Source organism: Cytobacillus sp. OWB-43, from assembly GCF_034651445.1.
In the GTDB taxonomy this organism is placed as follows: Bacteria; Bacillota; Bacilli; order Bacillales; family Cytobacillaceae; genus Cytobacillus; species Cytobacillus kochii.
The window spans coordinates 132,462-190,132 of the sequence record NZ_JAYEFF010000003.1; the positions used below are offsets into that span (position 1 = coordinate 132,462).

58 protein-coding genes, 1 pseudogene and 3 riboswitches (1 of these 62 only partly in view) are annotated in these 57,671 nt (G+C 35.5%); of the genes and pseudogenes, 40 read left to right on the forward strand and 19 right to left on the reverse strand.

Going from position 1 to position 57,671, the window contains the following annotated elements:
* Positions 1-520: 520 nt before the first annotated feature.
* Positions 521-2,179, reverse strand: a complete 1,659-nt coding sequence (locus U9M49_RS13320) for a glutamine--tRNA ligase/YqeY domain fusion protein (RefSeq protein WP_307317141.1) — start codon at positions 2,177-2,179, stop codon at positions 521-523.
* 194 nt (positions 2,180-2,373) lie between these two features.
* Here U9M49_RS13320 and U9M49_RS13325 point away from each other — a divergent pair, with 194 nt between their 5' ends.
* The 3 genes from U9M49_RS13325 to U9M49_RS13335 all read left to right on the forward strand — a co-directional run bounded on the left by U9M49_RS13325 (position 2,374) and on the right by U9M49_RS13335 (position 4,205).
* Positions 2,374-2,841 (forward strand): GNAT family N-acetyltransferase, encoded by a 468-nt coding sequence (locus tag U9M49_RS13325; RefSeq protein ID WP_322909956.1) that lies wholly within the window; start codon positions 2,374-2,376, stop codon positions 2,839-2,841.
* A gap of 1 nt (position 2,842) precedes the next feature.
* Positions 2,843-3,196, forward strand: a complete 354-nt coding sequence (locus tag U9M49_RS13330) for a hypothetical protein (RefSeq protein WP_095370316.1) — start codon at positions 2,843-2,845, stop codon at positions 3,194-3,196.
* Between the two features lie 115 nt (positions 3,197-3,311).
* Positions 3,312-4,205, forward strand: coding sequence for a M23 family metallopeptidase (locus U9M49_RS13335; protein WP_322909957.1), 894 nt, complete (start codon positions 3,312-3,314; stop codon positions 4,203-4,205).
* 451 nt (positions 4,206-4,656) lie between these two features.
* Here the strand turns inward: U9M49_RS13335 and U9M49_RS13340 are convergent, their stop codons facing one another.
* Complete coding sequence (locus U9M49_RS13340; protein WP_307317131.1) at positions 4,657-5,574, reverse strand: DUF1002 domain-containing protein; 918 nt, start codon at positions 5,572-5,574, stop codon at positions 4,657-4,659.
* Between the two features lie 330 nt (positions 5,575-5,904).
* Here U9M49_RS13340 and U9M49_RS13345 point away from each other — a divergent pair, with 330 nt between their 5' ends.
* The 4 genes from U9M49_RS13345 to U9M49_RS13360 all read left to right on the forward strand — a co-directional run bounded on the left by U9M49_RS13345 (position 5,905) and on the right by U9M49_RS13360 (position 13,527).
* Positions 5,905-8,652, forward strand: a complete 2,748-nt coding sequence (locus U9M49_RS13345; protein WP_322909958.1) for a GTP-binding protein — start codon at positions 5,905-5,907, stop codon at positions 8,650-8,652.
* Between the two features lie 427 nt (positions 8,653-9,079).
* The gene (locus U9M49_RS13350; RefSeq protein WP_095370313.1) at positions 9,080-10,450 is read left to right on the forward strand and encodes an aspartate kinase; all 1,371 of its coding nucleotides are present in this window, start codon (positions 9,080-9,082) and stop codon (positions 10,448-10,450) included.
* A 313-nt stretch (positions 10,451-10,763) separates the two neighbouring features.
* A complete protein-coding gene (locus U9M49_RS13355; protein WP_322909959.1) occupies positions 10,764-12,389 on the forward strand; it encodes a M20/M25/M40 family metallo-hydrolase in 1,626 nt (541 codons plus the stop codon).
* 316 nt (positions 12,390-12,705) lie between these two features.
* Positions 12,706-13,527: a TerC family protein gene (locus tag U9M49_RS13360; RefSeq protein ID WP_095373520.1), complete on the forward strand. Its 822-nt coding sequence runs from the start codon at positions 12,706-12,708 to the stop codon at positions 13,525-13,527.
* A gap of 37 nt (positions 13,528-13,564) precedes the next feature.
* On the opposite strand, the gene U9M49_RS13365 is transcribed toward U9M49_RS13360, so the two are convergent.
* Positions 13,565-14,083, reverse strand: a complete 519-nt coding sequence (locus tag U9M49_RS13365) for a QueT transporter family protein (protein ID WP_307317121.1) — start codon at positions 14,081-14,083, stop codon at positions 13,565-13,567.
* A 6-nt stretch (positions 14,084-14,089) separates the two neighbouring features.
* A riboswitch (PreQ1 riboswitch) is annotated at positions 14,090-14,134 on the reverse strand.
* 640 nt (positions 14,135-14,774) lie between these two features.
* On the opposite strand from U9M49_RS13365, the gene U9M49_RS13370 reads away from it, so the two are divergent.
* Positions 14,775-15,041: a hypothetical protein gene (locus tag U9M49_RS13370; RefSeq protein ID WP_095370310.1), complete on the forward strand. Its 267-nt coding sequence runs from the start codon at positions 14,775-14,777 to the stop codon at positions 15,039-15,041.
* A 155-nt stretch (positions 15,042-15,196) separates the two neighbouring features.
* Here U9M49_RS13370 and U9M49_RS13375 read toward each other — a convergent pair whose 3' ends face one another.
* Positions 15,197-15,640 carry a GNAT family N-acetyltransferase gene (locus U9M49_RS13375; RefSeq protein WP_095370309.1) on the reverse strand — a complete coding sequence of 148 codons (444 nt, stop codon included), beginning with the start codon at positions 15,638-15,640 and terminating at the stop codon, positions 15,197-15,199.
* A 530-nt stretch (positions 15,641-16,170) separates the two neighbouring features.
* Here U9M49_RS13375 and U9M49_RS13380 point away from each other — a divergent pair.
* Positions 16,171-16,296: an FbpB family small basic protein gene (locus U9M49_RS13380; protein ID WP_095370308.1), complete on the forward strand. Its 126-nt coding sequence runs from the start codon at positions 16,171-16,173 to the stop codon at positions 16,294-16,296.
* A gap of 468 nt (positions 16,297-16,764) precedes the next feature.
* On the opposite strand, the gene U9M49_RS13385 is transcribed toward U9M49_RS13380, so the two are convergent.
* Positions 16,765-17,073 (reverse strand): hypothetical protein, encoded by a 309-nt coding sequence (locus tag U9M49_RS13385; protein ID WP_095370307.1) that lies wholly within the window; start codon positions 17,071-17,073, stop codon positions 16,765-16,767.
* Between the two features lie 322 nt (positions 17,074-17,395).
* Between U9M49_RS13385 and U9M49_RS13390 the strand changes: the two genes are divergently transcribed.
* From U9M49_RS13390 to U9M49_RS13415, 6 genes are all read left to right on the forward strand, one after another.
* Positions 17,396-18,241 (forward strand): alpha/beta fold hydrolase, encoded by an 846-nt coding sequence (locus U9M49_RS13390; protein ID WP_095370306.1) that lies wholly within the window; start codon positions 17,396-17,398, stop codon positions 18,239-18,241.
* Between the two features lie 202 nt (positions 18,242-18,443).
* Positions 18,444-19,163 (forward strand): carboxymuconolactone decarboxylase family protein, encoded by a 720-nt coding sequence (locus tag U9M49_RS13395; protein WP_307317118.1) that lies wholly within the window; start codon positions 18,444-18,446, stop codon positions 19,161-19,163.
* The gene (locus U9M49_RS13400; RefSeq protein ID WP_095370304.1) at positions 19,160-19,846 is read left to right on the forward strand and encodes a CoA transferase subunit A; all 687 of its coding nucleotides are present in this window, start codon (positions 19,160-19,162) and stop codon (positions 19,844-19,846) included. Before U9M49_RS13395 ends, U9M49_RS13400 begins: the two co-directional genes overlap by 4 nt.
* 7 nt (positions 19,847-19,853) lie before the next feature.
* On the forward strand, positions 19,854-20,498 hold the full coding sequence (locus tag U9M49_RS13405) for a 3-oxoacid CoA-transferase subunit B (RefSeq protein ID WP_095373519.1): 645 nt from the start codon (positions 19,854-19,856) through the stop codon (positions 20,496-20,498).
* Entirely contained in the window at positions 20,495-21,688 is a 1,194-nt protein-coding gene (locus tag U9M49_RS13410; RefSeq protein ID WP_095370303.1) for a thiolase family protein, read from the forward strand. The genes U9M49_RS13405 and U9M49_RS13410 overlap by 4 nt, the downstream gene beginning before the upstream one ends.
* Before the next feature lie 263 nt (positions 21,689-21,951).
* A complete protein-coding gene (locus U9M49_RS13415; protein WP_095370302.1) occupies positions 21,952-22,170 on the forward strand; it encodes a hypothetical protein in 219 nt (72 codons plus the stop codon).
* 21 nt (positions 22,171-22,191) lie between these two features.
* On the opposite strand, the gene U9M49_RS13420 is transcribed toward U9M49_RS13415, so the two are convergent.
* From U9M49_RS13420 to U9M49_RS13430, 3 genes and pseudogenes are all read right to left on the reverse strand, one after another.
* Complete coding sequence (locus U9M49_RS13420) at positions 22,192-23,526, reverse strand: hemolysin family protein (protein ID WP_370873364.1); 1,335 nt, start codon at positions 23,524-23,526, stop codon at positions 22,192-22,194.
* Between the two features lie 139 nt (positions 23,527-23,665).
* A complete protein-coding gene (locus U9M49_RS13425; RefSeq protein WP_233435301.1) occupies positions 23,666-23,884 on the reverse strand; it encodes a hypothetical protein in 219 nt (72 codons plus the stop codon).
* Positions 23,885-23,917: 33 nt separating this feature from the next.
* A pseudogene (locus tag U9M49_RS13430) lies at positions 23,918-24,094 on the reverse strand (MerR family DNA-binding transcriptional regulator); the annotation flags it as partial.
* A 368-nt stretch (positions 24,095-24,462) separates the two neighbouring features.
* On the opposite strand from U9M49_RS13430, the gene U9M49_RS13435 reads away from it, so the two are divergent.
* The 7 genes from U9M49_RS13435 to U9M49_RS13465 all read left to right on the forward strand — a co-directional run bounded on the left by U9M49_RS13435 (position 24,463) and on the right by U9M49_RS13465 (position 28,682).
* Positions 24,463-24,897, forward strand: a complete 435-nt coding sequence (locus U9M49_RS13435; protein WP_095370299.1) for a DUF5392 family protein — start codon at positions 24,463-24,465, stop codon at positions 24,895-24,897.
* 27 nt (positions 24,898-24,924) lie between these two features.
* Positions 24,925-25,530: a TetR/AcrR family transcriptional regulator gene (locus U9M49_RS13440; RefSeq protein WP_095370298.1), complete on the forward strand. Its 606-nt coding sequence runs from the start codon at positions 24,925-24,927 to the stop codon at positions 25,528-25,530.
* A 564-nt stretch (positions 25,531-26,094) separates the two neighbouring features.
* Positions 26,095-26,592 carry a GNAT family N-acetyltransferase gene (locus U9M49_RS13445; protein WP_095370297.1) on the forward strand — a complete coding sequence of 166 codons (498 nt, stop codon included), beginning with the start codon at positions 26,095-26,097 and terminating at the stop codon, positions 26,590-26,592.
* A gap of 9 nt (positions 26,593-26,601) precedes the next feature.
* Positions 26,602-26,907, forward strand: a complete 306-nt coding sequence (locus tag U9M49_RS13450) for an antibiotic biosynthesis monooxygenase family protein (RefSeq protein WP_095370296.1) — start codon at positions 26,602-26,604, stop codon at positions 26,905-26,907.
* The gene (locus U9M49_RS13455; protein ID WP_095370295.1) at positions 26,904-27,275 is read left to right on the forward strand and encodes a hypothetical protein; all 372 of its coding nucleotides are present in this window, start codon (positions 26,904-26,906) and stop codon (positions 27,273-27,275) included. The genes U9M49_RS13450 and U9M49_RS13455 overlap by 4 nt, the downstream gene beginning before the upstream one ends.
* A complete protein-coding gene (locus U9M49_RS13460; RefSeq protein WP_322909960.1) occupies positions 27,272-27,922 on the forward strand; it encodes a cobalamin B12-binding domain-containing protein in 651 nt (216 codons plus the stop codon). The genes U9M49_RS13455 and U9M49_RS13460 overlap by 4 nt, the downstream gene beginning before the upstream one ends.
* Entirely contained in the window at positions 27,909-28,682 is a 774-nt protein-coding gene (locus U9M49_RS13465; protein WP_322909961.1) for an STAS domain-containing protein, read from the forward strand. The genes U9M49_RS13460 and U9M49_RS13465 overlap by 14 nt, the downstream gene beginning before the upstream one ends.
* A 293-nt stretch (positions 28,683-28,975) precedes the next feature.
* Here the strand turns inward: U9M49_RS13465 and U9M49_RS13470 are convergent, their stop codons facing one another.
* Positions 28,976-30,139, reverse strand: coding sequence for a pyridoxal phosphate-dependent aminotransferase (locus tag U9M49_RS13470; protein WP_322909962.1), 1,164 nt, complete (start codon positions 30,137-30,139; stop codon positions 28,976-28,978).
* A gap of 240 nt (positions 30,140-30,379) precedes the next feature.
* A riboswitch (SAM riboswitch) is annotated at positions 30,380-30,490 on the forward strand.
* A gap of 88 nt (positions 30,491-30,578) precedes the next feature.
* On the opposite strand from U9M49_RS13470, the gene U9M49_RS13475 reads away from it, so the two are divergent.
* On the forward strand, positions 30,579-31,403 hold the full coding sequence (locus U9M49_RS13475) for a MetQ/NlpA family ABC transporter substrate-binding protein (RefSeq protein WP_307317105.1): 825 nt from the start codon (positions 30,579-30,581) through the stop codon (positions 31,401-31,403).
* 82 nt (positions 31,404-31,485) lie between these two features.
* Here U9M49_RS13475 and U9M49_RS13480 read toward each other — a convergent pair whose 3' ends face one another.
* Positions 31,486-32,349: an aminoglycoside phosphotransferase family protein gene (locus tag U9M49_RS13480; RefSeq protein WP_322909963.1), complete on the reverse strand. Its 864-nt coding sequence runs from the start codon at positions 32,347-32,349 to the stop codon at positions 31,486-31,488.
* Between the two features lie 89 nt (positions 32,350-32,438).
* On the opposite strand from U9M49_RS13480, the gene U9M49_RS13485 reads away from it, so the two are divergent.
* Positions 32,439-32,624, forward strand: coding sequence for a hypothetical protein (locus U9M49_RS13485; RefSeq protein WP_095370289.1), 186 nt, complete (start codon positions 32,439-32,441; stop codon positions 32,622-32,624).
* Positions 32,625-32,683: 59 nt separating this feature from the next.
* Here U9M49_RS13485 and U9M49_RS13490 read toward each other — a convergent pair whose 3' ends face one another.
* The gene (locus U9M49_RS13490; RefSeq protein WP_322909965.1) at positions 32,684-33,895 is read right to left on the reverse strand and encodes an MFS transporter; all 1,212 of its coding nucleotides are present in this window, start codon (positions 33,893-33,895) and stop codon (positions 32,684-32,686) included.
* A 16-nt stretch (positions 33,896-33,911) separates the two neighbouring features.
* Positions 33,912-34,355 (reverse strand): MarR family winged helix-turn-helix transcriptional regulator, encoded by a 444-nt coding sequence (locus U9M49_RS13495; protein WP_224934930.1) that lies wholly within the window; start codon positions 34,353-34,355, stop codon positions 33,912-33,914.
* Positions 34,356-34,583: 228 nt separating this feature from the next.
* Positions 34,584-34,787: riboswitch (cobalamin riboswitch) on the forward strand.
* 162 nt (positions 34,788-34,949) lie between these two features.
* Between U9M49_RS13495 and U9M49_RS13500 the strand changes: the two genes are divergently transcribed.
* The 5 genes from U9M49_RS13500 (at position 34,950) to U9M49_RS13520 (ending at position 39,159) form a co-directional block, all read left to right on the forward strand.
* The gene (locus U9M49_RS13500) at positions 34,950-35,225 is read left to right on the forward strand and encodes a hypothetical protein (protein WP_307317097.1); all 276 of its coding nucleotides are present in this window, start codon (positions 34,950-34,952) and stop codon (positions 35,223-35,225) included.
* Positions 35,170-36,291, forward strand: a complete 1,122-nt coding sequence (gene mmgD, locus U9M49_RS13505; protein WP_322910073.1) for a citrate synthase — start codon at positions 35,170-35,172, stop codon at positions 36,289-36,291. The genes U9M49_RS13500 and mmgD overlap by 56 nt, the downstream gene beginning before the upstream one ends.
* Before the next feature lie 16 nt (positions 36,292-36,307).
* A complete protein-coding gene (locus U9M49_RS13510) occupies positions 36,308-37,747 on the forward strand; it encodes a bifunctional 2-methylcitrate dehydratase/aconitate hydratase (RefSeq protein WP_322909966.1) in 1,440 nt (479 codons plus the stop codon).
* Between the two features lie 13 nt (positions 37,748-37,760).
* On the forward strand, positions 37,761-38,666 hold the full coding sequence (gene prpB / locus U9M49_RS13515; RefSeq protein WP_322909967.1) for a methylisocitrate lyase: 906 nt from the start codon (positions 37,761-37,763) through the stop codon (positions 38,664-38,666).
* Between the two features lie 82 nt (positions 38,667-38,748).
* Positions 38,749-39,159, forward strand: a complete 411-nt coding sequence (locus U9M49_RS13520; protein WP_095370282.1) for a MarR family transcriptional regulator — start codon at positions 38,749-38,751, stop codon at positions 39,157-39,159.
* Between the two features lie 31 nt (positions 39,160-39,190).
* Here U9M49_RS13520 and U9M49_RS13525 read toward each other — a convergent pair whose 3' ends face one another.
* Entirely contained in the window at positions 39,191-39,694 is a 504-nt protein-coding gene (locus tag U9M49_RS13525) for a hypothetical protein (RefSeq protein WP_322909968.1), read from the reverse strand.
* A gap of 139 nt (positions 39,695-39,833) precedes the next feature.
* Here U9M49_RS13525 and U9M49_RS13530 point away from each other — a divergent pair, with 139 nt between their 5' ends.
* The 3 genes from U9M49_RS13530 to U9M49_RS13540 all read left to right on the forward strand — a co-directional run bounded on the left by U9M49_RS13530 (position 39,834) and on the right by U9M49_RS13540 (position 43,449).
* Positions 39,834-40,748 carry an NADP-dependent oxidoreductase gene (locus tag U9M49_RS13530; protein ID WP_322909969.1) on the forward strand — a complete coding sequence of 305 codons (915 nt, stop codon included), beginning with the start codon at positions 39,834-39,836 and terminating at the stop codon, positions 40,746-40,748.
* Between the two features lie 132 nt (positions 40,749-40,880).
* The gene (locus U9M49_RS13535; protein ID WP_322909970.1) at positions 40,881-41,951 is read left to right on the forward strand and encodes a threonine aldolase family protein; all 1,071 of its coding nucleotides are present in this window, start codon (positions 40,881-40,883) and stop codon (positions 41,949-41,951) included.
* A 382-nt stretch (positions 41,952-42,333) separates the two neighbouring features.
* Positions 42,334-43,449 carry an FAD-dependent oxidoreductase gene (locus tag U9M49_RS13540; RefSeq protein ID WP_322909971.1) on the forward strand — a complete coding sequence of 372 codons (1,116 nt, stop codon included), beginning with the start codon at positions 42,334-42,336 and terminating at the stop codon, positions 43,447-43,449.
* A 372-nt stretch (positions 43,450-43,821) separates the two neighbouring features.
* On the opposite strand, the gene U9M49_RS13545 is transcribed toward U9M49_RS13540, so the two are convergent.
* Positions 43,822-45,009: a hypothetical protein gene (locus U9M49_RS13545; RefSeq protein ID WP_322909972.1), complete on the reverse strand. Its 1,188-nt coding sequence runs from the start codon at positions 45,007-45,009 to the stop codon at positions 43,822-43,824.
* 23 nt (positions 45,010-45,032) lie between these two features.
* Entirely contained in the window at positions 45,033-45,224 is a 192-nt protein-coding gene (locus U9M49_RS13550) for a hypothetical protein (protein WP_095370279.1), read from the reverse strand.
* Between the two features lie 233 nt (positions 45,225-45,457).
* Here U9M49_RS13550 and cyoE point away from each other — a divergent pair, with 233 nt between their 5' ends.
* Positions 45,458-46,378, forward strand: a complete 921-nt coding sequence (cyoE, locus tag U9M49_RS13555) for a heme o synthase (protein ID WP_307317071.1) — start codon at positions 45,458-45,460, stop codon at positions 46,376-46,378.
* 815 nt (positions 46,379-47,193) lie between these two features.
* On the opposite strand, the gene U9M49_RS13560 is transcribed toward cyoE, so the two are convergent.
* Entirely contained in the window at positions 47,194-47,799 is a 606-nt protein-coding gene (locus U9M49_RS13560; RefSeq protein WP_233435297.1) for a TetR/AcrR family transcriptional regulator, read from the reverse strand.
* Between the two features lie 189 nt (positions 47,800-47,988).
* On the opposite strand from U9M49_RS13560, the gene U9M49_RS13565 reads away from it, so the two are divergent.
* A complete protein-coding gene (locus tag U9M49_RS13565; RefSeq protein ID WP_095370277.1) occupies positions 47,989-48,750 on the forward strand; it encodes an SDR family oxidoreductase in 762 nt (253 codons plus the stop codon).
* Between the two features lie 179 nt (positions 48,751-48,929).
* On the opposite strand, the gene U9M49_RS13570 is transcribed toward U9M49_RS13565, so the two are convergent.
* A complete protein-coding gene (locus U9M49_RS13570) occupies positions 48,930-49,709 on the reverse strand; it encodes a PhzF family phenazine biosynthesis protein (protein ID WP_322909973.1) in 780 nt (259 codons plus the stop codon).
* Between the two features lie 351 nt (positions 49,710-50,060).
* On the opposite strand from U9M49_RS13570, the gene U9M49_RS13575 reads away from it, so the two are divergent.
* The 4 genes from U9M49_RS13575 (at position 50,061) to U9M49_RS13590 (ending at position 52,464) form a co-directional block, all read left to right on the forward strand.
* Positions 50,061-50,693 (forward strand): class I SAM-dependent methyltransferase, encoded by a 633-nt coding sequence (locus U9M49_RS13575; protein WP_322909974.1) that lies wholly within the window; start codon positions 50,061-50,063, stop codon positions 50,691-50,693.
* A gap of 35 nt (positions 50,694-50,728) precedes the next feature.
* Complete coding sequence (locus U9M49_RS13580) at positions 50,729-51,586, forward strand: putative RNA methyltransferase (protein ID WP_095370274.1); 858 nt, start codon at positions 50,729-50,731, stop codon at positions 51,584-51,586.
* An 87-nt stretch (positions 51,587-51,673) separates the two neighbouring features.
* Positions 51,674-52,156: a tetratricopeptide repeat protein gene (locus tag U9M49_RS13585; protein ID WP_095370273.1), complete on the forward strand. Its 483-nt coding sequence runs from the start codon at positions 51,674-51,676 to the stop codon at positions 52,154-52,156.
* A gap of 14 nt (positions 52,157-52,170) precedes the next feature.
* The gene (locus tag U9M49_RS13590; RefSeq protein ID WP_095373515.1) at positions 52,171-52,464 is read left to right on the forward strand and encodes a MazG-like family protein; all 294 of its coding nucleotides are present in this window, start codon (positions 52,171-52,173) and stop codon (positions 52,462-52,464) included.
* 37 nt (positions 52,465-52,501) lie between these two features.
* Here U9M49_RS13590 and U9M49_RS13595 read toward each other — a convergent pair whose 3' ends face one another.
* Both U9M49_RS13595 and U9M49_RS13600 read right to left on the reverse strand, forming a co-directional pair.
* Positions 52,502-53,554 carry an ATP-binding protein gene (locus U9M49_RS13595; RefSeq protein ID WP_095370272.1) on the reverse strand — a complete coding sequence of 351 codons (1,053 nt, stop codon included), beginning with the start codon at positions 53,552-53,554 and terminating at the stop codon, positions 52,502-52,504.
* Between the two features lie 90 nt (positions 53,555-53,644).
* A complete protein-coding gene (locus U9M49_RS13600; protein WP_322909975.1) occupies positions 53,645-55,609 on the reverse strand; it encodes a bifunctional 2',3'-cyclic-nucleotide 2'-phosphodiesterase/3'-nucleotidase in 1,965 nt (654 codons plus the stop codon).
* Between the two features lie 417 nt (positions 55,610-56,026).
* Here U9M49_RS13600 and U9M49_RS13605 point away from each other — a divergent pair, with 417 nt between their 5' ends.
* Positions 56,027-56,926: an NAD(P)/FAD-dependent oxidoreductase gene (locus tag U9M49_RS13605; protein WP_322909976.1), complete on the forward strand. Its 900-nt coding sequence runs from the start codon at positions 56,027-56,029 to the stop codon at positions 56,924-56,926.
* Positions 56,927-57,134: 208 nt separating this feature from the next.
* Positions 57,135-57,671, forward strand: the 5' portion of a protein-coding gene (locus tag U9M49_RS13610) for a Crp/Fnr family transcriptional regulator (RefSeq protein WP_095373514.1). It continues 150 nt past the right edge of the window; only the first 537 of its 687 coding nucleotides appear in the window; the start codon lies at positions 57,135-57,137; its stop codon lies beyond the right edge, outside the window.

A 57,671-nucleotide genomic window follows, 5' to 3' on the forward strand; every position in this document is an offset into this window, starting at 1 on the left:
GAGTAGGGCAAAAGGAGAAATCGCGACTAATAGTTAGAGGAATAAAGAAATGAGTAGGGCAAAAGGAAGAATCGCGACTAATAAGTGAAGGAATAAAGAGATGAGTAGGGCAAAAGGAGAAATCGCGACTAATAGTTAGAGGAATAAAGAAATGAGTAGGGCAAAAGGAAGAATCGCGACTAATAAGTGAAGGAATAAAGAAATGAGTAGGGCAAATGAAGGAATCACGACTAATAGTTGGAGGAATAGAGAAATGAGTAGGGCAAAAGGAGAAATCACGACTAATAGTTGGAGGAATAGAGAAATGAGTAGGGCAATAAGGGCTTACAAATGTGAGAAAGAATTAACGCTCTCGCATATTGATGCAAGCTAATTTCAACATTCTTTTTGTCTTTTTATAAGTTCCTTAGCATTCCCTTAGTGAAGGGACAAGTAAATAATCTATAAAGTGAACGGTGTAAAGATCAGATCACGAAAAACACGAATGATTCATTAAGTAGAACCATTCGTGTAAAATATCTTACTTATTTAGCTTAAAAGAGCTTTTTAACGATACAATTCGGTTGAAGACTGGTTTTTCAGGTGTACTATATTTAGAATCGACATTGAAGTAACCGTGACGGAAAAACTGGAATTTATCTTGTGGTTGAACATCTTTCAAGTTTGGTTCAATAAATCCTTGCACCACTTCAAGTGAATTTGGATTAATATAGTCTAAGAAATCTTTGTCTTCTGATGCTTCTTCTTTCATTTGCTCGTCTAATACTAAAGGTTCATATAGACGGAATTCAGCAGGGATGGCACTTTTTGCATCAACCCAGTGTAATGTACCTTTTACTTTACGACCTGTAAAACCTGTACCACTTTTTGTTTCAACATCATAAGTGCAGTGTAATTCAACAACATTACCATCTTCATCTTTAATCACATCATTACATTTGATGAAATAAGCATGCTTTAAGCGCACTTCATTTCCAGGGAAAAGACGGAAATATTTTTTTGGAGGATTTTCCATAAAGTCCTCTTGTTCTATATATATTTCACGAGAGAATGGAATTTGTCTTGTGCCCATTTCCTCGTTTTCAGGATTGTTTTCCGCTTCTAACCACTCGGATTCGCCTTCAGGGTAATTGGTGATTACAACTTTTAAAGGTTTCAAGATTCCCATTGTTCGTGGGGCACTGAGTTTTAAATCCTCGCGCACATAGTGCTCAAGCATCATTTCATCCACTGCACCACTACCTTTAGAGACACCTGTTTCTTGAACAAATTCACGAATGGCACTAGCAGTATACCCTTTGCGACGCAGACCCGATATCGTTGGCATTCTTGGGTCATCCCAGCCATCAACAATTCCTTCATCTACTAATTGCTTTAGTTTTCGCTTACTCATTACTGTATTTGTAATATTTAAGCGTCCGAATTCAATCTGTTGTGGTTGGTTTTCCATTTCACATTCCGCTACAACCCAATTATAAAGAGGACGTTGATCTTCGAATTCTGTCGTGCATAATGAGTGCGTTACACCTTCGATTGCATCTTCAAGCGGATGGGCAAAAGCGTACATAGGATAAATACACCATGTATCACCCGTATTGTGATGAGTCGCATGAGAGATACGGTAAATGACAGGGTCGCGTAAATTTAAGTTTGGTGATGACATATCTATCTTTGCACGCAAAACTTTTTGACCGTTTTCATATTCCCCGTTTTTCATTTTTTCGAATAGGTCTAGGTTTTCTTCAATTGAACGGTTACGATAAGGACTTTCTTTACCAGGCTCAGTTAAAGTCCCACGGTACTCACGAATTTCATCTTGGTTTAAATCATCGACATATGCTTTGCCTTTTTTAATTAAAAGCACTGCACGGTTATACATTTCATCAAAGTAATTGGATGCATAATGTAGCTCTTCCCAATCATACCCGAGCCATTTTACATCTTCTTTAATGGCATCGACATATTCTTGGTCTTCTTTTAGTGGGTTTGTATCGTCAAAGCGTAAGTTTGTTTGCCCGTTAAAATCGTCTGCTAAACCAAAGTTAATAATGATGGATTTGGCATGTCCAATATGAAGATAGCCATTTGGTTCAGGTGGGAAACGGGTTACAACAGTGTCGCGCTTTCCATTTTCTAAATCTTCTTTAATAATTGTACGAATAAAGTTTGATTGTTCCAATCCGATATCAGCCTTTCTACCTTGTTCTTTACCTTATTTTAATCTGAATAAGCCTATAAATAAAGTGCCTGTTGATTCTATCTATTATATACAAAAAAAGCGCGCTTAAAAAGTTTTTCTCTATATAAATAAGGAGGGGATCAACTTTTTGTCATGAATATATATAAGGGTTGGACAATGAAGGGGAGAGTTATATGGTGAAAGGCTGGCGAATCATTGCTTATGAAAAGAAGTATGCCCTCTCGACAGTTAGCTTTTGGAGGGAGAGTAAAGAAGCTGCTATTGGGCAAAAGGAAATACATAGTATGACAGAGCATATCTATTTTCTCAATCATATGTTAACAAAACAATTTCAAGTAGATTTAGCGGTGCTAAATGAAACGCCAATTGGCATGATTGCTTATAATGAAGGCGAGATTAATCAACTATATGTACATTTAGCTCATCAAGGATTGGGGATTGGTGGGGCATTATTAGAGCATGCGAAAGCTCGTTCATGCGGGCGTTTAAAGTTATATACTTTCGAAGTAAACAAAAAAGCACAGCAGTTTTACGAAGGCAAAGGATTTAAAAAGATAGCCTATAGTAGTGATAACGAAGAAGGGCTACCTGCTATTGAATATGAGTGGATCCGATGTTTAAGTAGAGGGAGTGAGGGGTGAAATGCGCGTCATTTTAAGTGTGAGCATGATTGTAGTTGGAAGCTTTTTGTTATCTTTAACAGTTGATCAATTAGGTAGAAACGGAAATGGAATTATGCATATTATTGCTTTAGGGATGTGTTTCTTGGCTATTATTGTAGTAAGAAAAAGGAGAGTTTCTTTAAAAACGACTATTTTGAAAGATAAGAAAGTCTTACTTAGTATCGTTTTTTCCTTACTAATGTTTTTCGTTGGAGCAGTTCTACTCTTCCATAATACAAGATATTGGCACTTTTGGGGCATAGGATCAATGCTTGTTTTATTTATTAGTTTGGACAGAGTGGAGAGGTTATTACAAAATATATCTGAGCAATGAAGGTACTTTATTCAGTCGCTCTACAGGGTAAAAGTCATTTTCATAAAAAAAAGGGGGAACATTTAATAGTCGTCAGACGTATCTTAGATAACTTTACGAGAAAAGGAGACATTCGATGACCTTTGATATCCTTTTTTTATTATTTATTCAGTTTGTTTTACCTGTTGTTTTTTCTTTTTCATTATGGAAAGGAAAGGTTCATAGTAAGCTAGACTGGCTTTTACAGGCTACGATGACAAGTTTACTCATCCTTTGGCTGTTCTTTTCCTCTCCGTGGGATTTGTTTAGTTACTACTTACGATTTCTTATTTTGGTCTTTTTCATTGCTGCTGTATTTTTATCTTGGAAGAAAGTGAACAAACTAACGTTTAAGACAGAATTCAATTTATCGCAAAAAATATCAATGGTCATTTACGGGCTTCTTATTCTTGTTTTTGGTTATTATAATGTATCGACATTTAGTGGGTTCTCGACGAATATGAAGGCAGTACAGTTAGATTTCCCGCTGCATGATGGGGTTTATTATGTTGGGCAAGGTGGCAGTCATGTCCAAATCAATTATCATCATGCTCATGAGAGTCAAGCCTATGCGGTAGATATCGTGAAATTAAATGCGCTAGGTAGTCGAGCAACTGGAATTTATCCCAATGAGTTGGATAAATACGAAATATTCGGTGATGAGCTAACAAGTCCGTGTACTGGAGAGGTTGTCCAAGCGGAGAATGATTTAGCAGATTTAGTCCCTCCCAATGCAGACCCTAAAAATGCAGCAGGTAATTCAGTTGTTATATCCTGTGAAGGTGTAGAGGTTTTGCTAGCACATATGCAAGAAGGTAGTGTACGTGTGCAATCAGGTGACAGTGTAGAAGTAGGCGAGCCAATCGGTTTAGTTGGCAATTCAGGTAATACGTCAGAACCACATCTACATATTCATGCTGAAAAAGACGGAAAAGGCGTTCCGATTGAATTTGATGGCAGATTTTTAGTTAGAAATAGCATCGTTTGGTGATTGTCAATGAAGAAAGGCTATATGTCAATCGTTTGGTCCCCTTGGGTGATTAACAAAGTTATGGAGGTTTGCTGCCAGAAATTCAAGTGATAGCCAAACACATGAGTTTTGCCCAGATAAGTAAGCTGAAAACTCTAAAGAAACCCAAGCAATCTCGGTTTGTCCAGCTAAGTAAGCTGAAAACTCCCAAGAAGGCCGAGCAATTTCGATTTGTGCTCAGCTAACTATGCTGAATACCCAAAGAAGCCCGTGCACCTTCGATTTCCCCAGCTATCTATTGTGATTACCCGCATGGTGTCTCTTCACTTATATATTGATAGTTAGCTATCATGCATTTACTACTTTAGAAATAAAAAAGTAAGTGAGTTTCGCAAAATTGGTCTTGTTTGTCCTACCGAAATCTTTCAAAAAGAGAAGAACCAACTCCGTAATTGGAGTTGGTTCAAATTTATTAGGAGAAAATTCCTTTTATAGAATCGATTAAATTCTTAAAGAAGTCAGATACAGCTTGAAGAAAACCTTTATCACCAACTGCTTCTGAAATTTTTTCCTGTACACTATTGGCCAAATCCTCTAATTGGGATTTGACATTATCAAAGTTAATATTAAGTTCTCGCATTTTTTCAAAAAGGTCATAAAGGAGCTTGCGGTCTTCTTCGCTAAGCTGTATTTCTAGCTTTTGCATTTGTTCATCAACAATTTGTTGGATATCTTCCTTTGTTGCAGGGTTTTGCTCAGCTATTTCTTTTTTGATTTCAGTGAGCAGTTCGGTTACCTTCTCTTGGTCCATACCTTCTTTTTTTGCTAAATTTGTCGCAATACTTAGTTCTTCGTTAGCTACTTCTGTTCTTTCCTCATCTAACTTCTCGCCTTCACCTTGGTCATAGGCTTTGTATATTCCAACTAAAGCTGAGTGACCACTGACTTTTACCGGAGAAGCGATATCAACTATGGCTTCTTCTATACCAGCTGTAAGTAAGGCATTGGCATACATTTCATCAGTTACTTCAGTAATGTTTTCAGGTGTCATTTGGTTGATGATTACACCCTTACCTGTATCTGTGCGCGTAATCTTCGCGGAGGAATACATATTAGAGCGGGGATCACCTTTAATATAATGAACAATATCATCAGCAGTAATAATAATTTCTTCTACTTTACTGTTTTCTTTTACACCTAATAGCTTTTTGGTTTCCTCTTTCTGGCTTGAACTTAAAGCCTCACCATAGGCAACAATTGGTAATCCATATTTCTCATTAATACTTTCCTCAGAATCGGCTGACCCTGTTGAAGCAAAAACAGTGGTTTGTAATGAGAATAATAGGGTAATAGTTGTAATAATAGTTAAAACCCTCGATTTTTTCTTCATCGTATGACGCTCCTTTCACTAAGATTATAGACGTTTCAGGATAAAAAAGGTTTCATTTTAAAGAAATTGATGAGAGGTATGTATAGTATAAACTCGGCATACTCTAAAAAATATAATCCTATCAAAAACTAATTCCTATTCAACGTGCAAAAAAGGTAACAATGCAACGAATAATATAAATGTAAGTTAAAAATATTACATTCTTCAACATTTATGTATCAAAAATGATAGCTAAATGAAATTATTTGCAGTGATTATTTTGTTAGAATAACAGGATAGAAGCAGATAGGATAATGGTTCTATCCTAAATTGCAAAGAGAGGGAACAATCATGAGTATAGAAAATCAATTAATTAATAAACAATTCCATGACACATTTACAATTAATCATGAACATACACATCCCGTTGAAGTATTAGGGAATGCTTATATGCAAGAGAATTTAAAAGAATCGCCAGACCTGACAATGATTCGGTTTGCACAAGGTGAAGTATATTTTCATCATAAAGATTATGAAGCGGCCATCTTTAAATGGGAAAATATAGATAATGAGTTTCAACCATGGGCACGGAAAAATGTCGCAGATGCCTATTTTGAATTAGACCTATTAAGTACTGCAGAGGAAATTTATTTATCAATTGATACAGATTCAGATGTATTGAAGATAGAAGTACTCCTCCAATTATTCTCTCTATACATACAACAGGGAAAATTAGAGAAGGCAGTAGATGCTATTAAAAAAGCAGTCTTCTTAAATCCGGATTATCCAGATGTAACAAGAATCGCACGCGTCTTTTTTGAAGACCATCAAGATTGGCAAAATGCAGTGGAATTAGCTGTAAATGAAGCCATGAGAACGCAAGAAATTAGCTGGTTCCACACATTAAAGGGATATGTTATAGAAGGGAAAACGAAAAAAACGGCTCCCAAGTATTTTATTGAGGCGTTAACGATTCTTTATCAAAATGATGTTCGCCAGTTCGAAGCTGTATCTGTCGCATTTTGGCAAAGCTATAAAGGGGAAGAATACTATTTTAATTGGTTAGATGAATTTAACCAACTTATGCAAAAGTTAGATACACAAAGCGGGTATCATTGGAACGAATTATCGGTTATTTATCATGATACTTATTTCGAATTAATAAATGGCGAAAAACAAATAAAAGAGATTTCTAAAATCGTTCCACCTCATTTGCAAAACTGGTTGAGAATCTCTTCAGATACTTACCGCCTTATTGCATCGGCTTCAGTTCTTGCATGGAGTGATCTATTTACTAAGAGTTTTGATGCTGAAGTGATGAATGATGCGGAAAGAATGATAGAAGAAGCAGCGCCAGTGGAGCATACACTTGAAGAGAATTATCAATTATTCCAATCCATCATGGAGTGGGCAAGAAAACACGATGTATTAATGGGTGCAAGATTTGAATGGATGGTAAAAGAACTACTTGATTTAGAAACAAATCATGTCATCATTGCGGGGATGTCTGGGAGTGGAAAGACTGAGTTTGTCCAAGAATTACTTGGAGATTATGTGAAAGCAGAGAATACAACGGCAACTGTGATGTATAAGCATGCTGATTATAAAGAACTCACTTCCATTTCTGATACTGCTATTATCCCGCTTGACTCTATGGATGATTTAAGAACAGGAGAAAAACGATCGGACCAAGTATTGGTCGATTATAAACATTCTCTACCTTTCCTATCGCAACAAAGAATGGCGGTTATGGATACACCAGGCCTTTCTAGCAGTAACAAGTTTAGAAATGATGTATTTCAATATTTGCATTTTGCCGATAGCCTGTTATTTATCTTAAATGCAGAGTATCCGTTAACAGATAGAGAATTAGATGTTGCCGTAAAAATTAGAGAGCAATCACCTAGTCTACCGGTGCATTTTATTTTAAATCATATGGATGCAGCTAGTAGTGAGGAAGAAGCCATGCAGTGGATGGATGAAACTGCTGATAGAGTTTCTACCTATTTTCCAAGAGCAACAATCTTTGCTTACTCACCGCAATATGATCCAACAGAACAGTTGAAAGATTTTGCAGTATTTTTAGCTGGATTGAATGAAGGACGTCATTTAATGCAAGAGCGGACAGAGAAGATGCTGCATTATATTCAAAAATCGATTAAGTTTCTTCTTGATAAACGAATAGAAAAAGAAAATGCGCTAATTGATGATATGAACTGGCATGAAGAAATGTTAACAAAGTTGAATGGTGCTATTCATCAATTAGAAGATATGGAAGAAGAAAAAGTGAAAAATATCAGTCACTCTTATCGTGATATTAAAAAGACGATGGAAGATAAGCTAGCCGCAGCTATTCCAGATATTTTACGTGAGTGTAGCCAATTGATTCGAGAAGATAGTGACTTTAGTAAGCTTCATATCGAGTTGAATAATGAAATGAATGAACGAGTCCAACAGTATATATCCGAAAAGGTATTACCGGAATATAGGGAATCCATTCAAGCTTGGATTATGGAAAGTGAGCAAGAATTTTTGACAGGCCAGGCTTTCTTAGTAGAGATGGCGGATAGCTTCAATGAATTATACGGCTTTGAAAAATTACAATTAAACTGTGATTTCCGTATTCTCGAAGATTGGAAGCGCGATGCTGACCGCCTGACTCACGGTACTGTAAGGTTAGATAAAGCGAATATTATGCTACGTCATACACCAACGCAAATGCTATTGAAAAGCGCAGGGAAGATCTTTGGACTCATCCCACAAAATAAAACAATGCTTTACAATAAGTATAAACAATTTGTTGACAATGAGGACTATCGTGAAGTAGCAAGTCAAATTACAGACAACTTTATCCAGCAATTTGAACTTTTTGAGAAAGCGTTGGATCGTGATATTCAAATGTTTTTCCAATCACCATTTGCGGTATTAGAAGAAACAGTAAAAGAATCTCATATGACAATTGCAAATGATAACAAAGAACTAGAGATAATGAGAAGTAATCCAGAAGTCTACCATGATCCATTAAAATTATTTGAGTTAAAATGGAAGCAATATGAATGGATGACGGAGAAGTCTCAAACACCAAAGCAATATATTTAATCAATATAGCTGATAAAATACCCGTAAGAATGAACTGAAGCACCGTAGACTATGTCTACGGTGTTTTTAGATAAGTTTGTCAGTAAAAGACAAAAGTGCTGAAGTAAGGAATGGAGTAATAGTTGCGATAGGAAAATATCGATTAAAGATTGTTTAGAAGTAGTGCTAAAATTATTTTCAACTAGCTGTTGTTAAGAAAAAGCATATCATTGGCATTTGAAGAAAAATGAGTGGTATTTTCACTGATTTTTTTTACAAAAACAAGAATTTTTCGCATTGGTATCTACTAACAAATTGTTCATTTCATCACATTTATGTCCTTTCTAAAAATACATTTGTTCTCACTGAGTAGAAAAAGTTCTTGATTATTTCTCATTCAGTAGTAGAATGAAGATATAAAATAGAGAATAAATTGGGAGATGTCTTGATGAAAGTTGTTAAATTTGGCGGTTCATCGCTTGCCGATGCTAAGCATATAAAGCGTGTGTTTGATATTGTGCATTCTGACAATGAAAGAAGAATAATTGTGGTGTCGGCTCCGGGTAAAAGACATGAGAATGATACAAAGGTGACTGATTTACTTATTTCATGTGGTTTGCATGCAATCAATAATGAAGATCCGAGTCCTTATATTGAGCAAGTGGTCGCTCGGTATAAAGAAATTGCTGACGACCTTATACTACCGCCAACCATCATTGAGACGATTCAAAATGATTTATTAGTGAGGCTGGCTGGAGATAAAAACAACCCTGAACAATACTTAGATTGTATAAAAGCAAGTGGAGAAGATAACCATGCTAAATTGGTTGCATGCTATTTCCAAGAACAAGGCGTGAAAGCTAAGTATATGAATCCTAGAGAAGCAGGGCTAATTGTTTCAAATGAGCATGGCAATGCGCAAGTGTTACCTAAATCTTATGAAAAGCTTAGACGTCTACGTGAGTCTTGTGAACTGATTATTTTTCCAGGGTTTTTTGGTTATGGCCAAAACGGAGGGATATTTACTTTTTCTCGTAGTGGTTCTGATGTCACCGGTTCGATTTTAGCCTATGCGGTAAAGGCAGATGTATATGAAAATTTCACCGATGTGGATGCAGTCTTTTCAGTAAATCCAACTTTCGTTGAACAGCCAAAAGAAATTAAAGAATTAACTTATCGAGAAATGCGCGAATTATCGTATGCAGGTTTTACTGTTTTACATGAAGAGGCGCTTATACCTGCCATTCAAGCAGGAATCCCTGTGCAAATCAAAAATACGAATAATCCAAGGGCAAGGGGCACGACGATTTTACGGACAAGAGAAAATCAAAATGGGCCAGTTGTCGGTATTGCGAGTGCTACTGGTTTTTGTAGTATTTATGTCAGTAAATATTTATTAAATCGTGAAATCGGATTTGGTCGAAAATTATATGCCATTTTAGAAGAGTTCGGGATTAGTTATGAACATACACCATCTGGTATAGACGATGTGACTGTGATTATTAAAGAGAATCAACTACAAGAAGATGAAGAAGAAGTTTTACTTAAACGTTTAGAAAGTGAATTAGTAGCCGATGAAGTACATATTCAACATAGTTTGGCGTTGATTATGGTTGTTGGCGAAGGTATGCGTCATAACATTGGCACGATGGCTCGGGCTGCGAATGCTTTAGCCAAAGCGGATGTTAATATTGAAATGATTAACCAAGGATCTTCAGAGGTAAGTATGATGTTTGCGGTTAAAGAAGTAGATGAGAAGAAAGCTGTTCAGGCATTGTATGAAGAATTTTTTGCAGAGGTCGCATTACCAATTGGATAAAGCTATGTTAGGGGTCTGTAGGGAAACCTGCATTTACACTGGTAGAAAAGTGTATATGCAGGTTCTTTGTGTTATCTATACCTAAGTTACTGAATGTGAATGAATACTGTGAGTAGTTTCTGTTAAAGTTTTTAATTGTTTAACATATACCCCGTTTTCCAATTTTCTAAAAATATATTTACTTAGCTGGTACAAAGGACTAATATATTCTTTAAACAGTAGTAAAAAACACGCATCATTATACTAATTCATAAGCATATAGTATCTCAGGGCAACCACCTAGGTGATGAAAATAATAAGGGGGGCAAGTGATATGAGCACAGATATGTTTATTCAATCTAAAAGTCAAATGTTGGCCACTTTATTAGAGCTTGTGTCCATTGATAGTGTTAGCCTTTCACCAGGAGAGAAATACTTTCCTTTAAGAGTGGAACAAGTATTAAAATCTTTACCTTATTACCAAAAATATCCCGGGTATGTAGTGAATCATCCGACTTCAGATGGTCGTTCTATATTAACGGCTCTATATAAAAATAACTTAGCAGAAAAAACGGTAGTGATGATTAGTCATTTTGACGTAGTAGATATTGAAGACTATGGTGACCTGCAGCATCTCGCTTTTAATCCTGTTGAATTGACGAGAGAGCTGCATAATCGTCTTGATACCTTACCGGAAGATGCAAAAGAAGATTTAATTAGTGGAGATTGGTTGTTTGGTAGAGGTATGATGGATATGAAATGCGGATTAGTTCAACATATGTCTTTGTTAGAAAAAGCGGCGAATGAAGACTGGAACATCAATTTGTTATTAGTAGCTGTCCCAGACGAGGAAGTGAATTCAGTTGGTATGAGAGAAGTGATTCCAAGATTAGTTTCTCTTGGAGAAGAACATTGCCTCAATTATACATTATATTTAAATTCCGAGCCGATGTTTTCTCAAGTTCCCCAAGATAATAATCATTATTTTTATACAGGAACGATAGGCAAAATTATGCCGGGAGCATTGTGTTTTGGGAAAGAATCTCATGTCGGTGAGCCGTTTTCTGGGATGAATGCTTGTTGGATGTCATCTATTTTAACGAATGAAGTTGAGTGGAATGAAGAGCTTTCAGAACAGGTAAATGGTGTGATGTCTCCTCCACCGACATTGCTTTGGCAAAGAGATTTGAAAAAAGGCTATACGACACAAATTCCTCATCGTTCAGCAAGTCTTTATAATGTGCTATTAATGAAAAGAAATCCTGTTGATGTCATGCATGAAATGAAGAAAGTGGCTATAAAGGCCGCTGATAAAATGGAAGCATTTATAAGAGATAAATATCGATTAAATGGTTTGGATGAGTCACAGTTATCACATATTCACGTTTATTTGTATGAGGAAATCAGGGCTTACGCAGTCAAGAAAACAAGTGCAGAGTATATAGATATACTAGAGCAATCGATTGCCAAAGAGACCGAGGGCGATATTCGTGATCAAACGATACAAATTGTCGACCAATTGGCAATGCTGTGTCAAGAATTAGGTCCGATGATTATTTTATTTTATGCCCCACCGTATTATCCTGCTGTTAATTCTAGTGAGAATGAGTGTATTGCTGAATTATCTTCTTCTTTAATAGATTTTGCTGACACAAAATATCAAGAGCGTATTCACCCAGTCAATTATTTCAATGGGATATCTGATTTGAGTTATGCGGGCCTACATGCTGATTTAAAGGATATGGATATTTATAACGATAATTTGCCAGGAGGAGAGAAATTGTATTCAATCCCATTTAAGGAAATGGCAAAGATAACTGCCCCTGTAATTAATGTTGGACCAATGGGAAGGGATGCACATCAAAAAACAGAGCGTCTGCAAATTCCTTTTGCTTTCGAAACTTTACCAAAACTATTAGCCCATTTAATAAAAATACATGAACAGCAAAAAAATGATTGACAGCTGAGGTATGATTGCATATGATAGAGGTATCAAATGAATAGCATCTCCAAAGGGGAGTAGCTTTTACAGCAAAGTCGTCAATTCGGAGTATCATGCTCTCGGCTTTGTTGGCAACAATTCTGATCGTTGTTAGCAAGACCTTTACCAAATTCGGTGAAGGTCTTTTATGTTTTAAACCTTTACCGAATATCGGTAAAGGTTTTTTGTTTTTAAGTGAAATAAACAGGGAATGTTAAGTAAATGCTAATACTGTTTTTCTTACTTGAAGATGATATTCGCAGGGGATGTTACATAAATGAAGGAGGAAATTCATTTGGAAGCAGCATTATTATTAGAGTATGGTTGGGTGCTTTTAGTTCTTATCGTATTAGAAGGATTATTAGCAGCGGATAACGCACTTGTTCTAGCCATTATGGTCAAACACTTACCTGAAAAGGAAAGAAAGAAAGCATTATTTTATGGTTTAGCTGGAGCGTTTGTATTTAGGTTTGCTTCATTATTCGCTATTTCATTTCTTGTTGATGTATGGCAAATTCAAGCATTAGGTGCAATTTATTTAATCTTTATCGCAGCGAATCATATATTCCGGAAGTTTCTGGTCAAAAAGCATGACGTGCCTGATCCTTCAGCCAAGCCGAAAAAGAAATCAGGTTTTTGGATGACGGTTCTTAAAGTTGAGTTAGCTGATATTGCCTTTGCAATAGACTCAATCTTGGCAGCAATTGCTTTAGCGATGGCATTACCACCAACTGGTATTGGTACAATTGGAAGTATGGATACAGGACAATTCCTCGTTGTATTTGCAGGTGGTATGATTGGGCTAATTATTATGAGGTTTGCAGCTAATATCTTTGTAGACTTACTTCATAAACGTCCTGGGTTAGAAATTACTGCCTTTTTGATCGTCGGTTGGGTAGGTGTAAAGTTAGCAGTTACGACTCTTGCACACCCTGCACTGGCTGTATTACCGGAGGGATTCTCTCATTCAACCGCTTGGAAAGCAACGTTCTACATCGTTCTTATTCTTATCGCAGTAGGCGGTTGGTTCTTATCTAAAGAAAAAATTGATGAAGATGGAGCTGGAGACGACGACCGTTTAGATCAGGCATTAAAGGAAGAAAAAGAACAATTGTAAAATTTTGATTGGAGTTATTAAAAAAGCGTTCACCTCTTTAAAAGGTTGAACGCTTTTTCATATCATTAGATAAATCTAAATTACTTTTATACAACTGCTTATATAAAAAGTAAATAATAGGCATCCCGATAATTAAAACAGCAAATTCGCCAATGGCAGTTGTGAGCCATGTGAATAAGAATGGAAGACCAATAGCAATTTTTAATTGTAAGGCAATAATCCACATCATTACAGTAAAGACGATGGTGTTTACTAACATCCGTAACCAAATATTTTTAACAAATTTAAAAAGTACTAAGCTAATTAGTAAACAGATAATGGAATGGGCGACCCCAAATGTTAAATCAAATGGCTTCATTGGTGAAAATAATAGGTTCGTTAAGAAAACACCAAGGACAATGCCGTAAATAAATTTACGATTTAAAACAATGAGATGATTAAATATCTCAGCAAAACGAAACTGAATAGCTGAAAAAGCAATTGGCTGTAATACCATTGAGATGGCAATATACATAGCAGCCAAAAGACCATTAGCTACAATCATTCTAATATTCATTTGATTACACTCCTAGTTTTTTATCGTGGGATGGTTTCGAACCACGTCAACAATAGGTTATAATATCAGGTTTTAGGAGTGTTTGTAAATGGTATTTTTTAAAAGAATTATAAAGCTGCTAGAACTTTCACTGTAAAATCCTCATCAACTTTTCTTAATTCCCTTATTAAACTGCGTGTATTGGTTGTATTTACATCAGCATGCCTTAGAGAGAAATACCTTTATAAAACAAAATACTTCCGTGTGTAGTCCGTGAATTGAGATTTCATCTATATCTTTACGTTTTTCAAGTGTTACTTCAAATAAGTTCTTTAAAAATATCCATAGTACGTTTATCCATCTTGAGTTTTTAGTCTAGTTGACTTCACTTCATCTTCTATCGGATACTTAACAACCAGCTTGGCTCTGTCATATTACTCTTTTAGTACTAAAATCTGAATGCGTTTTTCTGTATTGGATGCACTAACAAGAAGCGATGTCAACTTCAATTATGTTGATCAATATTTTAAGTATGAGTAATAACCTTATTAAAAGGATACTTTCTATACGTCAAGAACATACTATTGGTGTATAACTCCTTCCAAGTAGATCTCCTCTAAGTGGGAGGTTTACTTTTTTATAAATATTTTTCTTATAAAAGGGGAAAATATTTACGACTTAAGAGTCAATAATTTAAAAGGAGTTGAAAGTTATGGCAAAAAGGTTTTTATTCATTCTTTCAAGTATCTTATTGTCTTTCTCGTTAGCAGCATGTGGAGCGAATGATGATCAAGATCAGAATCCACCTCCAGAAACCAATAATGGTGTAGAAAATGATAATAATGGTGATGAGAACATACCTGGAGTAGATGAAGATGATACTATGTTTAAAGATGATGAAAAAGATAGTGATCCGGATCCAGAAGATGCGGTGGAAGACCCGGAAGATATGAATGATAATGATAATCGAGATGAATAAACCTAAAGCCCTTCTCAATCGAGATGGGCTCTTTAACTAAAGAAACTCTGGTTAGTAAAAGACCTTCTTTTACAATTTGGGTGTTTATTATCAATAATTGGTTATAACACCAGTCTTTTCTTAACCAATTAAAATGGATAAATCTACTTCTAGAACTAAAGTTGGATGTTCTTATGCAAGAAAATGATTCTTTCTATTTCTTCAAAACCATTTTTCTTATAAAATTCTTCGGCAGGTATACCTCTATCTGTGAGAAGTGTAATGTTACTTATATTACTGTTATGAAGCTCTTTTATTAAATGATTTAACAGCGCTTTTCCAATACCATTATTTTGACTTTGTGTTTTTACACACATTTCATTAATAAAAAACTCATCTCCGCTCCACCATACTCTTTTTACACCAAGAATAAAGCCGATAATTTCGTCGTTTTCTACTGCTAAAACGCCTAAAAATCCAGGTGTCTGATAAAAACTCAGTAAATATTTTTTAGCCTTTGTAAATGTCCATTCATCATTCCATGGCTCATCATTGAATACTTCAATAAATGTTTCCGAGCATTTAGTTAAATCATTCATTTCTAATAGTTTAAATTCCAAGGTAAATTCTCCTTATCGCTAAATGTATTATTAAACCAGCCAAACCGGTTATTTATGGATTATTCTACCACAGAAAATTTGCCTATTTGGCTTTCATAGTTAATTTTCTATGTCTGGGACCTTAGCTAAAGAGGGGAGGTTACATCAATAAATAAGAAAATGTAATATAAAAGGGTATTTATGTCAATATGTTTTTGATATACCAGATATTTGATGGGTCTAAGAAAATTCTCCTATATGAATACAGCTCAATATTGTTTGAATATGTTATAAAACAGTATTTAATAAGGTTTGTTTAATTGTTAAAATTTTGTGAAGGTTTTATGACATAATTATATAAAGATAGCATTTTGGTTCAAAAGTCTTGACATTTCTTCTGTTTCATATTAATCTGAATTTAAAGAAAACTCAAAAGGATTTTGTATGGACAATTAATTTTGTCAGAAAATCTTACAAAACTGTTTTCTTCTAAAAAGATATGTACTTTATTTTCAGAAAATAAAGTCATTTAAATAAGGAGAGAAATATTTATGAGAAAGAAAAAGTTATCATACATCGAATTAGTTCGTCGTAATAAAGAAGAGTTATTAAAAAATCCAGATCAGCTTGAAGTCATCGAAAAACGTTTAGAAAAAAGGCATGAAAAAGCGAAATAAAGCTTTTATATAGAAGGGGACCAGGATAATTATTCTGGTCTTTTTACTTGTAGTGAATGGGCGACCTTGTTTTATTGTTTAATTTAATATCTAGTTCTATCTCAACAGTATGGCTGGATGGATTTTGCCCATTTTTTACTATACCACCAAAGCCCATTAAAAATATCTAGTGGTTTATGAGGCGAATCGCAATGACTTTAGAATAATAATTAGTTACCCTGCTAATGGTTGTTTCTAAAAACAAGGAATAGAAGTGATAAAATAAAAGCCGCTCAAGTAAAGTGAGCGGCTAAATTAACGTATTTATTTATTTTTATAATAGTCGAAGAAAGCTTGAAAAATCTCTAATCCTTGGAAAAATAAAAGTGTAGTTGCAGTTATTGAAAACATACTAATCATAATCATACGAACAATCATTATCATATCCTCCTTAAATTTGTGTTATATTCTTACAAATTTAAGGAATAATTAGAGATAATTAGATTGGAAGAAAATCGGCTGCTTATGTCTACTGTTTTGCATAGAAACATAAGCGAGTTGGCAGATGCCAAGTAAGAGTAAGCTGATGAGTATCAGTGAAACATGCTCGAAAACAAGAGGATGTTTTTTGAGCTCATCTTTTAATGGAGAGGTATCACTTAAATGGGAGTCGTTAAAGACTGCATGCTGATGGTCTCCCCAAGTGCTCAAACTTGAATGATCGCTAGGATAGTGGACAACTAAAAATGCACAGAACATGATAAGTAATCCAAAAGAGTATATCTTTTTGCCAGTCATCCGTACCCCACCTTTCTTTCAAGTTACTATTCATTATACCCACTTTAGCTGATTTGTAAAATAAAAGATTAAGAGAAATCATCCATCTGATTCTTCCACTTTCAATATAATTTATTAATCAAATTCGAAAAGATGACTAAAAGTAAATAGTTAAACGTATCATTTTTTATTCTTATAATTGCTCAAAAAAACAAGTGGTATTTATAGTATAACCATCAACATCAGCAAGGGATTTTACAGGATATAACGATGGGAAAAGTTTTTGACATTTCAAATAATAAGGAGTATAACTAGTTTTATATTTTTATAAAGAGGTGTCATAATGGAATGTTATCAAAAAAATATTAATGGTCGAAGTATACAAATAGCTGATTACCCAGGTGAGAAAGGGACGATAATTGCTGTCCATGGGTTAACGGGTAATTATATGCAAATGCACTATTATGCAGAAAGTTTAAAAGATTATCGTATTGTAAGTATTGATGTCAGAGGTAGAGGGCAAAGTGCGGATGCAGATGAGGATACGAGCATATGGAAGCATGCTTTAGATGTTGAAGCATTGATTAAAGAGTTAAATATTGATCAACCAATTTTGATGGGGTATAGTATGGGCGCTTTTATCTGTTCTATTGTGGCCAGTAGACTTCAATCTGAAGTTCGAGGATTAATCTTGCTAGATGGTGCAGCGACATGTACACCACACCAAAAGAAGATTGTTGAACCCTCTCTTGCCCGATTGAGCAAAGCGTATGAAAGTGAACAAGCATACTTAGATGAGATTAAACAAATTTATCAAAACTTAGGTGTGCCTTGGGATGAGCATATGCAAAACGTTGGCTTATATGAGATTCATCAAATCGGTCAAAAGTGGAGAAATCATGCAAGTGAAGGAAAGATTAAAACCGATTTTGACAGTTTCTATACATTTGATCCTAAAGAAATATTTAAAGAAGTGAATTGCCCAGTCTTTCTTGTTCATGCAGAGGGTGGAATTGGTGCAATGGACCCGTTATTTCATGCAGAAGATTATATTGATACAATGGTATATGCTAAGCAAATAGAGAAAATAACGACGCCATGCAATCACTATACATTAGTGTTTACTTCAAGACCAGAAATTTACAATAGCATAAAAGCTTTTTTAAGAAATATTGATGCGACTAGTTGAAATTTTTCAAAAGTGGTGTAAAATAAAAACAAACAGAATGAAAGCCTATTCATTAGCCGTTAGAAAACGAACTTTTTTAATTAAGCTATTGGACATACTGGCTACTTTAAACTCTTCAGACTCTTACCCTTTTTGTAGGCGTCTCGTTTAAAGTAGCCTTTTTGCGTATAAATAAACATTTATAAAAAGGTGGGATATTAATATGAGTAGTAAGGGATTGGACTATTTTAAAAAAGTATATGATCAAGTTCCTGGATGGGTACAACAGATGCATGATTATAGTCCAAACATGCTCGATCAGTATACAAGTCTCCGTGGGGACATTATGAAACCGGGGGCTTTATCTGTAAAAGAAAAAGATATATTACTTGTCGGTATGAATGCGGCGAGATTATATGAAAGGAGTATGGTCTACCATACGAAGGGTGCTATAGATGGTGGCGCTTCGTTACCGGAATTAGCAGAATATTTATTAGTTAGTTATTTATATAATGGACAACAAGCTCTTCTAACTGGTTTAAAGTCCATGCAATATGCTTGTGAGTTAGTCGGTGACGAGACATTAGACCGAATAAATATAGATACTGTTGAAGAAATATTGTGTCAATATATACAAATGATCGGTAGTGAGAATGCTGCGTTTATTGAGAACGTGCTACAAACGAAAAAAGATGGCGGAGATATGGAAGAGGTCATTCTCCGAGATGGTCATGTTTCTCGTAAGAACAAGCTTTTATTAATGAGCGGTATTTATATTACTGTTCTCAATGGTAAGATAGCGGGAACGTGGATGGAAAAAGCGAGACGAAGTGGGGCAGAAGAGCCCGAGTTAGCTGAAACAGGTGCCATTTGTTTATTGACAGCCGGTATTCCAGCTTGGTTCGAAGCAAGCGACTCTTTAAGAATGGGGCATGAGCAATGAAAATTTTTTCTACGGCAAAAGAAGCAATTGAAAAATTGGAAAGCAATCAAACAATCATGGTTGGGGGCTTTGGCTTGATTGGTGCACCGCTGACATTAATTGATGAACTTACACAAAAAGACGTCTCAGGATTAACAATCATTTCTAACAATCTCGGTGAAAAGGGAAAAGGCTTAGGTATACTCGTTAATCAAAAGAAAGTAAAAAAAGGAATTGGCTCTTATTTCACGAGTAATCGAGATGTGGGAGATGCCTATCAAAGAGGTGAGTTAGAGCTAGAGCTTCTTCCACAAGGAACTTTGGCAGAATCGATTCGTGCAGGTGGTGCAGGTATTGGTGGCTATTACACGAAAACCGGTGTAGGCACTGAACTTTCCGTAGGAAAAGAAGAAAAAGAGATCAATGGTGTGAAATATATTTTTGAACCCGCATTAAAAGCAAATGTAGCATTAGTTCGTGCGTGGAAAGCTGATACATTAGGGAATCTTGTTTATTACAAAACAGCTAGAAACTTTAATCCGATGATGGCGACAGCTGCTGATTATGTGATTGCCGAAGTGGACGAAATTGTGCAACCTGGTGAACTATCTCCAGAAGAAATCATTACACCCCATCTATTTGTAAATGGGATCGTGAAAGCAACGAAGATTTTAACGAAAGATGGGGTGAAGAGTGTTGGATAAAAATGAAATGCAAAATTTAATTGCTAAACGTGCTGCTCAAGAACTAAAAAGTGGCTCAGTTGTCAATTTGGGGATTGGTATTCCGACTCTTGTTGCCAATCATATTGCAGATGGTGATATATTTTTCCATACAGAAAATGGCTTATTAGGGGTAACGGATGTTAACGAGGCTGATATTGATCCAAATATAGTGAATGCTGGTAAGTTACCTGTAGGTGAAGCAATTGGAGCTTCATATTTTAATAGTGCGGAGTCCTTTGCTATGATTCGAGGACAACATGTAGATGTGGCGATATTAGGTGTATTACAGGTAGATGCCAAAGGGTTAATTGCCAATTGGGCAGTTCCAGGAAAAAATATTATGGGTGTTGGGGGTGCAATGGATTTACTTACAGGGGCAAAGAAAATTATTGTGACCATGTCTCATACATCCAAAGATGGTACGAGCAAAATTTTAAAAGAATGTACTTATCCAATAACATCCACAAGAAGTGTCAATTTAATTATTACCGAGCTCGCTGTTTTTGAGGTGAGAAATGGAGAATTATACTGTATAGAAATAATGCCAAATAGCACTATTGAAGAAATAAGAGAAAAGACGGAAGCTCCTTTTAATGAAGATTGCCATAATAACGGGGGGCAAACGCGATGAAAGATGTAGTGATTGTAGAAGCGAAGAGGACAGCGATTGGGAAACTAGGTGGTAGTTTAGGTAATGAAACGGTCGATTTCTTAGCTAGCCATGTACTTAAAGGGTTAATGGAAAAGATGAAGGTACCTAAAAATGAAATCGATGAAATTATTATCGGACAAGCAAAACAAAGTGCAGATGCCTCTAATTTAGCCAGGCTAGCTACATTAAGAGCAGGTTTTCCTGAAAGTATACCAAGTTATACTTTACATCGCCAATGTGGCTCAGGAGTACAATCCGTTCACTCAGCTGCCCAACAAATCATGAGTGGATTCGCCGATGTTGTTATTGCAGGTGGAGCGGAATCTATGAGCACAGCACCATATTATATGCGGAATATTCGCTTCGGCCTTAAGTCAGGAAATGGGCTTTTACTTGATCCTAATACGGAAAGTCAGCCTGGTTCACAACCTGTGGAAGAATATGGGCAATTAACGATGGGGATGACCGCTGAAAACTTAGCAGAAAAGTATCGAATTTCAAGAATGGAACAAGATGAATTTGCGCTAAGAAGCCAAGAAAATGCAAGATCAGCTATTACTGCTGGCTTTTTTGAAAAGGAGATTCTTCCTTACACTGTGAATGAAAGAAAAAAATCGTCAACTTTTATGGTGGATGAGCACCCCCGTGTAACGACAATAGAAAAACTCTCACAGCTGAAGCCAGTATTCAAACAAGGAGGGACAGTCACTGCAGGTAATAGCAGTGGTAGAAATGACGGTGCAGCTGCATTACTCTTGATGTCAAGGGAGAAAGCAGATGAGTTCTCAATTCAACCGAAAGTGAAAATCATTGCTCAAGCAGCTGCTGGTGTTGACCCTAGATATATGGGGATAGGCCCTGTACCTGCCACACAAAAGGCGTTAAAACAAGTTCAATTAACAATAGAGGATATGGATATTATTGAGTTAAATGAAGCTTTTTCAGCTCAAGCTCTAGCTGTTATAAAAGAGCTTGGATTATCCATAGAAAAAGTAAACCCGAACGGAGGGGCCATTGCTATGGGGCATCCAATTGGAGCAACTGGATCAATTCTTTTAACAAAGGCTATCCATGAACTTGAAAGAACAGGAAAGAAATATGCTCTTGTTACACTTTGTATCGCCGGTGGACTCGGTATATCCACCATTATTGAAAATTTACAAATTTAACGAATGGACATCGATTGACGGTGTCCTTTTTATTTTGAAATAGTCATTTATACCTGAAAGATGAAACTTTTTTTCGCACAAACCGTATATATAGAAAGGTTCGTACCAAGAAAGTAACTTCATATTTTGAATTAATATAGGTCAGGACTTGCCTTTTGAAAAGTGAAACATTACCTCATTTGTTGTTTAAGGGTAAAGGAAATGCTGTTTTGAACATAGAATATAGTAAATAAGATCGATTTGTTAGAGGAGGGATAGGCAGAATGATTATTGGATTAGTATCAGTCATAATGATTTTTGGTATACCGATCGTTGCGATTATTACTAGCCATTTAAGTTCTCAAACCGAATTAAAGGCGAAAATAATTGAAGATCAAATAAAATTAGAAGAATTAAAACATCAAAATTATTTATTAGAAACGGATAAAATGAGAAGAGAATTAGAAGAACAGCTCAAACTCGATGATAAAAAGTTAGTATAAGTGAAAACAAAGAGCCGTTCATTAATCAATAAGCGGCTCTTTGTTTGTCATGATAGGATCATCCATTTTTTTTACCTCGAGATAATGTATTTGGTGACCATCAATTTCGGTTACAGTAAACAAGTATCCATCCAACTCTAATTGACTACCAAGTTTCGCATCAAAATTTAATGTGAGGAACCATCCTCCAATTGTATCAATCTCATCATCTGGCAAGTCAAGGTCTAACAAATGGTTAACATCTTCAATTAATACTTTAGAATCAAGAATATAATGGCCTTCCTTTATCTTACGAATTTCAGGAATTTCATCTTCGTCAAATTCATCACGAATTTCACCTACAATTTCTTCAACAATATCTTCAACGGTTACTAATCCAGACGTTCCACCATACTCATCCATTAAGATTGCGAGGTGTATACGATCTTTTTGCATTTTTATTAATAAGTCGTTAATTGGAATGGTTTCAATAACACGCAACACAGGATTAATGAAATCATGTATAGAAAGCTTCTTTGTTTGTTCAGGCTGAAGGTTTGCGGTAAGAAACTCTTTAACATTAACAAAACCGACAATATTATCTTTATTACCATCGACAACTGGATAACGAGTGTAACGTTCTTGTTTAATAATATTTCTAAGGTTTTCAAAGGAATCATCGATAGAAAAAGTAATAATTTCTGTTCGTGGTACCATGATTTCTTTCGCTACTCTTTCGTCGAATTCAAATATATTATTCATGTACTTTAATTCGTTTTTGTTGATTTCACCACTCTTATAACTTTCAGACATTAAAATTCGTAACTCTTCTTCCGAGTGTGCTGCTTCGCTCTCAGATGCAGGTTTGAAACCGAAAAGCGCTACAATTAGACGGGCTGATCCATTTAACACCCAAATAAAAGGATAGGTAATGCGATAAAACCAAATAATAGGTTTAGCAAAACCAAGGGTAATGGCTTCTGCCTTATGAATAGCGATCGTTTTTGGGGCCAATTCACCAAGGACCACATGTAAATAAGTCACAATCGCAAATGATACACCAAACGAAATCACATGTGTAAGAGAGGCATTAAGATTTAAATTATTAAATAATGGCTGTAATAACTTGAGTACTGTGGGTTCACCTAACCACCCCAATCCAAGTGCTGTTACAGTGATTCCAAGCTGACATGCGGATAGATATTCATCTAAATGGGTGACTACTTTTTTTGCTGAAACAGCTTTACTATTCCCTTCCGCTATCAATTGATCAATCTTAGACATTCGAACCTTAACTATTGCAAATTCCGTCGACACGAAAAAAGCAGTTAAAGCAATAAGTATAACAAGTAATATTAAATTTAACGTTACCGTCAAAATGTAATCGTCTTACTTTTGGTAAGACTTTCACCTCCTATTTTTTTGCTTCATGAATGTAAGTCTCAGGAAGTGACGAGAATTCATGTCTTACCATTACATTGTCCAACTTTCCTATAAGCAATGCCTTTTTATTTGTTTATTTTAAGAGTAAAAGCAATGTTTGAATAAGGGACATACTTTCGGAAGAGACATTTTTCTTAATATACTCCTGACTTGTTACATCAGTCTTGTTTAAATGGGCAAGCACTTCTGAAACATCATCCTTTAACCCATTAATCTTAATTCTTAATTCACGTACATCAATTTCTTCTGCTTCGTGAACATCTTTTTCATCCAACTTTTTCTTAATATCCACTAATGACATACCCTCTGATTTCCATTTTTCAATTAAATGTAATCTTTCTATGGCTGATCCGTCATAATAGCGATAATTTGAAGGAGAACGTTCTGCTTCAAGTAACCCAAGGTTTGTATAATGGTCAATGGTTCTTTTAGTTAAATTTACTCTTTCTGCTAATTCACCGATTTTTAGTTTCTCGTTCCCAATATGATACCTCCAAACTATAACGTTATGGTTAAATTATACTCCTGTCCAGTTTAGTTGACAATAGTTTCGACTTACAAAATAAATCCACTCGTTTTTCAATTGACAGATGACACGTTGTCATTTAAAATTAAAATTAATTATGACACACTGTCATTTTCGGGAGGGGAAATATTGAATACGCCATTAAACCAAATCGTTAAGAAACTTCGTTTGCAAGGTATAAAGGTTTCTATATGTAAAAAGCCACAAGGTTTAAGGAATATGCACAACTGATTTTGGTAACATCGGCATGTATTTACCGGCAGTATTCCCATTAGGTGAGGGGAAACTATAGATAGGGGAAAACCCTATTTGTGATTAAATAAAATAGAAAGGATGGCATTCACATGAATATGAATCCTTTTACTGATATGCCTGTATTTGTTAAGAAAGAAATTGAATTATTAAATGAACGTTTAGCGCCAGCGATGAGAGTTGCTTCTCGATTTTCGTTATTTTCATTTCCGCTTGTTGTTTTCTCAATCATGAATATCATCATTGTTCTTTTCACCATGCCCATGGATGAAAACACTTGGATTACTTTGCTCATCTACTCCATTTTAGGTGCTGTAGGTATGGCTTTATCTAAGGAATCGAAAATCCGCAGAAAAGCAATTGAGAAAACAAGCGTTGATTATATGATCCAACGTATTAATGACAGCAAAATAGCAACTGAACAAATGAAAAAAAGATATATCATAATAATTAATGAGAAGCCTGTTATGGCGCTTGCACAATTCATGGAATTTCTGCGTGAAGAACAGCGCCGTTCCTCGTTTTAGATTGATTCCTTTAGGGAGGGGAGTATAATGCCAAAAATCACTTTTTATAATTTATCAATTGAAAAACGCGAAAAGCTTATCAATGCTGTAAAGCAAGAGTTTTCTCGTGTTCCACTATCGCAAGCATCCATTAGTAATATTGTAAAATCTGCCCGTATTCCAAGGGGGAGTTTTTATCAATATTTTGAAGATAAGGAAGATGCTTTTTTTTACTTGCTAGAAGAGAGAGTAAAAAGGAATCAAAGTGAAGTTTACTTTTTATTGAATAAGCACAATGGGGATATTTTTGAAATGATGATTGCTTTTTTCGAAAAGGTGATTACTGAACAAGATGAGAATCGGAACTTTCTCAAAAATTTATTTTTAAATATGACATATGAAGTGGAACATGAATTTGGTCGAAGTTTCAATGGATATGAAACGAATCAGCAGTTTATCCAATTCGAATCAAAGGTAAATAAAGAAATATTGCATATCTCAAATCAGGAAGAGTTTAAGTATTTAATGAAAATACTTACATCTGTTTTACTAAGGAGTATTATCGAAACATTTTCTAAGGATCAATCAAAGGAAGAAGCACTAAGAAATTTTAAGTTAGAAATCACTCTCTTAAAACGGGGACTTAAGAAATAATCATGAAATGAGAAGTAGTTGGAATGAAAAATTTATTCTTTCGTTTCAACTCTTTTTTTGCTGAATTGCTATTGAATGATCGCATCTATGTGATTTTTTCACAAAATTCCAAAAATATACATAGTGGTGCTATAATAAGAATAGCAATAGTCAATTTAGCCATTATTCCCCGTAGAAGGGGGGTGTTGCTTTGTCAGTTTTTGAGGCATTGGTGTTTGCTTGTACATTTACAAGTTTAATAATGGCTGTGCTACAATTCAAAAACGATGATAAAAAATAATCCACCTCATGTATAGGTGGATGGTGTCAATTGTTCATTGGCTAATGCTATTGCGAGATCGGACGGTGTTGCCGCACCACCGATCTTTTCTAATATATGCCTTTATCTAGTCCTATTATACAATAGAATGATTTTTTGGAACAAGCTTTGAGTAAAAACTTACGTTTGTTTATTTTATGAACAATACCATTCTTGCCTTTGCCTTTTTCTTAACCTCATTTCCTGTTACAATTATAGATAAAATACGTTTAAGGAAATTTCCTTCCTTTTAGTGGGTATTGAACATGAAAATTAGATTATTCTCAAGAAAAGATAGTACACAAATCCAATCTGTTGCTAGGGAGAGTTGGCGTTACGCATATGAAGGCTTAATTCCCGAGCGAACACAGGTTGATTTTTTATTATCTGTATATACTGAAGACGCTTTAATGAGAAGTTTATCTACTTCGGTTTTATTGGTTGCTGAAGAAGAAGGAGAAGTTATTGGTTTCGTTCATTTTTCATTAATAAATATAAAGAAAGAAATAGAATTAGGTGCTTTATATATATTGCCGAGTTTTCACCGCCGAGGTATTGGTACAGCCCTACTAAAAGCGATGTTTGAATATTTTTATGATGTCAATAAAATTACGGTTTCTGTTGTGATGCGAAATGATTCTGCTTTGGATTTTTATCATTCAAAAGGATTTAAACAAGTAGGAAAAATGAATGATTCCATTTTCGGATTTAGTATTCCAACCATTGTAATGGAATGGAGAAGTAACACAAGTCCAAATGTGTAGGGGGAAGTTATGTATACCGTATTCTCAACTTTTGATGTAAATGAAAGTAAAGCAGATGAAGTGATTGAAATATATAAGAATCGTTCACGTTTAGTCGATAAAGCAGATGGGTTCGTCGACTTTATGTTGCTTCAGAATGATAAACGTAAAGGAGAATTGACAGTACAATTAATTTTTGAAACAAAGGAAGATTATTTACGCTGGGTAAGAAGTAAAGATTTTCAACGAATTCATGATCTTGAAAAGAAGTATCCAGATAAAGAATTAGCAGCAGTCATTCCAAAAGTGTCGCAATATAAGGTTGTGGTAAAGTGAGTAAATATGAAATAATCGCAGAAGAAGTAACAAAAAGGATATTTCGAGAAGACCCTACATTAATTGAACGATATGGTGAACGTGGGAGAAATCAAACATTTATTGATAATATGCATCACTTAGATTATTTAAAGACGGCAATGGAATTAAATACGTCAAAGATTTTCACTGACTATGCCCTTTGGTTAAGAGGTATCTTAATTAAATATGGTATGACGACGCAAACCTTGATTGATAATTTTCTTTTTTTAGAAGAGGAATTAGAGAAATGTACGGTGGTAGAAAGTGAAATTAGTTCTGCATATATTGGTTTGTTAGGAGAGGCTGTGTCTATTTTAAGAGATGTTCAAGGAGGCGAGGCACAGTGACGAGAGGAGAAGATCTAGCAGAAATCCTTTTATCTGGAGCTGTTGCTGATGCTTGGGAATATATTGAGCGATTCGATTATTTGACTAATATAGAAATTTATCAAGATATTATTACACCAGCTATGGTTAATATTGGTCTTAAATGGGAAAATTTTGAGATAACAGTTGCAGATGAACATTTGGCATCTGGAGTTTGCGATTTCATTCTTTCAAGATTAGCTGCAAAGCACAAGTTTAAACCTGTTAAGGATGCACCGACCGCCATGTTTCTTTGTTTATCAGGAGAGCAGCATTATTTGGGATTAAAGATGGTAGCCAGTATATTTGCAGAGAATGGATGGAGAACCAAGTTTTTAGGAGCAAATTTACCTGTACAATATGCATTGCAGGCTGCGAAGGATTGGAAACCAGATGTAATTGGCTTATCAGTTTCGATTGCTACCCATTTACCGGCACTTACGGAATATATGGAAGCTTTTTCTTATTTACCAAAGAAACCTAGGATTTTATTAGGTGGAAGATTGACAAATTTATATGATTTAGCTTCTTTTACCGCTATTAAGCCGGAAATTATTTCAAACTTATATGCTGTAGATAAATGGATCACTGCTTTTAATACGGAGGGGAGGAAAAATGCGATTAATTGATCTACATTTGCCGATACCGTATATACTAGCTAATAAGAATGGTGAAATCATTAGCTATACATCTAAAGCGGATGAAGTCTTTGATTTATCAGAAGGTACGATTAAAAGTATAGTTGATGAAGGGAGTATCTCTAAGTTTGAAAGGGTAGCTGCCATACCAGAAAAGAGTATGAGATTTGAAGCTAATTTAAAAACAAGAAGTATACCGATAGCACTATTTGATATTCATATCAGTTGGGATTTTCAAGGTAATGCGTCCATGCAATTTTTATTCAAAGATGATGATAATGAACCATTAATGGAGAAATTACAGGCCCTACAAAACAGATTAGCAAAGACAGATTTTGAGCTTTATGAGCAGAAGGAAACATTAGAAAAAACATTGCAAAGGTTGGATGAATTATCAGGTCCTTTTATCTCTTTAACAAAAGAGATCTGTTATATTCCTTTGTTTGGCGATATGACGGGCGATAAATTTACAACGATTATGGAGCAAACGCTTGCCCGTCTGTCAGATCATGATTACAGGTGGATACTGATTGATTTAACAGCGGTTGCTAAAGTATATAAAGAGGGAACGAGCGGCTTAGAGCTTTTAATCAAGAGCATTCTTCTAATGACAGGAGGAGAAGTGAGACTCATTGGTATAAATCCGAGTCTAGCAAAAACACTTCAGCCTTATCAATTAAGAAATGTTGTTCATACGGAACAATCGTTACAAAGTTTTCTTCAATCAGTGATAAATGATCATGCTATATGAACATTTATTAAACTGAGAGCCTACTTGGATAATGTATATGTTTGCACATGTGTTTATAGGTTGGCTTTGTTAAAAGAAAAGATTGTCGGATAACGATACGTTCCGAAAAAACTAAGTAAAGACATATGTAACAATGAAGATGATACCTTGTAACGGGAATGCGAATTTAAAAGGAAGAGAATATGAAGCTTGAGTTCGTTCATAAAAGCCTCCAAGTTACACAACCTAGCCCATAGGAACATAAGTTATACATGTTTCTATGGGCTAGGTTTGTGGCTGCCATACCTCTTATATTAAAATAATTTGAGTTGACCAATTCTTTCTACTGCCTCAATTAATCGTTCTTCATCGACAAGTAATCCAACCCGAACATAACCTTCTCCAAAGGTCCCAAAGCCTTTTCCTGCGGCAACAGCTACATCAGCTTTTTCCAGTAAGTAGTCAGCAAATTCTTCACTATTGTATCCTTCAGGCACTGGCATCCAAGCAAAAAACGATCCTGAAGGAGACTTGCCGTGCCAGCCAACCTTTTCACAAGCGTTCATGAATGCATTTCTACGTCTCTCATATCGAGCAACAAGTTCGTCTACACTTGTTTGATCCCCATTTAATGCATCGGCTGCAGCTTTTTGAATCGCAGGGAATAAGCTTACATACATATGGTCTTGAAGAAGGTTGATGGCTTCAATGATTTGTTCATTTCCAACTGCAAATCCAATTCTCCACCCAGCCATATTATATGTTTTTGATAATGTATACATTTCAATACCAACGTCTTTCGCTCCGGCTGTGGCTAAGAAACTTTCAGGTTTCTTTCCATCAAAGCCGATAGCACCATAAGCAAAATCATGCAAGATGGTAATGTTGTTTTCCTTAGCAAAAGCAACAGTTTCTTCAAAAAATGTGGAATCAGCTGTCGCGCCTGTTGGATTATTAGGATAATTCAAAAATAGTAGGCGGGCATCCTTTTTTTGTTTTTCTGTAAATTGCGAGTAATCAGGTAGAAACTGATTTGCTTCTTTTAAAGGAAAGGTTTCGTAATTTACATTTGCCAAAACCGCACCAGATTCATAATCAGGGTAACCTGGATCTGGTAAGAGCATTAAATCTCCCTCATTGAGTAGGCATAATGGAATTTCTACTAAACCTGCTTTTGCGCCAAAAAGGATAGCTACTTCTTTTTCAGGCTCAATTTCTACCCCATATTCACGCGCATAAAAGGAAGCGGCGGCCTTCTTTAATTCATTAATTCCTCTAAAAGGAGAATATTTATGTGTCATTGGGTCTTCTGCAGCTTGCTGAAGTGATTGTACAATATGTGCAGGTGTTGGCTGGTCGGGATTGCCTTGTCCTAGGTTAATAACATCTCTGCCTTCAAGTTTTGCAGCAGCAACTTTTTGAACAAGGGAAGCAAAAAATTGTTGAGGTAATTGCTTCAAACGATGCGATAATTCCATTTTAATCCACCTTCATTCATTTAATCTATATACGAACGCATTTTATAACCAAAAAGACAAATTGTCCAGTTAATTTTATATAAAAGGAAATATTCGATTTCCTTTTTTGTTTTAAAAGAATAAAGGAAAGGTAGTTGGATCACTAAACCCATTTTCTTGGGAGATTGGATGTAGCATTATTTCGAACATTGACAAAAATAAAAGAGAGTAGTAATATCATATCATAAAAATTAAATGAAAAGCTTATCCAGAGAGACTGAGGGACTAGGCCCTATGACGTCCGGCAACCCCCAATATTGGGAAGGTGCCAATTCCTGCAGAATGATATCCATTCATTCTGAAAGATAAGGCGGAATAAAACCAATGCCTCTTTCAGATGATGAATAGTGGCTTTTTTTATTGGTTAAAATTCTGGTTACAGCTATGGGGAGGAAACATAATGAGAAAGTGGCTAATTGTTTTATTCATTGCAACTGTTTGTTTACTAACAGCATGTGGCGGAGGTTCAGACACGAGTGGAGAAAAGGTGGATGAAACGAAAGAACTAAAAATTGGTGCTACTGCCGGTCCTTATAGTGATATGTTGAAAAAAGCTATTGTACCTGGTCTAGAGGAAAAAGGATATAAAGTAACTGTCGTAGAGTTTAGCGATTATATCCAACCTAACAAAGCTTTAAATGAAGATGATATACAAGCTAACCTTTTCCAACATACAATTTACTTGGAGAATTTTGAGAAAGAAAATAACATGGACTTAGCACCATTAATTATTGTACCAACAGCCCCAATGGGGATTTACTCGAATGTGTTTAATTCAATTGATGAGATTAAAGACGGTGCAACCATTGCTATTCCAAATGACCCAACGAATGCAGCACGCGCTTTAAATACGTTAAATGACGAAGGTCTAATTACGATTGATGAAAACGCCGATCCACTAACAGTATCTGAAAAAGATGTGAAGGAGAATAAAAAGAATTTAGTTTTTCAACCGATTGAAGCAGGACAATTACCAAGATCTCTTGAGGGTGTGGATCTTGCTGCAGTTCCTGGTAACTTTGCGTTGGCAGCCGATATGGACTTATTAAGTGCATTAGCACTAGAAAATATGCTTGATGATTATCGCAACGTGGTTGCAGTTAAAGCAGACTTTGAAGATAAACAATATGCGAAAGACTTAAAAGAAGTGGTCGAGTCTGCAGAATTTGAAAAAATTATCGACGAAGAGTTTCAAGGATTTGGAAAGCCAGCGTGGATGGAATAACGAAGTAATAATAAGCAAGAAACCGGACAAAATTATATGGATTTGTCCGGTTTCTAATAATAGTTGTAGAATACTGTTAAACTTATCTGTGCATAATTTGTATTTTGGTCATTCCTGTACTTATGGATTGTCGAACAACTTTTTCATCCTGGTCATTGACGTTTTTCAACCATTTGTGAAATATTGGTTGTAAGCCGTAAAAGGAAGTGACTCTTCTATACATTTCATCTTTATTGAATTTTGTTTGATAAGATGCGAGAGCTTCTTTGGTGAATTGATCTCTGAAATCCCAATATAGCCCTGCAAAGTCAAACGCCGGGTCCCCTATTTGCGTATCTGTAAAGTCTATAATTCCTGATATTTCCTTTTTGCTTGGATGATAAAGGATATTGGCACTTGTTAGATCACCATGAATCACCACTTTTGCTTCTTTAAATTTTGACACCGCTAAAAACATTTTATCAATTTCTTCTTTTTCTGCGTCTTTTAAGAACGGAAATATTTTTTTAATCAGGGCTTGATGTAATTGCGCCCAATAATTTTCACTATGTAGTTCTTCTATATTACATTTCTTTGCTTCATCTATATCCAGACGATGTAATTCTGTAAGAAATGTTCCTAACCGCTTGGCTTCATATAAAGGAGGAGTAATCAATGAATGAGATAATGCTTGTCCTTTAATGAAGTGGTAAAAAACACCAATCATTTGTCCGTCTTTATTATAAAATGGAAGATAATTTGGTATTTCAATAATGGAAGAAAGATATGAGAGCTGGTGAAGTAGCTTTATTTCCTTTTTTATTTTCACTAATACTTGTTTTGTTTTTGGTATTCGGATGACATATGTTTGATTAACAATATAAATATGATGATCCCAACCAGAATGATTGCTTTCAATCTGTATTTCCTGAAGATGCGGGAGATGGTTTTTAATTAATTCCTTCATGGAACAGTCTCCTTTTTTATTATTTTGTATAAATCGTTTTTTTGAGGGGGAAAATAGGCGAGACATCTTATAAAAGGGGAGTGAAAGCAATGGAAAAAAAGTATGATAATCAAGTGGATGAGAAAATTATTGCTGCTCAAAATGAAGCTCAACAATACAATCAAATGGATACAGAATTAGAACAGTCAGAAGAAGTACAAGCAGCAATGGAGAAAAGTTATGAGTATGAAGTGACGAATCAACAACCGACATATGAACCGAATAAACCATTTTAATTAGAAAGAAGAGACTTCCATTACGTGGAGTCTCTTCTTTCATTATAGCAGACCTTATTTTACATTGATGCTGTTTGATGTGTCTGTTTACTCCCATTATGTTCGGTTCGTCCATAAACTAAAAAGTAAAGAATAATTGAAGCAATCGACACTATCCCCATGTAAATGTATAACATACTGTAGCCAGTTATAGGAATCAGTAAACCTAATAAATAGGGTCCAAAACCTAAACCACCATCGAGAAAGATAAAGAAGGTGGAAGTAGCTAGCCCCATGCGATGGGATGGCGTTAATTTGACCGCAATCGCTTGTGTACAAGACTGCATATTACCAAAGCCTAAGCCAATCAAAGCCCCCGCCACTAATAACATAACACCATTTGATGAATTACTAAGTAAGAATAGACCTACTCCAAATAAAATGAACGCTGGATACATCACGTAATTTGCCCCTTTGCTGTCCATTAATTTACCAGTGAAAGGACGGGATAGTAAGACAGCGATGGCATAGACAAAGAAGAAAAAGCTAGCAGCATTTACTAAGTCCTTTTCAATTGCATAAAAGTTAATAAAAGACAAGACGCTTGAATAACAAAATGCGACTGTTAATGTGACGAGTGCAATTGGAAGTGCCTTTGGTTCAATAAAGCTAGATAATTGAAAAACAGATGATTGAAATTGAGCTTTTTGATCTTCAGTTAACTCTTTCACATTCACAGTTAACCCGATAAGTAGGCCAATAATACCAAGAATCAAACAAAAAATGAAAATCGTATGAAAAGTTGTGTATTGACTCATTAACATACCGATAAAAGGTCCTATTGCTGTCGCTAAAGTATTACTCATACTAAAATAGCCGATTCCTTCACCTTTCCTTGTTTGCGGTATAACTGAAGCGACAATTGTACCACTTGCTGTACTTGCCATCCCTAATGTTAAACCGTGGATAAAGCGGGTAATAAGTAAGAAATTGACATCAATTTCAATAAAATAAAGACTTGTTGATAAACTAAATAATAGTAAGCCAATGATTAAAGTCTTCTTCCGTCCAATACGATCAATATATTTACCGATAAACAATCTTCCTACCAATGTTCCTATAATAAATATGCCAGTAACTAAGCCAGCTTGGCTGGCGGTCGCATGATGTGCTTCAACGGCATACACCGCAATCGTAACCATTAATAAATAAAACACTAATGTTAGAAAAAAGTTTACGGAAGAAACGGTGATAAAGTCCTTGGTCCATAATTTTTCTTTTGTTGAACTCATATTCTTTTCTTCCTCCTTACAAATTGCTTTTAATACTATCAAAAATACGAATACATTCTTCTTGTTCCTCAGGTGTGATTCCCTCTAATATTTCCATTTCGAACTGATCAATCGGAATGCGGATTTTTTTGTATATGCGTTCACCTTCGTTCGTTATTTTCATTTTCTTTTCACGTTTATCCATGCTTGGGATTTTTTCTACATATCCATATTCCTCAAGCTGATTTATGGTCCTCGTAACTGTTGGCTTTTCGACACCTTGATATGCAGCAATCTCTACTAAAGTTGTTGGACCAAAATGGTAGAGATAATAAAGGATTGTCCACTGTGCCCGTTGTAATTGATGTTTCGTTAATAAGCTGTTCAGTCTATTCTCAAAAGGGCGATAAAGCATCATAAAGTGATGAAAGAACCTTTGGCTAGCAATAATAATATTCACCTCATTTAAAATAGTTATCAATGGTAACTAATATACTATAACAAAAAGCCGTCTTGTCTGTCTATGGGCGATAGATTTTTTTCTGTAAAATGGTAAATGTTATGTTAAAATTGTATTTCTTTTAAGATATGTTTGTAGGCGACATTTAAATTGTTATAATAAAAAGTGTTAATTTTAAAGTGAAAAGTAGTGCGATTAAGAAAATAATTGTCAATTTTCTAAAATATTGATATATTTAAATAGAACAATTGAATATTTTCAAAAATAGGTGTAAATAGAATGCTCGCTTGTCTATTTACTTAAAAGGGAAGTACGGTTGGATTCCGTCGCTGTCCCGCAACTGTATTTGCGAGTGATATGAAAGATACCACTGTTTCCTAAAATTGGAGATGGGAAGGTTTCGTATCATGTTGACCATAAGCCAGGAGACCTGCCTGTTTAGTGTAAACATCAATTCCTACGTGGATATAGGAGGTGTTAAGTACGGGTAATGAATACATGCCAAGGTCGCATGTTTATTTTAGTATTCGTTTGAACTTAACAACTTCTTTCTAGAAGTTGTTTTTTTAATGGATTGATATGGTAAAAAGGTGAGCAAGAACGGAGGAAAAAGCTTTGTTTGGAACCGTTCCTTATTATGTGAACATAATGAAATCAACGATCATGATGAACAGCTATTCTGCTGAGAGTTATAGTTTAAAAAGAGTATTAGATCAGTATAAAGAAGACATCCGAACACTCTCTGTAGAAGAAGAGAAGATCCAAATATATTTAAGGAATGCTGAAAGGGCTTACAGCATTGTCAGGCACGATGTAATTGGATGGGAGGAAAATGATTGTGAGCATGGAGGAGAAGTATATACCAGGGTTAGAGGGAATCATAGCTTCTGAGACCAGCATCTCATTTTTAGATACTGTTCATGGAGAGATTGTCATAAAAGGTTATGACTTAATTCAACTTTCAAAAACGAAAAGCTATTTAGATATTATCCATTTACTTCTAGAAGATCAATTACCAACAGACGAGGAAAAAAATTCATTAGCTAATACGTTAAAGTCCTATTATGAAATACCGACGGCCGTAATGGAGGTTTTTACTCATTTACCAAAAGGAACACATCCAATGGATGGGCTCCGCACTGGCATCTCAAGCTTGGCTGGGTATGATACGACCTTAGAAGATAGGTCGAAGCAAGCAAATAAGGAAAGAGCTTATCGTCTACTTGGCGGAGTTCCGACAATTGTAGCTAACAGTTATCGTATATTACAAGGTCTGGAGAGAATTGAACCGGATAAAACCCTATCATATAGTGCCAACTTTTTCTATATGTTAACTGGTAGAGTACCTTCCGATTTAGAAGAAAGAGTATTTGACCAATCATTACTTTTATATAGTGAACATGAAATGCCAAACTCAACATTTGCAGCAAGAGTAATTGCTTCCACGCAATCCGATCTATTTGGAGCGTTAACGGGCGCAGTTGCAAGTTTAAAAGGTAGCTTGCATGGCGGTGCAAATGAAGCGGTTATGTACATGTTGAATGAAGCGGAAAGTGTCGCTGGCTTGGAAGGTCTCTTCTATAAAAAACTATTTAAAAAAGAAAAGATTATGGGCTTTGGTCATAGAGTTTATATGAAAAAAATGGACCCAAGAGCATTAATGATGAAGGAAGCTCTACAGGAGTTATCCATACAAAATGGAGATGATTCGTTGCTTCGAAAATGTGAAGCAGGAGAAAGAATCATGGAAGTTGAGAAAGGGCTATACCCTAATTTAGATTATTATGCCGCACCGGTATATGGCATGTTAGGAATTCCTATCCCACTTTACACACCGATTTTCTTTAGTGCAAGAACGGTTGGTTTATGTGCCCATGTCATTGAACAGCATGAAAACAACCGCTTATTTAGACCGCGGGTCATTTATTCAGGTGCACGTCATACTTTACCAAATTGAGGAGGAGTACGAGTAAATGCTGAAAACGAATGAAAAGGTTGAAACCGATGTTATTTTAACGGAAATTGCTGATTATGTATTGGATTATGAAATAACAAGTGAAGAGGCTTATCGCACGGCACATTATATCTTGCTCGATACAATTGGTTGTGGAATATTAGCGCTTGATTATCCTGAATGTACAAAACTACTTGGTCCTGTTGTGCCAGGAACGGTTGTACCTAATGGAACAAGAGTCCCTGGTACATCATTTGAATTAGACCCCATTAGAGGTGCATTTAATATTGGCTGTATGATTCGCTGGCTGGATTACAATGATACATGGTTAGCTGCTGAATGGGGGCATCCTTCTGACAACCTTGGTGGTATTTTGGCAGTTGCAGATTATTTAAGTAGGCAACGTCTTTCAGTTGGTAAAGAGCCAGTTAAAATGATTGAAGTCCTGGAAATGATGATCAAGGCTCATGAAATTCAAGGAATATTAGCGCTAGATAATAGTTTAAATCGCGTGGGTTTAGATCATGTACTGTTTGTTAAAGTGGCAACAACTGCTGTTACGGCAAAGATGCTTGGTGCAACAAAAGAAGAGGTGATTCATGCATTATCACTTGCATGGGTGGATAATTCTGCATTAAGGACATATCGTCATGCGCCAAATACGGGTTCAAGAAAATCATGGGCTGCTGGAGATGCGACAAGTAGGGGTGTTCAGTTAGCTATGATGGCTGTGAAAGGTGAAATGGGCTATAACAGTGTCTTATCTGCACCTAACTGGGGATTTGAAGACGTTCTGTTTAAAGGGCAAAAACTTACCCTACAAAGAGAGTTAAGTGCTTATGTAATGGAAAATGTGTTATTCAAAGTTTCTTATCCGGCAGAATTTCACGCGCAAACTGCAGCGGAGTGTGCCGTTTCACTTCATCAAAATGGCGATGTGGGTGATTTAAGCGATATCGATCGAATTACGATTACCACACATGAATCAGCGATTAGGATTATCGATAAAACAGGTCCATTACATAATCCAGCTGACCGCGATCACTGTATTCAGTACATTACAGCTATTGGTTTATTAAAAGGAAATATTCGCGCTGAGGATTATGGGGATGATGTAGCTAGCGACCCCCGAGTAGACACCTTACGAGAGAAGATGGAGGTAGTGGAAGATCTGCAATACTCGAAGGATTATTTAGATCCGAACAAGCGCTCAATCGCTAATGCAGTTCAAATCCATTATAAGGATGGAACTTCTTCTGAGAAGATTGAATGTGAATATCCATTAGGTCATCGATTCCGCCGTGACGAAGCGATTCCAAAAGTATTGCAGAAATTCGAGTATAATATTAAAACTCATTTTTCAAACAAGGCACAAAAAAGCATTGCTGGAGCTATTTCCGATCAAGAAACGTTAAAAGAGATGGCAGTAAATGAATTTATGAATTTATTCTTAATCTAGGAGGGGATGCAAGATGGCATGGATTGTTCATAAACCTGTGACTCAACAAGATTTAGCTGAGCAATTTCGTTCAAAAATGCTAGATAAGAATATATTGCAAATACCTGGGGCGCATGATGCAATGGCAGGCTTAATGGCAAAACAAGCAGGCTTTCATGCTCTGTACTTATCAGGCGCTGCATATATGGCAAGTAAAGGACTGCCAGACTTAGGTATGGTTACATCTACTGAGATGGCAGAAAGGGCGAAAGAAATTATTCGAGCAACTAATTTGCCATTACTTGTTGATATTGATACAGGGTTCGGTGGGATATTAAATGCGGCAAGAACAGCTGTAGAAATGCAAGAAGCTGGAGTGGCTGCTGTGCAGATAGAGGATCAAAAGTTACCGAAAAAATGTGGCCATTTAAATGGAAAACAGCTTGTAACATCAGAAGAAATGATACAAAAAATTAGAGTAATTAAAGAAGTTGCCCCTCATCTAATGATAATAGCAAGAACAGACGCACGAGCGGTGGAAGGACTTGATGAAGCGATTGAACGAGCGAAAGCATATGCAGAAGCTGGAGCGGACGCTATTTTCCCAGAAGCATTAAAAACGGAAGAAGAGTTTAGTCTATTTTCACAAGCGATTTCAATTCCTTTACTAGCAAATATGACTGAATTTGGTCAGACACCTTACTACTCAGCGGATGAATTTTCACAAATGGGCTTTCAAATGGTTATCTACCCTGTTACTTCATTAAGAGTGGCAGCGAAGGCATATGAAAACGTTTTTAATATCATTAAAGAAACAGGGTCACAAAAAGATGCACTTGCTAATATGCAAACAAGAAAAGAACTATATCAAACAATCAGCTATGATGATTTTGAAGAATTAGATGATACATTAGCAAAAACTATATTGACAGAAGAATAATTGTATAGGCGTTCGGTTATACAGCCGAGCGTCAACCTTCCTTAATTATTTTACTTCATAAAAGATTAGGAGAAATGAAAAAATGAACGCAAGGAATGAAATAATTATACAGCACCTAATTGGGGAAATGGCCAGTAATAAATACTTTATTAATGTGTTATTGCATAAACAAGAAACGCTCAATGATAACCTTATTTGGCTTATGATGAAGTTGAAAAAGCGTGGTGAAATGAAAATCACGGATATCTCTACAGATTTCTATATGTCCCCAGCAGCTGCAACGAATATGAGTGATAAATTAAAGGTACTTGGTTTTGTAACTAAAAGTAGAGCACATAATGACCGTCGAATTGTTAGTGTTCGTTTAACACAAGAGGGAGCGGCCTATATTAATGCCTTATTTAATACTTATTCGTATGAACAATTATGTTCTCTTCAACAGCAAATATCTACCATCAATACTTCTCTTGAAAAAATAGCAAAAATTATCTAATGCTTTTTTTCCCGAATAAAAGAGGATAAGGTCATTTAACAGTAGGTTCTGTTTTACTCACCTTATCCACTTTTATATATTCTTTCGGATATCGTTCATATAATACTTGAAAGCCATAATTAATTAATGCATAGGCGAAGGCAGAAATAAATAATGAAAATGATGTGAATTTATACAGTTTATAATGACCAATTTTTTGAAAGAAAGCATTGAAAGGATAGGCAAATAAAAGGTCAATAATTAGATTAAGACCGACATATCGAAAAAACTTCCCGTATGTTAAATGGAACACCCAAATATTAATTGTGAATAAGGGTCCCAATATAAAGGCAATTGAATCATAAAGCATGTATTTCTTTCCGCCCTTTACCCTCCACCATTTAAAAACAAACGAAAATAATGTTTCAATTAAAAGGATGCAAGAGCAAAATAAAGTAACAGGAAGAAACCTTTTAATTGATTTACCAGGAATAAAAAACATCGTTCCCCATAAGATGATGGCATTAAATACACGAAAGAAATTAGCTGCACTCAAGTTTACCCTCCTCTAAAAACATTATTATCATTAGAATGTGATACATCAATAAAATTATGTGTGCAAGATGTATTTTTAAGAATATATCTAGTTGGTAAAAATGAACAATATAAACAGTAATAATAAGCGGAGGCATTCTATGAAAGGAATTGGCATTCTTCAATATGGCGATATTCACCAATTACGTGAAATTGTATTAGTAACACCACCAGTTGGTGATGACGAGATATTAATTCAAATAAAAGCGAGTGGCGTGTTAGAGAGTGACTGGCAATTAAGGTCGGGGCAACGTTTGAGTGACAATCTTAACTTACCGGTCATTCTAGGAAGTTCGGGAGCCGGAATCATTAAAGCAATTGGAAAAGACGTCTCCCAGTTCAAAGCTGGTGACAAAGTTTTCTTTCTAACAACTATTTCTACATATGGGACATATGCCAACGAAACGTTAGTACCATCATCTAATGTTTGTCTCATGCCTAATAATTTAACATTTATTGAATCGGCTGCTCTATTAGAAAGTAGTATAGCGGCATGGCAAGCAACAGTTGAGGGGAGGGTGAGGGAAGGAAGCCATGTTCTAATCTTAGGTAGTCAAACGAATGTAGGTTTGATGCTCATTCAATTATTAAGGGCAATGGGCACAGTGGTAGGCATACTTTCCGAAGATATAAAGCAGAAAGATGTCATTCATATTGATGGGGATTGTCTGAATCCTATTCATAAGCAACAACGCTTTGATCTACTAATTGATACAATTGGACAAGGCTATCCATATTTAAGTGCGTTAAGGTGGTTGAAGCCAGAAGCAGAAGTGCTAAAATTCACAAAACCGAAATTTCAAGTCGTTGATAAAGAATGTTTGTCAATAAGATATATTACTACATATTCAATTAAGAAGGGGTTAGAACAGATAAAACAATTAGTAGAAAAAGGTAATCTAACCCCAGTTTTGGCGCATGTGTATCCGTTGAATATTGAAGGTATACAAAAAGCCCACATAAAAAAACAATATGGTCACTGTCAGGGGGAAATTGTTGTCTGCCATCGAGGATAAAAGTAGTTAAGATTTTTTAGAGTTTGATAAAATAACTACAATCATTTCGTAACGCGAAGTTTTCTACCTACCAATCACCTCTAGGCATGTTATAATAATTCATGAAAATTCAGAATAAGGAGGTCGCTACCTTTGACACTATTGCAAGATATTTATCAAAAATCACTCTACACTTTAAGCGGTCATGGAGTGCGACAAGTGGAAGTGCTTAAAGAAGCCTTCCGTCATGTACCAGAAGATGTCACTAGCGATTTTTACGGGGAAGGTCAAATCATTGCAGAATTTGAAAAAAAGATGGCAACATTATTAGGAAAAGAAAAAGCAGTCTTCTTTCCGAGTGGAACAATGGCGCAACAAATTGCTCTGAGAATCTGGAGTGATAAAAAACAATCAAAAAAAATTGCCTATCATCCATTATGCCACCTAGAAATTCATGAACAAGATGGTCCTAAGATGCTACACGAGTTTGATGTAACATTCGTCAGTGAAGAAAGTAGACCTGTAGGCTATGAAGAGATTAGTCACTTAGATGAGTCGTTCGCTGCATTGTTATTAGAGTTGCCACAGAGAGAAATAGGCGGGTCCGTACCCCCATTTTCAGAACTTCTGCAAATGGCGAATCATTGCCGCGAGAATAATATTAAACTACATTTAGATGGTGCGAGATTATTAGAAGTGCTTCCTTATTATGAAAAGAGCGCAGAAGAAGTAAGTGCATTATTTGACAGTGTATATCTTTCTTTTTATAAAGGTGTAGGTGGGATAGCTGGAGCAATTTTAGCAGGTGATGAGTCTTTTATTGAAGAAGCAAAGATTTGGAAAAAAAGGTTCGGCGGAGATCTCATTAGTCTTTACCCTTATATCATTCCAGCAGACTATTATTATGAAAAAAGAAAAGATAAAATGAAGCGATATTATGAAATATCACGATTCTTCGCTGTGCGATTTAATCAAATAAATGGTTTATATACAAAACCAAAAATACCCCAATCAAATATGTTCCATCTTTATTTTGAAAAAGACATCGAGGATATAGAACAATTGTTGAAATTGGTGTATGAGGAATGCGGTGTGGGTATCACATCTAGAGTTCAAAAGAAAGATAACGAGTATTTTGCTGAAATTAGTTTTGGTGATGCAGTTACGGTTATACCAGAAACAGTAATAGAAAAAATTTTTTTAACAATCAAACAAAATATATAATTCTTATTCATAGAATGAGAGAAAAAAATATATACAGGAAAGCAAAAAGCTGCTTATGCAGGCTATTAGGAAGAAATATTGATGACTCCCTTTTAGGAAAAATATAGAAATGCAAGAGGCGATAGATATGAGAAGAAAGACAATGCTATCAAAGTACTGAAAGGTGAGTTTTCTGAAAAGTAAGCTTATCAAGATCGAAAATAAAAAGATGAGAAGGATAAGTAGAACTTTAAAAGATATCAATGGACATTCCTCCTTCTATAAAATTTGTAATGGACCTCTGAAGTAGCCTTTATATTAGTATATGTATACATAGTGAATCCTCTCAAAAAAAGGGTGCCGTTCATAAAAAAACGGCAAATATCACAGTTTGATTAAGGAGATGTTAACAATTAAGGTGATCATTATCGGATCAGGCATAGTTGGAGCGAGTGCTGCTTATCATTTAAGTAGAAACGGCATCGATGTTACTGTAATTGATGCGAACCATGAAGGTAGGGCATCTGCTGCAGGAGCTGGAATTGTTTGTCCATGGATTACTCATCATAAACATCCAGATTGGTATACATTGGCTCGAAGGGGAGCTTTGTATTATGGAGAGCTCACTAAAGAATTAGAAAATGATGGTGAATGGGATATAGGATATAAACAGGTTGGTGCACTGGCAATAAGCAAAGAGGATGAGGTAATAAAACAATTTCAAGCGGAGGCAATGAGCAAACGAGCTGCGGCTACGCCTGAGGTAGGAGATATTAAGCGCTTATCAGGGGAGGAAGCACGAGGTTTATTCCCGCTATTGAATATAGAATATCAAGCACTTTATGTGAGTGGGGGAGCTAGAGTGGATGCACATTTACTTTGTCAAGCGATGCAAAGAGCGTCTTCCTTACATGGGGCTCAATTTGTAGAAGGCAAAGCAAGTCTTACTCTAAAGAATGGGCATGTAGTTGGTGCAGAGGTAAATGGAGAATTATATGCGTGTGACCAAATCATTGTAACGACTGGCGCATGGACAAATGAGTTTCTTTCACCCCTTCATTGTTCTATTGCTATTAAACCACAACGTGGGCAAATTATTCATTTCGGTGTAAAGGAACATATTACTTCAGAATGGCCAGTTGTTATACCGGATTCTAGTTACTATATGCTTGCCTTTGATGATCAAAGAATCGTTGTAGGTGCAACGAGAGAAACGGGGGCAGGATTTGATTATCGATTGACAGCTGGAGGAGTGAAAGAAGTAATTGAAGCAGGACTGGAGATGGCAGCATCATTAGAAAATAGTTCAATTTCCGAGATGCGTGTAGGTTTTAGACCAATGGGACCCGACACCCTTCCGTTATTAGGTAAACTGCAAGGACATCATAATGTCACTATAGCCACAGGCTTGGGGCCGTCGGGGATAACAATGGGGCCTTACATAGGCGTAGTAGCTAGTGAAATCGCTTTGAATCATACTTTACCATTTGATCTAACTCCTTATGACCCCTTAAGATAATGAATGATGTTTTGCCTTGGTCATTGATACCAAGGCAATTATTTTTGGAAAGGATGAGGTTTGTGATTTATAAAAAAAGAGATAAAGGGTCAGGTTATAGAAGTGAAAATGGAATGGCCGTAAAAGTAGAAGTGTCGCTTGAAATAATCTCAATGTAATCTGCCGTTCATTGTAAGTGGAAATTGATTACGTGAAAATATAAAACAGATGTATATCTTACTCAAGAAGAAAAAAAAAGGGAGAATTGTAGCTAAAAAGAAGATCCGAGCAGAAAAAAATTAGGCGTCATTCGCTAAGGAAAAACGCGCTAAAGATGATATGGGATAAGGGGAAGGAAATTCTCCAAAACTATGTTCAATATTGATTCATAGGTTAATTACTTAATATGATATAGATGTTATTACCCACTTGCTTGATCTCTCCCAAAAAATGGCCAATCCCTTCTATAAAGATGCCATCTATTGTCTGTTCCGGAGGGTGATTAATGACAAATTGTAGCTGTAACACATCGTTTAATCTATTTTCTGTTAAGGCTAATACAGGTCGTGAAAAATATATGGACTGCTCTTGAAGACGTATGGTCATACCGTTTTTATGAAGGAAGTTTTTATGCGATTGTATGGTATTCATAGGGTCAAATTGTTGAATCCTTCCTTTGCCTATCAGTGTTAGAAGGAACCCATTTGTTTTTTTAAAACTGCTAATTTCAAGCTCTTTATTCATTTCAGCTTCCTGAATAAGATCGTCTAAGGAAAATGGCAGATGCATTTTCTTTGGTGCTCTAGCTATTGGTTCAAATTCTTTTTGTAAGATTTCATAAATAGTTAGTTGATGTTCGAATAATTCTTCTTTCCATTGTGGAGAGAATTTCTCAAGTAATAAACAAAGAGCTAAACCTGAGGGATAGCAACTATGTCTTATTCTATTTGTCATAATAGAGTAGTCTGTTAATGACTTAATATAACGCTCAAGTACCAGTTCATCTGTTTGGTTGACGATATCTTTATATGCAAGGAATTCGATAAAAAACGCCGGTCCTTCAATTGTTTCAATACGGCTTTCATACTGTACCAACTCATTGTACTGCACTTTTCTTTTTTCTCGCCAATATATGAAGGCTTGAATCGCTTCTCTTTGTCTATTGATATTAGTAATACGTAATGCGTGGTTAAGACACTCTCTTTCTTGGATTCTCCATTGAATATTTTCTCTTTCAAGAGGATAAGCAATTCCTACTAATTCATTGGGAAAACGCTTTTCTTTCTTATGATATTGATGGCAATGAAAAAGCTCATGAATAAGGGTGGCGTATACTTCCTCTTTATTAAGATTATTTATGTCGACAATGGCTGTTACTTCATTTTCGAAAATTATTGAGGTAGAGCCCGTAAATTGATTGTTCCATGGGAGTATGACTTCTTGACCATTAAAATGCGGATGATGATATAAACAAACAGACTCATGATCATAATAGGCATAAGGTGAAGCGATAAAATGTGGCCAATAGTTTGGGAGCATTGTATGAATGGTAGTCACTTCAGTTAATTGTTGGTTGATCATAATCATCTCCTTCATTAGAAGTATTAGTAAATGATAATATATAAACCTAGTGCAATAATAGATAGGATAATCAGGATAATATATATAAGTGAAAGGTTTCTACTGTTTTTCTTTGTAGAAGATCGATAATTGTCATCACTGCGACTTGTCAATAACAAAGTACCAACAATAGCAACAATGAGTAAAAAGATTATAATGCCGTATAATACAGTCATGAGGTTCTCCTTTTCTCATACTTATTCAATCATCTAGGGGTATCTAGTCAAATGTCTTTCTTATGATTATAATGGAAGAGGTTGTATTTTTATAGCTATAGATTGTCACTTCTTTTTGAAGATATTGTGAAAAGGTTTACTTAAAAAGTTATAAATACTTTTTTAGTGTTACAATATAATTGAAATTTCTTATGGAAGGGAAAGTTCCTCTTGTTATGGAAAAAGGTATTAGCATGAATAATTCAATGCAGCAACTCGAAAAGCGTCAACCAATTACAAGAATTCTAGCTGCTACCATTAAAACAGGGATTATTAAATCCAATTTGTTTCCGATGTTCGCAGGGTTAACGCTAGCCTTATATACGTATGATTATAGTATTTTAGACAAGATACCAGCAATATTATTTGCCTTATTTGGCTCTATTTTTATTATCGGCTCTGCCGGTGCCTTCAATAATATTTATGATAGAGATATTGACTCTATCATGGAGCGTACGAAGACTAGACCAACAGTAACAGGAGATATCACTACTAAATCAGTGTTAATTCTAGCGACAGTGATGGGATTAGTAGGTATTATTTTGTTATCATTAGCAACTCCGCTAGCAGGATTGCTCGGTTTTTTAGGTTGGTTTTTTTATGTTGTACCTTATACTATGTGGACAAAAAGAAGAACCATTTATAATACGGAAGTTGGGAGTATCTCCGGAGCAATGCCTCCTTTAATTGGATGGGCTGCTATTCATCCAGATATTTTACACCCGGCAATATTAGGCTTGTTCGTCATTCAAGTTATTTGGCAAATGCCACATTTTTATGCGATTGCCATTCGTAAACATGATGACTATAAAGCGGCAAATGTTCCGATGTTACCTGTTGTAAAAGGAATACGTCGCACCTATTTACAGACAAATGTCTATCTTGTTTTGTTAATTTTAACAAGCTTTTTATTTTGGCCATTAAGCCCTGGGTTAACGCTTGTATCATTGTTACTTGGTATTGGTTGGTTAATTCTTAGTATCTATGGTTATAAGAAGATGGATCCGAAGAAATGGGCAAACGCTTTATTCGCCTATTCACTTATCCATATGACAGTCCTTTTTTCAACGGTAATTATTTATTCTTTAGTAGGGATTATTTTTAATTTGAAGTAATTAAGTATGCGATCTTAGCATCATTTGAACTCGAACAATACAGTGTTCGAGTTTTTTTATTTGCTGTGCAAGTTGGGCAGTGGGCAGTTCGATGTTTGTTCTTTCTAGTTCGCATTTAGTGCATGTGATGATGATCAGAATAGGGGGGGAACGCGTCAAAAATTCGTGTCGATGGTGAAAATTGATTGGAAAAGGTAAGAAACGCGTCAAAAACCCGTGTCGAGAGAAAAATTTGATTGGAAAAGACAAGAACCGCGTCAAAAATCCGTGTCGATGGTAAAATTTGATTTGAAAAGGTAAGAACCGCGTCAAAAATCCGTGTCGAGAGGAAAATTTGATAGGAAAAGGTAAGAACCGCGTCAAAAATCCATGTCGAGAGGAAAATTTGATTGGCAAAGGCAAGAAACGCATCAAAAATCCGAGTCGATGGTAAAATTTGATTGGCAAAGGTAAGAACCGCGTCAAAAATCCGAGTCGATGGTAAAATTTGATAGGAAAAGGTAAGAAATGCGTCAAAAAATCCATGTCGAGAGAAAAATTTGATTGGCAAAGACAAGAACCGCGTCAAAAATCCGTGTCGAGAGAAAAATTTGATAGGAAAAGGTAAGAAACGCGTCAAAAATCCATGACGGTAGAAAAAATTAATTGGATACCTGACGAGTAGGCGACTAAAAGTAGTGTCAAGTCGCCGAGTTATTTTCTTTAACCATTATTTATAGATCAGATGCTACCGGATCCTTCAGGTGAGCGAATTGAATTTTTCATCAATACAAATAGTTAATGGCGTAAAAGTAGCGCCCTGACTTCCGAATGTTTTAAGGTTTTCTTTCTTCCTTCTGTTTAATATTAACGATTGGCAGCTTAGAGGTATAATTCAGCATTTCTATCAACTGTTCCGTCATATGAGTCGGACTATATTTAAAGCCTCCTTTTACCCAGGATATAATAAGTCCATAGAGGCCATATACATGATAGTTTGTTAATAATTCATGATTAATGGCATTTGGGATATGATCAAAGCCAATTTCATCATAGGAAAGCTGTGTTAAAACGGAAATAATCTTATCTTGAAATCCAGAGAGTGCGTGAGAATGAATCATAACTGAATAGAAACTTCCGTATTGATATACATGTTCAAAAATCTTTACACTTGATGTTGTTAAATTTTCAATATGTAATTTTCCAATGCCGATATATGGTTCGCGATAGCTCCGAATAAGGTCATCTAGTATATCGTTAGTTAATTCTTCCAATAATTCTTCTTTCGTCTGAAAATGTTTATAAAAGGTGCCGCGATTTAAATCCGCTTTTTGTACAAGGTCAGTCACTGTGATTTTTTCAAACTCTTTTTCAGCCATTAGAGTAATAAGAGCATCTTTTAGCCCTTTTTTAGATTTATGAATTCTTCGATCATTTTTCATCAACAATTCACCTTCCCTTTGTTGATTAACTTTTATTAATATACAAGTGATAGCCAATGTATTTATTATTGAACAAATGCTATCTGTTTTGCATATTGTTACTTAAATTATAGAAGATTAAACTGAAAGAGTACAAACTATTTTGATAGCGCTTTAATGAAAGTGCATAAATGAAAGGGGTAATTTTCTATGAAACTAAAAGATCAAGTAGCCATTGTAACAGGTGCAGCATCTGGTATGGGAAAAGCAATTGCTGAGTTATACGCAAAAGAAGGTGCAAAAGTGGTTGCAGCCGATTTAAATAAAGAGGGTGTAGAAGCAGTTGTGGACACCATTAAATCAAATGGTGGTCAAGCAATAGCTCTTAGTGTGAATATTGCTAAATTAGATGAAGTTGAAGGAATGATTGATGCTGCGGTAAAAGAATTCGGTACGTTAGATATTCTAGTCAATAATGCAGGTATCATGGATGCAATGGAACCTGTAGGAGATATTACAGATGAAAAATGGGATCTTATCTTTGATATCAATACAAAAGGTGTGATGCGAGCTATGCGCAAAGCTATTCCGATTTTCCTCGAAAAAGGAAAAGGCGTGATTGTAAACACAGCTTCAACAGGCGGTTTAAACGGTGCGCATGCTGGTGCAGCTTACGGTGCATCTAAGCATGCAGTTGTTGGCTTAACAAAAAACACTGGTTTCATGTATGCAAAAGAAGGAATCCGTTGTAATGCTATTGCACCGGGTGGGGTGGCAACAAATATTGCGTCAGCCTTAAAACAACCAAATGAATTCGGAATGAGTCGTACAAGTTTAGCGTCTGCAGTCATGCCACGTGTTGGTACGCCGGAAGAAATTGCGAAAGTGGCTTTATTCTTAGCTTCGGATGAATCTAGCTTCGTGAATGGTACGGTCATTACTGCTGATGCTGGTTGGACAGCAGCATTCTAATATACTATTGATATTAATGGGTATAATACTTGTTTAAAGAGGATAGTTGAGTATAGAAAATATGCTCAATCTATCCTCCCTTTGTACAACAAATGGCCTCATTTACAATAACAACCAAAATCATTTATGGTTGTGCTAACGCTGTCTGTTGTTTTAGAACATAAATTTAGAAACTCTTTTTAAACCTCTATATACCCCTCTAAATAAGCTACAGCTTCTCCAGCTATTTTTACACTCTCACCTAAATCAGTACAATATAGTTTTCCTCCTCTTTCTGATAATTGTAATGCGATAAGCTTATCTTTATTCAATCTATCTTTCCAAAAAGGAACTAAAGTACAATGAGCAGATCCTGTAACGGGATCTTCGTCTACTCCAGCCTTTGGAGCAAAAAATCTTGATACAAAATCTACTTCTTTTCCTTTAGATGTCACTATTACACCAAAACCATCTAATTTTTTTAGTTCATCCATATTTAATTCAAGAGTTAAAATATCCTGCTCTGTCTCAAATACTGCCATGTAATCTCTAGATTTATAGACCTCTTCAGGTACTTTACCTAAGCCTTTAATCAAAGCTTCTGGGGGATTAGATTGTTTCCCTTTTCTTGAAGGGAAACATAAAGTATAAAGGCCGTCTTCATTAATAACCTCTAGAACTCCACTTTTAGTTGTAAACTTTATATTTTTTAAATTCTCATCTAAATATGAGTTTATGACATAAGCTGATGCTAATGTGGCATGCCCACATAAATCTATTTCTCCTTTTGGAGTAAACCATCTTAACTCATATTCATTCTCCTTTTTTACAAAAAAGGCTGTTTCAGATAAATTATTCTCATTTGCAATTTTTTGCATGAGTTCATCCTTGATCCACTCATTTAACGGACATACCGCCGCTGGGTTTCCTCTAAAACGTTCATTAGTAAATGCATCAATTTGATAAATCGGTATTCTCAATTCCAAAATCTCCTTTACAATGAGATACTTTTAAACATTCATAGAAATTTTATTACACCATTCATTTTAATTATAAATTATTCCTCAACTAATTTGCGCGGGGGAGTTTCTAATCAAACTGCTTATGGTATTTATAATTGAATAATAAAGATTGTCTTATTGTATTCGTTCATTCACAAAAACTTTTGTCGAGACAGTATTAAAGCAATTTATTACCGGTTATCCCACTATTCACGTGGCATGTGATAAACTAAAAATATTCAAAGTGGAGAGAAGTGTTCGAGATGAAACAGGAAGTAATTATTAAATATGTGCAGGTGACAAAATAATAGAGGTACGGGGGAATGTTAATTGGTATTAAATCATAGAGGGTTCGATGAATGGGCGAAGGATTATGATCAATCCGTAAGATTATCTGAGGGAAAAGAGGCTTATCCTTTTGCTGGTTATCAAGATGTAATTAATCTTGTATATCATATGGCAGGACATAAACCGTCATCAACCATTTTAGATGTAGGGTTTGGTACGGGGACATTAACAAAGCGATTGTACGCTGACGGCCATAACATCTATGGAATTGATTTCTCAAAAGAAATGATAGCCATTGCTAAGGAAAAAATGCCTAACGCTAATCTTTTTCAAAAAAATATGGAAGAAGGTCTTCCATTCGAATTTGAGAAGGAAAAATTTCATACCATTATCTCTACCTATGCACTTCATCATGTAACAGATAGAAAAAAAATTGAATGGATTCAACAGCTCTCCTTTTCGTTGCATGAAGGAGGGTCAATTATTATTGGAGATATTGCCTTTGAAACAAGAAGTGCGCATGATCAATGTAAAAACAGAAGTTATGAGGATTGGGATCATAGTGAATTTTATACCGTCTATGAGGAAATAAAGGAAGAATTAATAGCATTAAAGTTTAAAGTAGATTATAAGCAAATCTCTCATTGTGGAGGCGTATTATTAGTTCGACGTTAACTATATAACCCACTAAATTGAGAAAGGAATGAACCATGAATAAAAAGCAGAAGAGAATTGAGCAAATAACACGTTTGCATTCACCATTAAGATGTCCTATTTGTAAGGGAGATTTGAAGGTAGAAGACAATAGCCGACTAATCTGTAGCCACCTTCATAGTTTTGATATTACAAAGCAGGGCTATATCAACGTCCTAACTCATAAAGTAAACAGTCATTATGATAAGGAGTTATTTGAAGCAAGAAAACAAATCATCACAAAAACAAAACTATACAATCCGTTACAACAATTAATCATTTCGCATATAAAGGAGCTTAGTCCAGGACAGATGATTGCTGATGCTGGTTGCGGTGAAGGCTCGCATTTACATATGATCTTAGAAAAGCTAAATGTAACTGAGCAAAAGTATGTAGGAGTCGGTTTAGATATTGCTAAAGAAGCAGTTAAAATGGCAGCGGGCAATGATGATGAGTGGATATGGCTTGTTGGGGATTTGGCGAATCTACCCTTCACCGACCATTCTGTAGATGTGCTATTAAATATTCTATCACCTTCTAATTATCAGGAGTTTAAAAGGGTGTTACGAGAGGGTGGCATCGTAATTAAGGTTGTCCCCCGTCCTAATTATTTATTTGAGTTAAGAAGTGCGTTATCGAAAAATAATCACTATGATAATCAAGAGATACTACAATTGTTTAAAGAACATTTTCATGTTATCAGTCAAAAAAGTTTGCATTACACTGTAGAACTTAGTAGTGAAGAGAAGAAACAACTTGTAAAAATGACACCCCTCACATGGAGTGGGCAAGAAAATACGAAGAGGTTATTTATTGAGGGTGATCATAATCAAATTACGGTTGACCTTGAAGTGATCGTCGGAAAAATAAAATAAAATTGAAGCTGGTGGAAATACATTATAATCCCTGGATTTATTTAAACATTCTGCCTCATAGAGTCTAAATGAAGGGAGGAGGCAAGTATGCAAGATGAGATAATGGAAGCGTTAAGATTAAGAAAGCAAGGTGAATGGTTATTATCTAATCAGCTTTTTTTGAAGATGTTGGAATCTTTTCCCGATGATGCAAACCTTTTATACCAAAGTGCTTGGAGTTACGACTTGCTCGGTGAAGAAAGAAAAGCCGTGCCCCTCTATGAAAAAGCCATTCAAAAAGGATTGAAAGAGGACCTGGAAGGGGCTTATATTGGTTTAGGCAGTACACTTAGAACGTTAGGAGAATATGAAAAATCTAAAGCAGTATTAGAGGAAGGATTCCATCAATTTCCCCATAACGGAGCACTAGTGACATTTTTAGCGATGACTTTATATAACTTAGGGGAACATGAATTAGCGATGAATCATTTGTTGAGATTATTGGCTAATACTTCAAGGGATGAATCAATTACTGCTTATCAAGAAGCGATTCATTTTTATCGCGAGCAATTGAATAAAACATGGGAGTAGGTAAGCATCGAATGATTAATATAGCAGAGTTACAAAAAGAGGTTGGACAATTTAGTAAAGAAAAAGGCTTTGATAAAAACAGCGTCGAGGCTCGTGCACTCTTTCTAATGACGGAGGTAGGTGAAGTGGCAAAGGAAGTATTATCACTTTCATGGGAAGAGGATAAGGAAGTGGTGAAAGAACGCCTAGGTTTAGAGCTATATGATGTAGTATGGAATGTGTGCGAGCTAGCGAATAAATTAGATATAGATTTAGAGAAAGCCTTTGTACAAAAGAGTGAAATTAATCGCAGCAGAACTTGGGAATAAAAAAAGTGGTTGAATGAAAATCAACCCCTTTGAATAATTAGTAATGATCTTGAATCGTGAAACGAATGGAAAAGGTTGTCCCAGAAGAGTCTGTAGTAAAATCAATATTAGCATTATTTCTTTTGGCAATGGCAAACGAGATAGCTAGCCCTAGACCAGTTCCCTTTTCTTTTGTTGTAAAAAAGGGGGTAGAAATCTTGTTCATTACTTCAGGGGCAATTCCTGTACCTTCGTCTGTTATAGATAATACGACTTGACCACGATCTAAGTATGTACTGATATGTATAGATGCTTTCGCATGCATTGCATCTAAAGAATTATTTACCATATTAATAATTAATTGACGAATCTCGTTTTGATCTAAATTTAATAGTGGTAAAGGGTGCAGCTGAAGATGGATTTTTTTATTTTCTTTAATGGCTCTCGTCTCTAGCAATGGATAGATAGATTGAATAATTTCGTTGAGATGTTCCTTCTCTTTTCGACTAGGCTTATTCTTGGCCATATCTAGAAATTCACTAATAATGGAATTGACACGATCAATTTCATTAATCATTAATAGAAAAATTTCTTGGTATTTTAGTAAATCTTCATTTTTTTCTACTAACTGAAGAAAGCCTTTCACAGTTGTTAGTGGATTACGCACTTCATGCGCTACACCAGCTGCCATTTCCCCAATCAACCGTAATTTTTCATAATAAGCTCTTCTTTCATTTTCTTTCTTCGTCTCTGTTATATCCTGCATAATCACTAGAAGACCTTTTGTATCGGGTATTGTTTTCACTTTAAAATAATTAGTATTTGCGTATGAGAGGTCAAAACTAATCCCTCTTTGCTTCTTGTATGATTGATATAACTGTTTACATACTTTCCTACATAAATCTGGTATAGCCTCACAAATATTTCTGCCTAGTATTTCGTCTTTTACGATATTAAACATATTTTCTGCTGAACGATTAACAAATAAAAGTTGCATATCCTTGTTTAAATAATAGCAGCCATCAGAAATATTTAGGAGTATCTGGTGGAGGTGAATATTATTTAATCGATTCTCTTCGGGCAAGATAGAAAAGTTCTTTGTCGTAGTCATCTGATGTAAAATCGCTCCTCTCAAATGATTGTTAGTTTAATAGAGAGGCTAAGAGAATTACTCGAAGCCTCTTTATAAAACAATACTTCTCTATTCTATTGTGATGGAGTATAGACCAAATCCATTATTACTTGGCCCAATATATTGAATGGGGCTATTTTCATTAAGTAAATCTTTAGCCTCTATGGACGATTCAAATTGAATATTTGGTGTATTTAAAACAGACGTGAATGTCCAGTTATTATCTGCCGTAGGATCGATGGTGCCTTGCTCAAGAATGTAATCAATGATTACTTGTCTGTTTTCATCTGGATACATAGTAACTGATTGTTGGTTTCTTACACCTGGGAACTGCCCACTTGCGCGATAATTATTAGTCGCTACAATGAAGTTTTGCTCAAGATTAATCGGTGAACCATTATAGCTTAAACCTTTGATTCTATTCGCATTTTCATTGATCAACTTTCCTTCAGTATCATATTTGGCAGGCTCTGTTACATCAATTTCATAAGTGACTCCGTCTATCACATCAAAGTTATATGTTGGAAATTGCTCATTTATTAAAGGTTGTGTTTGTTCCTCACCAGGTAAGATTTGATTAAACTGACCAGCAGACATTTCTAACCATTCTTTTATATCAGCGCCGGTGACTTTAATGGCTGCAACCGTGTTTGGATACAAATATAAATCAGCGACATTTTTAATCGCTATCGTTCCTTCAGGTATATAAGTATAATAATTTGCTCCATTACGTCCGCCAGCTTTAAAAGGAGCTCCAGCAGATAAAATCGGAGTACCCTCTTCTGGTGTGCCAGCTAGTTGTTTTTCTAAATACCATTTCTGTGCATTTGTAACAATTTGAATGGAGGGATCATCTTTTATTAATGCAAAGTAACTATGAATATTGGCAGTCGTATTGCCAACAGGTTGTCTTACATATTCTAAAGTTTGTGCATGAGAAAGTTGGATGGCATCGAGTATGTCTGGATCGGCAATTGTATTGGTTTCGCTTTCTGAATTATATACGCTTCGCAATTCAGACTGGACATTGTTTACTTTCCAATGTCCAAAGGAAGTGGTAAGTGATAAATCAATGACGCCTAAATGATTACCCCAGTTACCAGGCATAACAACGGGTACACCATTAATTGTCCCTTTCTCTTCATTCACTCCTGGTAAGTCTGAAAAGTCTCCTGGAAAGAGCTTATGGTTATGACCAGAAATAATAGCATCGATTCCTTTTACCTTTGTTAGCGCATATGTAGCATCTTCATCCATCTCTGTATAATTTTCCGTTCCCATTCCAGAATGAGCGAGGACAATAACTAGATCGGCACCGGCTCTTTTCATTTTAGGAATGGTTTCTTTAACAGATTGGACGATATCTTTCGTATAGACTTTCCCTTCTAAATTCGCTCTATCCCATTCAGTTATTTGTGGTGTCACAACACCAGTTACACCGATATTTAATAAGTGAGGAAATCCCCTCTCATCTCTTACTATTTTTCTAATGATTTTGTATGGCTGGAAATACTGCTTTTCCTTCCCTTTCCCTTTTTTTACGTGATAGACATTGCTGTTCACATAAGGGAAGGGGGCATCATTTAATGTTTCATTTAAAAATGATAATCCATAATTAAATTCATGATTCCCTACAGTAGCAGCATCATAATCTAGAAGCTTCATAGCTTGGAATACCGGATGTAATTCTCCAGGTTTGATCGGATTGATCTTAGCTTTATAATCCCCTAATGGATTCCCTTGAATCAGATCACCATTGTCGAAAAGAAAGCTATTGCTCTCCTCCGTCCTTGCTTCTTTAATTAATGTGGCTGTTTTTGCTAGTCCGAAATCCTCCACTTCTTTGTCTTGATAATAATCGTAGTTGGAAAGGTTGGTGTGAATATCAGTCGTCCCCAATAAGCGAATATCTACTTTGCTTTTAAAAGGATTTGGAAAATGATTCGTTTCTGCTGCCTCTGCCTGATAAATTCTTGGTAAAGAAGAAATTACGAGGATAATAGTAAGACATAAAAAAGTAATTTTCCTTATCAAAATCGACACAACTCCTCTGTATTCATTTTTTAATCTTCACTCGAAACCATATAATAAATAATCTATTTTTCAACATAATAGTAACTATTTTCTATTTTTTTTGATAGAGGAGAAAAGAAGGGTTTTTGTTATAGAATTTCCTTAGAATAACAAAGAAGAACAAGAATTTTTGTATAATGGGGGACTTTTATCGTGAGTATTTCCAAAAAAATAGTTCAAATGTTTTCTTCATTTCTTTTTCAGTGCATCATCACGATTACTTAGATTTTTTTGATGGAATTCAGTTTAGTTATTAATATTAACGATGTTCGAATGCAAAATATGATTCTAAGTAAAAGGAGAGGATATTTTAAAATGCCGTTGCATAGGATGGTAAAGTAGCTTTTACTGAATGATATATAAGGGGGTTGGACGAGCATGATGTATGATTGTATCATTATAGGCGGTGGTCCTGCGGGGTTAAGCGCAGCTTTAGTATTAGGTCGAGCAAATAGAACTGTACTGATACTTGATCATCATCGTCCGAGGAACCGATTTACCACCTATTCACATGGTTTTTTGACACGTGATGGCATAGAAGTAGAACAGTTTAGACAGACAGCTTATGAGGAAATCATGCATTACCCTTCTGTTACAATAAAAAATCATGAAGTAATCCATGCAAGGAAAAATGACCAATCTTTCGTTATAGTGACGTTAGATAAAGAAGTATTCGAAGGAAGAAAAATCATCGTTTCAACCGGAATTAGAGAAAGACTACCCCAAATTAAAGGATTAGCCTCTTTGTATGGAAAAAGTGTGCATAATTGTTTTTATTGTGATGGTTGGGAGTTGAGAGAGAAGAAAATTTCTGTTTTATACGATCATCTTGGTTCGCTACATTTGATCAAACTTATTCATCAAATAACTAAACATATAGTAGTATGTACTAATGGTTTTCCGATAGATAGTAGAACAAGGGATCAGTTACAAAGTAAACAAATCCTTATCATAGATTTTCCGATTAAGGAATTAGTTGGAGAAGCAGGAAGTCTTTCTGCTATACTCTTTACAAATGGTAGAACTGAAAGGGTTGATTCCCTTTTTGTCAGTCCAAGATGGGAACATAATGGCACCATTTTATATGGATTAGGCTGCAAGAAAGATGTAAATGGTAGAGTAGTTCGTGATACTCATAATCGGACGACTATATTTGGTGTGTATGCGACTGGTGACGCTGCATTTATATCTCCTTCTCAAGTAGCGATTGCTGTTGGCGATGGTTCGCGTACTGCTATAACAGTTTCAGGTGATTTGGCAAATGAGGATTTTAAATAAAATTTCATTTGGCTCACGTTTTTTGTAGGTTATTGTTTGTCCCCCTTTCATACCCTCCCACAATTTCTTCATAAAAAATAATCGATTCCTTACATTCTTTATTGTTATTTTTTTATTAAAGTACGAATTATTGGGACATATGTCCTTTTCAAAAAATGTTTGTTATCTTTAAATAAGAAAAGGAATGAAGAGGAGATGGGTGTTGGACATGAGTCGAGTGGACGTTCAGTTTTATATGGATAAATATAATCTGCACGAGGTGTTACCGGAAAGGCTGTATCCTCATCTGAGCTTGCATACTGTAGAAAAGGGAGAGCAGCTTTGTAGACAAGGAGAACAGGCGAAGGCATTGTACATCGTAGTAAAAGGAAAAGCAAAAGTATTTACAACATCTATGGAAGGAAAAACACTTGTACTTTCATTTCAAACACCGATTGAGTTGATCGGGGATATTGAATATATCCAAAACATTGATATTATCAATACAGTTGAAGCGGTATCTTCAGTAACAGTTATAAAAATCCCATATAAATTTCTCCGTAAACATTGCGAACAATATTCACCGTTTCTTATGTTTTTGCTAAAGGTTATTACGGATAAATTTAATGCAAAGTCAAATTTTTTAAAATTGAATGTGCTTTATCCAGTAGAAGTCAGACTAGCTAGCTATTTATTATCGCATTCATTTGATGAGGAACACTCATTAGTGACGGGTATGCATAGTACAAAAAATTTAAAAGATACT

Coding starts and splice junctions, on each gene's coding strand:
- U9M49_RS13480 (WP_322909963.1), bottom strand. CDS start 32,349: ATGAAGGAATTAATTAAAAACCATCTCCCGCATCTTCAGGAAATACAG.
- U9M49_RS13380 (WP_095370308.1), top strand. CDS start 16,171: ATGAGAAAGAAAAAGTTATCATACATCGAATTAGTTCGTCGTAATAAA.
- U9M49_RS13345 (WP_322909958.1), top strand. CDS start 5,905: ATGAGTATAGAAAATCAATTAATTAATAAACAATTCCATGACACATTT.
- U9M49_RS13390 (WP_095370306.1), top strand. CDS start 17,396: ATGGAATGTTATCAAAAAAATATTAATGGTCGAAGTATACAAATAGCT.
- U9M49_RS13365 (WP_307317121.1), bottom strand. CDS start 14,083: ATGAATATTAGAATGATTGTAGCTAATGGTCTTTTGGCTGCTATGTAT.
- U9M49_RS13450 (WP_095370296.1), top strand. CDS start 26,602: ATGTATACCGTATTCTCAACTTTTGATGTAAATGAAAGTAAAGCAGAT.
- U9M49_RS13410 (WP_095370303.1), top strand. CDS start 20,495: ATGAAAGATGTAGTGATTGTAGAAGCGAAGAGGACAGCGATTGGGAAA.
- U9M49_RS13560 (WP_233435297.1), bottom strand. CDS start 47,799: ATGAAAAATGATCGAAGAATTCATAAATCTAAAAAAGGGCTAAAAGAT.
- U9M49_RS13485 (WP_095370289.1), top strand. CDS start 32,439: ATGGAAAAAAAGTATGATAATCAAGTGGATGAGAAAATTATTGCTGCT.
- U9M49_RS13530 (WP_322909969.1), top strand. CDS start 39,834: ATGAAAGGAATTGGCATTCTTCAATATGGCGATATTCACCAATTACGT.
- U9M49_RS13325 (WP_322909956.1), top strand. CDS start 2,374: ATGGTGAAAGGCTGGCGAATCATTGCTTATGAAAAGAAGTATGCCCTC.
- U9M49_RS13405 (WP_095373519.1), top strand. CDS start 19,854: ATGCAAAATTTAATTGCTAAACGTGCTGCTCAAGAACTAAAAAGTGGC.
- U9M49_RS13355 (WP_322909959.1), top strand. CDS start 10,764: ATGAGCACAGATATGTTTATTCAATCTAAAAGTCAAATGTTGGCCACT.
- U9M49_RS13580 (WP_095370274.1), top strand. CDS start 50,729: ATGAATAAAAAGCAGAAGAGAATTGAGCAAATAACACGTTTGCATTCA.
- U9M49_RS13475 (WP_307317105.1), top strand. CDS start 30,579: ATGAGAAAGTGGCTAATTGTTTTATTCATTGCAACTGTTTGTTTACTA.
- U9M49_RS13465 (WP_322909961.1), top strand. CDS start 27,909: ATGCGATTAATTGATCTACATTTGCCGATACCGTATATACTAGCTAAT.
- U9M49_RS13400 (WP_095370304.1), top strand. CDS start 19,160: ATGAAAATTTTTTCTACGGCAAAAGAAGCAATTGAAAAATTGGAAAGC.
- U9M49_RS13585 (WP_095370273.1), top strand. CDS start 51,674: ATGCAAGATGAGATAATGGAAGCGTTAAGATTAAGAAAGCAAGGTGAA.
- U9M49_RS13440 (WP_095370298.1), top strand. CDS start 24,925: ATGCCAAAAATCACTTTTTATAATTTATCAATTGAAAAACGCGAAAAG.
- U9M49_RS13330 (WP_095370316.1), top strand. CDS start 2,843: ATGCGCGTCATTTTAAGTGTGAGCATGATTGTAGTTGGAAGCTTTTTG.
- U9M49_RS13550 (WP_095370279.1), bottom strand. CDS start 45,224: ATGACTGTATTATACGGCATTATAATCTTTTTACTCATTGTTGCTATT.
- prpB (WP_322909967.1), top strand. CDS start 37,761: ATGGCATGGATTGTTCATAAACCTGTGACTCAACAAGATTTAGCTGAG.
- U9M49_RS13350 (WP_095370313.1), top strand. CDS start 9,080: ATGAAAGTTGTTAAATTTGGCGGTTCATCGCTTGCCGATGCTAAGCAT.
- U9M49_RS13370 (WP_095370310.1), top strand. CDS start 14,775: ATGGCAAAAAGGTTTTTATTCATTCTTTCAAGTATCTTATTGTCTTTC.
- U9M49_RS13395 (WP_307317118.1), top strand. CDS start 18,444: ATGAGTAGTAAGGGATTGGACTATTTTAAAAAAGTATATGATCAAGTT.
- U9M49_RS13385 (WP_095370307.1), bottom strand. CDS start 17,073: ATGACTGGCAAAAAGATATACTCTTTTGGATTACTTATCATGTTCTGT.
- U9M49_RS13605 (WP_322909976.1), top strand. CDS start 56,027: ATGATGTATGATTGTATCATTATAGGCGGTGGTCCTGCGGGGTTAAGC.
- U9M49_RS13540 (WP_322909971.1), top strand. CDS start 42,334: ATGTTAACAATTAAGGTGATCATTATCGGATCAGGCATAGTTGGAGCG.
- U9M49_RS13490 (WP_322909965.1), bottom strand. CDS start 33,895: ATGAGTTCAACAAAAGAAAAATTATGGACCAAGGACTTTATCACCGTT.
- U9M49_RS13335 (WP_322909957.1), top strand. CDS start 3,312: ATGACCTTTGATATCCTTTTTTTATTATTTATTCAGTTTGTTTTACCT.
- U9M49_RS13520 (WP_095370282.1), top strand. CDS start 38,749: ATGAACGCAAGGAATGAAATAATTATACAGCACCTAATTGGGGAAATG.
- U9M49_RS13545 (WP_322909972.1), bottom strand. CDS start 45,009: ATGATCAACCAACAATTAACTGAAGTGACTACCATTCATACAATGCTC.
- U9M49_RS13565 (WP_095370277.1), top strand. CDS start 47,989: ATGAAACTAAAAGATCAAGTAGCCATTGTAACAGGTGCAGCATCTGGT.
- U9M49_RS13415 (WP_095370302.1), top strand. CDS start 21,952: ATGATTATTGGATTAGTATCAGTCATAATGATTTTTGGTATACCGATC.
- U9M49_RS13595 (WP_095370272.1), bottom strand. CDS start 53,554: ATGACTACGACAAAGAACTTTTCTATCTTGCCCGAAGAGAATCGATTA.
- U9M49_RS13445 (WP_095370297.1), top strand. CDS start 26,095: ATGAAAATTAGATTATTCTCAAGAAAAGATAGTACACAAATCCAATCT.
- U9M49_RS13510 (WP_322909966.1), top strand. CDS start 36,308: ATGCTGAAAACGAATGAAAAGGTTGAAACCGATGTTATTTTAACGGAA.
- U9M49_RS13470 (WP_322909962.1), bottom strand. CDS start 30,139: ATGGAATTATCGCATCGTTTGAAGCAATTACCTCAACAATTTTTTGCT.
- U9M49_RS13340 (WP_307317131.1), bottom strand. CDS start 5,574: ATGAAGAAAAAATCGAGGGTTTTAACTATTATTACAACTATTACCCTA.
- cyoE (WP_307317071.1), top strand. CDS start 45,458: ATGAATAATTCAATGCAGCAACTCGAAAAGCGTCAACCAATTACAAGA.
- U9M49_RS13435 (WP_095370299.1), top strand. CDS start 24,463: ATGAATATGAATCCTTTTACTGATATGCCTGTATTTGTTAAGAAAGAA.